This is a genomic window from Arthrobacter sp. B1805, assembly GCF_002929745.1.
GTDB lineage: Bacteria > Actinomycetota > Actinomycetes > Actinomycetales > Micrococcaceae > Arthrobacter_D.
Genome location: NZ_PJIQ01000011.1, coordinates 57,672 through 115,056, shown reverse-complemented (window position 1 = coordinate 115,056; position 57,385 = coordinate 57,672). Strand labels below are relative to the sequence as shown.

The 57,385-nt window shown below is 62.6% G+C and carries 57 protein-coding genes and 1 pseudogene (1 of these 58 running past the window's edge); 34 read left to right on the top strand and 24 right to left on the bottom strand.

The genetic code is table 11. The annotated features are described in order from the left end of the window. Positions 1-11: 11 nt before the first annotated feature. From CXQ96_RS18465 to CXQ96_RS18130, 11 genes are all read left to right on the top strand, one after another. On the top strand, positions 12-224 hold the full coding sequence (locus tag CXQ96_RS18465) for a heavy-metal-associated domain-containing protein (RefSeq protein ID WP_181036466.1): 213 nt from the start codon (positions 12-14) through the stop codon (positions 222-224). A 344-nt stretch (positions 225-568) separates the two neighbouring features. Further along, entirely contained in the window at positions 569-2,557 is a 1,989-nt protein-coding gene (locus CXQ96_RS13100; RefSeq protein WP_258059119.1) for a copper-translocating P-type ATPase, read from the top strand. 368 nt (positions 2,558-2,925) lie between these two features. Further along, positions 2,926-3,483 (top strand): hypothetical protein, encoded by a 558-nt coding sequence (locus tag CXQ96_RS18665; RefSeq protein WP_219816147.1) that lies wholly within the window; start codon positions 2,926-2,928, stop codon positions 3,481-3,483. A gap of 262 nt (positions 3,484-3,745) precedes the next feature. Further along, positions 3,746-4,453 (top strand): DUF305 domain-containing protein, encoded by a 708-nt coding sequence (locus tag CXQ96_RS13090; protein ID WP_104118456.1) that lies wholly within the window; start codon positions 3,746-3,748, stop codon positions 4,451-4,453. 386 nt (positions 4,454-4,839) lie between these two features. Then, entirely contained in the window at positions 4,840-5,811 is a 972-nt protein-coding gene (locus CXQ96_RS13085; RefSeq protein ID WP_146070898.1) for a F510_1955 family glycosylhydrolase, read from the top strand. Between the two features lie 230 nt (positions 5,812-6,041). Next, on the top strand, positions 6,042-6,791 hold the full coding sequence (locus CXQ96_RS13080) for a cytochrome c biogenesis CcdA family protein (RefSeq protein WP_104118454.1): 750 nt from the start codon (positions 6,042-6,044) through the stop codon (positions 6,789-6,791). Between the two features lie 60 nt (positions 6,792-6,851). Then, entirely contained in the window at positions 6,852-7,631 is a 780-nt protein-coding gene (locus tag CXQ96_RS13075; RefSeq protein WP_308662871.1) for a TlpA disulfide reductase family protein, read from the top strand. A 100-nt stretch (positions 7,632-7,731) separates the two neighbouring features. Then, positions 7,732-9,492, top strand: coding sequence for a cytochrome c biogenesis protein ResB (locus CXQ96_RS13070; RefSeq protein ID WP_219816149.1), 1,761 nt, complete (start codon positions 7,732-7,734; stop codon positions 9,490-9,492). Continuing rightward, positions 9,489-10,418, top strand: coding sequence for a prolipoprotein diacylglyceryl transferase (gene lgt, locus CXQ96_RS13065; protein ID WP_104118453.1), 930 nt, complete (start codon positions 9,489-9,491; stop codon positions 10,416-10,418). Before CXQ96_RS13070 ends, lgt begins: the two co-directional genes overlap by 4 nt. Positions 10,419-10,584: 166 nt before the next feature. Then, a complete protein-coding gene (locus CXQ96_RS13060; RefSeq protein WP_258059118.1) occupies positions 10,585-11,049 on the top strand; it encodes a DUF3093 domain-containing protein in 465 nt (154 codons plus the stop codon). Between the two features lie 41 nt (positions 11,050-11,090). Further along, positions 11,091-11,276: a hypothetical protein gene (locus tag CXQ96_RS18130; RefSeq protein WP_133083213.1), complete on the top strand. Its 186-nt coding sequence runs from the start codon at positions 11,091-11,093 to the stop codon at positions 11,274-11,276. A 146-nt stretch (positions 11,277-11,422) separates the two neighbouring features. Here CXQ96_RS18130 and CXQ96_RS13055 read toward each other — a convergent pair whose 3' ends face one another. The 8 genes from CXQ96_RS13055 to CXQ96_RS13020 all read right to left on the bottom strand — a co-directional run bounded on the left by CXQ96_RS13055 (position 11,423) and on the right by CXQ96_RS13020 (position 20,653). After that, positions 11,423-11,881 carry a DUF4913 domain-containing protein gene (locus CXQ96_RS13055; protein ID WP_258059117.1) on the bottom strand — a complete coding sequence of 153 codons (459 nt, stop codon included), beginning with the start codon at positions 11,879-11,881 and terminating at the stop codon, positions 11,423-11,425. A 4-nt stretch (positions 11,882-11,885) separates the two neighbouring features. Further along, positions 11,886-13,721, bottom strand: a complete 1,836-nt coding sequence (locus CXQ96_RS13050; RefSeq protein WP_104118451.1) for a type IV secretory system conjugative DNA transfer family protein — start codon at positions 13,719-13,721, stop codon at positions 11,886-11,888. Then, positions 13,718-15,277, bottom strand: a complete 1,560-nt coding sequence (locus tag CXQ96_RS13045) for an ATP/GTP-binding protein (RefSeq protein WP_181036465.1) — start codon at positions 15,275-15,277, stop codon at positions 13,718-13,720. Before CXQ96_RS13045 ends, CXQ96_RS13050 begins: the two co-directional genes overlap by 4 nt. A gap of 254 nt (positions 15,278-15,531) precedes the next feature. After that, a complete protein-coding gene (locus tag CXQ96_RS13040; RefSeq protein WP_181036464.1) occupies positions 15,532-17,049 on the bottom strand; it encodes an SCO6880 family protein in 1,518 nt (505 codons plus the stop codon). Continuing rightward, positions 17,030-18,808 (bottom strand): hypothetical protein, encoded by a 1,779-nt coding sequence (locus tag CXQ96_RS13035; RefSeq protein WP_104118450.1) that lies wholly within the window; start codon positions 18,806-18,808, stop codon positions 17,030-17,032. The genes CXQ96_RS13040 and CXQ96_RS13035 overlap by 20 nt, the downstream gene beginning before the upstream one ends. Positions 18,809-18,908: 100 nt before the next feature. After that, the gene (locus CXQ96_RS13030; RefSeq protein ID WP_104118449.1) at positions 18,909-19,673 is read right to left on the bottom strand and encodes a hypothetical protein; all 765 of its coding nucleotides are present in this window, start codon (positions 19,671-19,673) and stop codon (positions 18,909-18,911) included. A gap of 37 nt (positions 19,674-19,710) precedes the next feature. After that, complete coding sequence (locus CXQ96_RS13025; RefSeq protein WP_104118448.1) at positions 19,711-20,013, bottom strand: hypothetical protein; 303 nt, start codon at positions 20,011-20,013, stop codon at positions 19,711-19,713. Between the two features lie 4 nt (positions 20,014-20,017). Next, positions 20,018-20,653: a DUF6668 family protein gene (locus CXQ96_RS13020; protein ID WP_104118447.1), complete on the bottom strand. Its 636-nt coding sequence runs from the start codon at positions 20,651-20,653 to the stop codon at positions 20,018-20,020. A gap of 135 nt (positions 20,654-20,788) precedes the next feature. On the opposite strand from CXQ96_RS13020, the gene CXQ96_RS19100 reads away from it, so the two are divergent. The 10 genes from CXQ96_RS19100 to CXQ96_RS12965 all read left to right on the top strand — a co-directional run bounded on the left by CXQ96_RS19100 (position 20,789) and on the right by CXQ96_RS12965 (position 30,575). Then, positions 20,789-21,082 (top strand): helix-turn-helix domain-containing protein, encoded by a 294-nt coding sequence (locus CXQ96_RS19100; protein WP_104118446.1) that lies wholly within the window; start codon positions 20,789-20,791, stop codon positions 21,080-21,082. Positions 21,083-21,088: 6 nt separating this feature from the next. Beyond that, entirely contained in the window at positions 21,089-22,597 is a 1,509-nt protein-coding gene (locus CXQ96_RS13010; RefSeq protein WP_104118445.1) for a hypothetical protein, read from the top strand. 57 nt (positions 22,598-22,654) lie between these two features. After that, positions 22,655-23,770: a transglycosylase SLT domain-containing protein gene (locus CXQ96_RS13005; protein ID WP_104118444.1), complete on the top strand. Its 1,116-nt coding sequence runs from the start codon at positions 22,655-22,657 to the stop codon at positions 23,768-23,770. A gap of 179 nt (positions 23,771-23,949) precedes the next feature. Next, positions 23,950-24,417 (top strand): hypothetical protein, encoded by a 468-nt coding sequence (locus CXQ96_RS13000; protein WP_258059116.1) that lies wholly within the window; start codon positions 23,950-23,952, stop codon positions 24,415-24,417. Between the two features lie 98 nt (positions 24,418-24,515). Next, positions 24,516-24,719, top strand: a complete 204-nt coding sequence (locus CXQ96_RS12995; protein WP_104051518.1) for a hypothetical protein — start codon at positions 24,516-24,518, stop codon at positions 24,717-24,719. Positions 24,720-24,934: 215 nt separating this feature from the next. Beyond that, a complete protein-coding gene (locus CXQ96_RS12990; protein WP_258059115.1) occupies positions 24,935-26,755 on the top strand; it encodes a hypothetical protein in 1,821 nt (606 codons plus the stop codon). Positions 26,756-26,822: 67 nt separating this feature from the next. Next, complete coding sequence (locus tag CXQ96_RS12985) at positions 26,823-27,119, top strand: hypothetical protein (protein ID WP_104118442.1); 297 nt, start codon at positions 26,823-26,825, stop codon at positions 27,117-27,119. A gap of 873 nt (positions 27,120-27,992) precedes the next feature. Continuing rightward, positions 27,993-28,628, top strand: coding sequence for an AAA family ATPase (locus tag CXQ96_RS12975; RefSeq protein WP_104118440.1), 636 nt, complete (start codon positions 27,993-27,995; stop codon positions 28,626-28,628). Beyond that, a complete protein-coding gene (locus CXQ96_RS12970; protein ID WP_104118439.1) occupies positions 28,622-28,930 on the top strand; it encodes a hypothetical protein in 309 nt (102 codons plus the stop codon). Before CXQ96_RS12975 ends, CXQ96_RS12970 begins: the two co-directional genes overlap by 7 nt. A gap of 433 nt (positions 28,931-29,363) precedes the next feature. After that, the gene (locus tag CXQ96_RS12965; protein ID WP_104118438.1) at positions 29,364-30,575 is read left to right on the top strand and encodes an IS110 family transposase; all 1,212 of its coding nucleotides are present in this window, start codon (positions 29,364-29,366) and stop codon (positions 30,573-30,575) included. A gap of 34 nt (positions 30,576-30,609) precedes the next feature. Here CXQ96_RS12965 and CXQ96_RS12960 read toward each other — a convergent pair whose 3' ends face one another. Next, the gene (locus CXQ96_RS12960; protein WP_104118437.1) at positions 30,610-31,125 is read right to left on the bottom strand and encodes a GNAT family N-acetyltransferase; all 516 of its coding nucleotides are present in this window, start codon (positions 31,123-31,125) and stop codon (positions 30,610-30,612) included. A gap of 142 nt (positions 31,126-31,267) precedes the next feature. Between CXQ96_RS12960 and CXQ96_RS12955 the strand changes: the two genes are divergently transcribed. From CXQ96_RS12955 to CXQ96_RS12935, 6 genes are all read left to right on the top strand, one after another. Then, positions 31,268-32,460 (top strand): IS3 family transposase gene (locus CXQ96_RS12955; protein WP_104118436.1). Its coding sequence is split into 2 segments (ribosomal slippage): positions 31,268-31,552 and positions 31,555-32,460, totalling 1,191 coding nucleotides; the frame shifts between segments, so codons are not numbered across the junction. Positions 32,461-32,801: 341 nt separating this feature from the next. Then, on the top strand, positions 32,802-33,065 hold the full coding sequence (locus CXQ96_RS12950) for a glutaredoxin family protein (protein ID WP_104118435.1): 264 nt from the start codon (positions 32,802-32,804) through the stop codon (positions 33,063-33,065). Positions 33,066-33,522: 457 nt separating this feature from the next. Continuing rightward, a complete protein-coding gene (locus tag CXQ96_RS12945) occupies positions 33,523-33,981 on the top strand; it encodes a hypothetical protein (RefSeq protein WP_258059114.1) in 459 nt (152 codons plus the stop codon). Between the two features lie 180 nt (positions 33,982-34,161). Then, a complete protein-coding gene (locus CXQ96_RS12940) occupies positions 34,162-34,422 on the top strand; it encodes a hypothetical protein (protein WP_146070897.1) in 261 nt (86 codons plus the stop codon). Between the two features lie 111 nt (positions 34,423-34,533). After that, positions 34,534-34,695: a hypothetical protein gene (locus tag CXQ96_RS18460; RefSeq protein WP_181036462.1), complete on the top strand. Its 162-nt coding sequence runs from the start codon at positions 34,534-34,536 to the stop codon at positions 34,693-34,695. Positions 34,696-34,781: 86 nt separating this feature from the next. Further along, on the top strand, positions 34,782-35,387 hold the full coding sequence (locus CXQ96_RS12935) for a hypothetical protein (RefSeq protein WP_104118433.1): 606 nt from the start codon (positions 34,782-34,784) through the stop codon (positions 35,385-35,387). Here the strand turns inward: CXQ96_RS12935 and CXQ96_RS12930 are convergent. The 3 genes from CXQ96_RS12930 to CXQ96_RS12925 form a co-directional block, all read right to left on the bottom strand. Then, positions 35,384-36,295, bottom strand: coding sequence for a DNA methyltransferase (locus CXQ96_RS12930; RefSeq protein WP_104118432.1), 912 nt, complete (start codon positions 36,293-36,295; stop codon positions 35,384-35,386). The two genes, CXQ96_RS12935 and CXQ96_RS12930, sit on opposite strands and share 4 nt — an antisense overlap. Continuing rightward, entirely contained in the window at positions 36,292-36,510 is a 219-nt protein-coding gene (locus CXQ96_RS18125; RefSeq protein ID WP_146070896.1) for a hypothetical protein, read from the bottom strand. Before CXQ96_RS18125 ends, CXQ96_RS12930 begins: the two co-directional genes overlap by 4 nt. A gap of 216 nt (positions 36,511-36,726) precedes the next feature. Continuing rightward, positions 36,727-37,812 carry a hypothetical protein gene (locus tag CXQ96_RS12925; RefSeq protein ID WP_146070895.1) on the bottom strand — a complete coding sequence of 362 codons (1,086 nt, stop codon included), beginning with the start codon at positions 37,810-37,812 and terminating at the stop codon, positions 36,727-36,729. A gap of 50 nt (positions 37,813-37,862) precedes the next feature. On the opposite strand from CXQ96_RS12925, the gene CXQ96_RS12920 reads away from it, so the two are divergent. Beyond that, positions 37,863-38,249: a hypothetical protein gene (locus CXQ96_RS12920; protein WP_181036461.1), complete on the top strand. Its 387-nt coding sequence runs from the start codon at positions 37,863-37,865 to the stop codon at positions 38,247-38,249. A gap of 465 nt (positions 38,250-38,714) precedes the next feature. Here the strand turns inward: CXQ96_RS12920 and CXQ96_RS12915 are convergent, their stop codons facing one another. From CXQ96_RS12915 to CXQ96_RS12865, 10 genes are all read right to left on the bottom strand, one after another. Beyond that, complete coding sequence (locus CXQ96_RS12915; protein WP_104118430.1) at positions 38,715-39,191, bottom strand: hypothetical protein; 477 nt, start codon at positions 39,189-39,191, stop codon at positions 38,715-38,717. A gap of 4 nt (positions 39,192-39,195) precedes the next feature. Continuing rightward, positions 39,196-39,486: a DUF732 domain-containing protein gene (locus CXQ96_RS18120; protein ID WP_146070894.1), complete on the bottom strand. Its 291-nt coding sequence runs from the start codon at positions 39,484-39,486 to the stop codon at positions 39,196-39,198. Between the two features lie 205 nt (positions 39,487-39,691). Next, a complete protein-coding gene (locus CXQ96_RS12905) occupies positions 39,692-40,351 on the bottom strand; it encodes a uracil-DNA glycosylase (protein WP_104118428.1) in 660 nt (219 codons plus the stop codon). Between the two features lie 175 nt (positions 40,352-40,526). Then, positions 40,527-41,189, bottom strand: a complete 663-nt coding sequence (locus tag CXQ96_RS12900; RefSeq protein ID WP_146070893.1) for a hypothetical protein — start codon at positions 41,187-41,189, stop codon at positions 40,527-40,529. Between the two features lie 126 nt (positions 41,190-41,315). After that, entirely contained in the window at positions 41,316-41,879 is a 564-nt protein-coding gene (locus CXQ96_RS12895; RefSeq protein WP_104118426.1) for a recombinase family protein, read from the bottom strand. A 338-nt stretch (positions 41,880-42,217) separates the two neighbouring features. Continuing rightward, positions 42,218-43,285, bottom strand: coding sequence for a polyprenyl synthetase family protein (locus tag CXQ96_RS12890; protein ID WP_104118471.1), 1,068 nt, complete (start codon positions 43,283-43,285; stop codon positions 42,218-42,220). 335 nt (positions 43,286-43,620) lie between these two features. Beyond that, positions 43,621-44,361, bottom strand: a complete 741-nt coding sequence (locus CXQ96_RS12885) for a DUF305 domain-containing protein (RefSeq protein WP_104118425.1) — start codon at positions 44,359-44,361, stop codon at positions 43,621-43,623. Positions 44,362-44,537: 176 nt separating this feature from the next. Beyond that, a complete protein-coding gene (locus CXQ96_RS12880) occupies positions 44,538-45,128 on the bottom strand; it encodes a hypothetical protein (protein ID WP_104118424.1) in 591 nt (196 codons plus the stop codon). A gap of 488 nt (positions 45,129-45,616) precedes the next feature. Next, positions 45,617-46,156 carry a hypothetical protein gene (locus CXQ96_RS12875; protein WP_104118423.1) on the bottom strand — a complete coding sequence of 180 codons (540 nt, stop codon included), beginning with the start codon at positions 46,154-46,156 and terminating at the stop codon, positions 45,617-45,619. A gap of 634 nt (positions 46,157-46,790) precedes the next feature. After that, positions 46,791-49,907: an efflux RND transporter permease subunit gene (locus tag CXQ96_RS12865; RefSeq protein ID WP_104118421.1), complete on the bottom strand. Its 3,117-nt coding sequence runs from the start codon at positions 49,905-49,907 to the stop codon at positions 46,791-46,793. Positions 49,908-50,002: 95 nt separating this feature from the next. Between CXQ96_RS12865 and CXQ96_RS12860 the strand changes: the two genes are divergently transcribed. After that, a complete protein-coding gene (locus CXQ96_RS12860; RefSeq protein WP_219816146.1) occupies positions 50,003-50,470 on the top strand; it encodes a MarR family winged helix-turn-helix transcriptional regulator in 468 nt (155 codons plus the stop codon). A 360-nt stretch (positions 50,471-50,830) separates the two neighbouring features. Then, complete coding sequence (locus CXQ96_RS12855; RefSeq protein ID WP_104118419.1) at positions 50,831-51,736, top strand: oxidoreductase; 906 nt, start codon at positions 50,831-50,833, stop codon at positions 51,734-51,736. Between the two features lie 509 nt (positions 51,737-52,245). Here CXQ96_RS12855 and CXQ96_RS12850 read toward each other — a convergent pair. Continuing rightward, entirely contained in the window at positions 52,246-52,743 is a 498-nt protein-coding gene (locus CXQ96_RS12850; RefSeq protein ID WP_104118418.1) for a pyridoxamine 5'-phosphate oxidase family protein, read from the bottom strand. Between the two features lie 210 nt (positions 52,744-52,953). On the opposite strand from CXQ96_RS12850, the gene CXQ96_RS12845 reads away from it, so the two are divergent. The 4 genes and pseudogenes from CXQ96_RS12845 (at position 52,954) to CXQ96_RS12830 (ending at position 56,788) form a co-directional block, all read left to right on the top strand. Continuing rightward, positions 52,954-53,265 carry a MarR family winged helix-turn-helix transcriptional regulator gene (locus CXQ96_RS12845; RefSeq protein WP_104118417.1) on the top strand — a complete coding sequence of 104 codons (312 nt, stop codon included), beginning with the start codon at positions 52,954-52,956 and terminating at the stop codon, positions 53,263-53,265. Between the two features lie 296 nt (positions 53,266-53,561). Next, positions 53,562-53,724: pseudogene (locus tag CXQ96_RS19010) on the top strand (alpha/beta hydrolase); the annotation flags it as partial. A 243-nt stretch (positions 53,725-53,967) separates the two neighbouring features. Further along, a complete protein-coding gene (locus tag CXQ96_RS12835) occupies positions 53,968-54,744 on the top strand; it encodes a CHRD domain-containing protein (protein ID WP_104118416.1) in 777 nt (258 codons plus the stop codon). A gap of 469 nt (positions 54,745-55,213) precedes the next feature. Beyond that, the gene (locus CXQ96_RS12830) at positions 55,214-56,788 is read left to right on the top strand and encodes a cell wall metabolism sensor histidine kinase WalK (protein ID WP_181036460.1); all 1,575 of its coding nucleotides are present in this window, start codon (positions 55,214-55,216) and stop codon (positions 56,786-56,788) included. Between the two features lie 191 nt (positions 56,789-56,979). On the opposite strand, the gene CXQ96_RS12825 is transcribed toward CXQ96_RS12830, so the two are convergent. After that, positions 56,980-57,385 carry the final stretch of an MMPL family transporter gene (locus CXQ96_RS12825; RefSeq protein ID WP_104118414.1) on the bottom strand. 2,129 nt of this gene lie beyond the right edge of the window, so only the last 406 of its 2,535 coding nucleotides appear in the window; its start codon lies off the right edge, out of view; it ends in the stop codon at positions 56,980-56,982.

Genomic DNA, 57,385 nt, shown 5'->3' with positions numbered 1-57,385 from the left:
CGGAGGAGACAGTGGCCGACTTCGCGCTCACCGGCCTCACCTGCGGTTCCTGCGCGTCCCGCGTCAGCGGTGCCGTCACTGCCCTCGAGGGAGTCCGCAACGTGCGGATCGACCTCGTACCGGGCGGCACCTCGACGCTCACCGTCATCAGTGCTGAGTCCGTCAATTCGTCAGCTATCACATCGGCAGTGGAGAAAGCCGGCTACCGGCTCCTCACCAGCTGATTCAGCAGGAGGACCCAGCACCATCAGGGCACCCAGGCGGTGCCAGGAGAGGTTTGATCATGACGAACAACGCACACCATCACAATCACCACCAGGGCTCCCCCAGTCCCACCATCACACCCACCGTCACGGAAGCTGCAGTCAACGGCAGCGATGATGCCCACACCACCCACGGCCAGGCCATGCCTCAGGCAGACGCCCACTCCGCTCTCGCCGAAACACAGCACCCCACCGGCCACACCGCCCACGCAGGGCACTCCGATCCCGCCGGGCATTTGGGCGGGGCGGCGGAGGATGATCATCAGGTCCATGCGCATGGGGAGCATGCGGGGCATTCAACGGCGATGTTCAAGAACAAGTTCTGGCTCAGCCTGGTCCTCGCGATCCCCGTGGTCGCGTTCAGCCCGATGTTCACCATGCTCTTCGGGTACATGCCGCCCGAGTTCCCGGGCTCGCCGTGGATCGCCCCGATCCTGGGCACGGTCATCTTCGTCTACGGCGGGGCCCCGTTCCTCAAGGGCGGGGTGACGGAGCTGAGGTCCCGGCAGCCGGGCATGATGCTGCTGATCGCGATGGCGATCAGCGTCGCGTTCATCGCCTCCTGGGTCACTACGCTGCGGATCGGCGAGTTCGACCTGGACTTCTGGTGGGAGCTCGCCCTGCTGGTGGTCATCATGCTGCTGGGTCATTGGATGGAGATGAGGGCCCTCGGCTCGGCCGCCGGGGCCCTCGACGCCCTGGCCGCACTGCTCCCCGACGAAGCCGACAGGGTCACCGGCACTGGAACCAACGCAATAGTCGAAACCGTTCCGGTGAGCTCCCTGGTTACCGGGGACGTGGTCCTCGTGCGTTCCGGCGCCCGGGTGCCCGCGGACGGGCAGATCATCGACGGTGTCGCGGAGTTCGACGAGGCGATGATCACCGGCGAATCCCGCACCGTGTCCCGCACCATCGGTGAGACCGTCGTCGCCGGAACCGTAGCGACCGACAACGCCGTCCGAGTACAGGTCACCGCGGTCGGCGCGGACACCACCCTCGCCGGGATTCAGCGACTGGTCGCGGAAGCGCAAGCCTCCTCCTCGAGGGCGCAGGCCCTCGCCGATAGGGCCGCGGCCCTGCTGTTCTACTTCGCGCTCGGCGCCGGCATCCTGACGTTCATTGCGTGGATGCTCCTCGGCAGCCCGGATGATGCAGTGATCCGCACCGTCACGGTCCTGGTGATCGCCTGCCCACATGCCCTGGGCCTGGCGATTCCGCTGGTGATCGCGATCTCCACCGAACGCGCTGCGAGGGCCGGGGTGCTGATCAAGAACCGCATCGCCCTGGAACGCATGCGCACCATCGACGTCGTCCTGTTCGACAAGACCGGCACCCTCACTGAAGGACGACATGCCGTCACCGCGACCACTACGGTCACCGGTGTCAGCGAGGCCGAGCTCCTGGCCCTGGCGGGGGCCGCGGAAGCCGACAGTGAGCACCCGGTCGCCCGCGCCATCGTCACCGCCGCCCAGACCAACCCGGCAGCGGCGAACCTCGGCTACACGGGCACGGGTTTCAGTTCCATGACCGGGCGCGGTGTGCGGGCCGCTGTGAGCGGCCATGACGTCGCTGTGGGCGGACCGAACATGCTCAAAGAGCTCGGACTCGGCACGCCCGCGGACATCGCTGGGACGGTGCAGGAATGGGTTGGACGGGGAGCGTCCGTGCTGCATGTCATCCGCGACGGTTCCGTGATCGGTGCGGTCCGGCTCGAGGACAAGGTGCGGGAGGAATCCCGTGCCGCCGTGAAGGCTCTGCAGGACCGTGGGGTGAAGGTCGCGATGATCACCGGGGACGCACGGCAGGTCGCCGACGTCGTCGGTCAGGAGTTGGGCATCGATGAGGTGTTCGCCGATGTCCTGCCGCAGGACAAGGACTCCAAGGTCACCGAACTGCAGTCCCGGGGCCTGAAAGTTGCGATGGTTGGCGACGGCGTGAACGACGCCCCAGCCCTTGCTCGGGCCGAGGTCGGTATCGCGATCGGGGCGGGAACGGATGTGGCGATGGAGTCTGCCGGTGTCGTTCTCGCCGGGAACGACCCGCGCGCGGTGCTGGCGATGATCGACCTGTCCAGGGCCAGCTACCGGAAGATGATCCAGAACCTCGTCTGGGCCACCGGGTACAACGTGCTCGCCGTTCCTCTGGCCGCAGGGGTGCTGGCGTTCGCGGGGATCCTGCTCTCCCCGGCCGCCGGCGCGGTCCTGATGAGCGTGTCCACCATCGTCGTGGCCCTCAACGCCCAACTACTCCGCCGGATCAACCTCGACCCGGAACGGATCAGCACCACGGCCTAGCTCCCACGCCGGTCCTACCGCTGCCTGTCCACCGGCGTCCTCGCCCGCATCCAGCACTTATGAGAAGCGGCGGACACCGGTGGGAAGGCTGTGGCGACAGGGCTTACCCCGGGCACCACCAGTGCCGGTGGGTCGTTGGGCAGGGAGCGGGTGGAACAGTTGCACCAACGTGCACGGGCTGGCTTCCGGATACTGAAGGACATGCGAGCTGGGCCCCGGCAGGAATCCGCCGCTTGGCCTCATCGGGTGTCGGGCCCCTACTGTTGTTGTGGAGGTCAAACCTGATGCCGGCCCTGAGGGTGTACCCCGCCTGGGTATTATTTTGAGTTGAAGGATGGCTGAAGGATGAGGGGAGGGACGAACACACAGTGAAAGATTTGCTGCTCACCGTTCCTCAATTCCAGCGATCCTCCGCAACTGGAACCCTCGTGTCCTTGACATGGACCCTGCGGCTTCTGACTCTTTTGGTCGGGGTACTGGCGATGCACCTATGGATCAGCCCGAGCATCGGTGAGCCAGCAGGCAGCACGGCTTCCACCCATACTGCTCCCGCTCACACCGTCGCTTCTGCACCCACCGCTTCGGAAGCCTCCGGGACCCTCGTGACGACCGAAACAGCCGCTCCGGATGCAGATATGCAAGCAGGCTCAGCAGTAGGTGCAGCAGTGATGGTCGGTTCCGCTGCGGATGGCCATGGCTCTGCCGACGGCTCCCTGTGTGAGCTGACCTGCCCGAACGGGCACTCCATGGTGGACGCCATGTGCATGATCGCGCTGCTGATCATTGGTCTCGCAGGTTTCCTGGGGCTTCGTTCCGCGCTCCTACGCGGCACCCTGATCCGTCGCGGCCCCCCATCACTGGCCTTCACTCTTCCTTTCAGAGCGCAAACAGTTTCCTTGGTTCAGCTCTCGATCAGTCGCACATAAACACTGGGAGGCCCCTTCGCGGCTTCCTCCTGTTCCCGCCTCACACGCCTGTGCACTTGCCGGCTCTGTCATAGCCGGGCTCTCGCCTCAACACCATCCAGGTACCGCCTTTCCATCGGTACCGCCTCCCGCTCAGAACGAACTCTGCGCGCGGACGGTATGAGTGGCGCCAGAGGATGCACAAGGCAGCCGTCGTCGTGGGAACACCGACCAATCGTTTCTTTCCTGAACCCGTGTATTCACATACCGAAGGACTGTTCTCATGAAGCACCGTTTCGCATCACTTACCGCCCTGTCCGCCGCCGCTCTCATCACCCTGTCCGCCTGTGGTTCATCCTCGGGCGGGAGCATGGAGGGCATGGACATGGGCGAAGAAAGCTCCGCTGCGGCGGAGGCCACCCCGAGTGCCTCTGCGGGGGCCACCTCAGAAGCAACCTCCACCGCATCCGCCGAGGACATGGCCGAGCACAACGACGCGGATGTGATGTTCGCGCAGATGATGTTGCCCCACCACCGGCAGGCCGTGGAGATGAGCAACATGCTCCTCGAGAAGGAGGGTATCGACCCGGCTGTGACCGACCTCGCGACCCGCATCGCTGCCGCCCAGGAACCTGAGATCGAGCAGCTCACCACCTGGCTGGAAGCCTGGGGTGAGCCCGAGGAGCCCGAGGGCGGCGTGGAAGGCCACGACATGGGTTCCATGGGCGAGGGGGAATCCATGGAGGGCATGGGGTCGATGGAGGGCATGATGAGCGACGAGGACATGGCGGCGCTTGGCACTGCTGAAGGCGTTGAAGCCGAAACCCTGTTCCTGGAGTCGATGATCGCCCACCACCGCGGGGCTGTGCAGATGGCCCAGCAGGAAATCGAGGACGGCATGTTCCCCGAGGCGATCGAGATGGCCGAGACCATCGTGGAAACCCAGCAGGCAGAGATCGAGGAGATGACAGCACTGCTCGAGCAGCGCTGACACCACACCCCTCATCACTGAGGCCCGGCAACTCGGCTGATTGACCAGCTGCTCGCTGATACCTCGATCGCCGGAGCCTGAACCGGGGCCCGCTGCCACCACCATGGCGGCGGGTCCCGGCAGCCCGGCCAATGACATCTCCAAGCTGCTTCACTCCGCGGCCCCTTTTCGAGGCCCACGCTTCCTGACCTGAAATCACTCCCCCACCTCTCGAGCGGGACACCCAGCCATCCTCACGGGCATTCCTGCCCGTCGCGTGCTGCCCGCGCCCTACGCATTCCCCTGGAACACCCCGGCCAGCCCGGTATACCCGACAAACACCGAGTACACCGAGCACCGACGGCAGCACCAGCAGGGACGCACCCTTTGATCGGATACATCACCCCATGACTTCCCCCACTGCTTCTCCCACTCCGTCCTCCGCTGCTTCCTCGCCTGCTTTCCTTGCTGCGGGACGTGTGCCCCGTGCCTGGCGCCGGCGCGCCCTGGTCGGGGTCTCCCTCGCCCTGACGTTGGGGACTGTGGCGTGCACGTCATCGACCGATTCAACAGCCGGCTCGGCAGCCGGCTCAGCGGTCGGCGATGACGGTGCAGGGTCGGCCGCATCGGCCCAGCCGTATCCCTCCCACGTCCATGGGCTGGCGGTGGACCCTGATACGCAATCGGTGCTGATCGCCTCTCACGAGGGCCTTTTCACGGTCAACGGTGAGTCCGCCGAACCCATGGGGCAGACGATTGATCTGATGGGCTTCACCGTCGGTAGCGACGGAACCTACTTCGCTTCCGGCCACCCGGGTCCCGGCGTCGATCTGCCTAACCCAGTGGGACTGATCAGCTCCACCGATGGGCTCACCTGGTCGCAGGTTGCCCGTGGTGGCGAGTCTGACTTCCATACCCTGACCACCACCTACCAGGGGATCATCGGGTTCGACGGCACCCTGCGGGTCAGCAAGGACGGCAGCTCCTGGACCGACGCGACCACGCAGATCAGCCCCTACACCCTGGCCGGGAACCCTGCCACGGAGCTCGCGGTCGCGACGACCGAAGATGGTATTTACCGGTCCGAGGATGCAGGAAAGACCTGGACGAAGGAACCAGATGCCCCGGTCGTCCTGGTAGCCGCCGTCACCGACGGCTCGGACCTCATCGGCGTGCTTCCCGCCGGTGACGTCCTGACCAGCACAGATGCCGGCATCACCTGGGAGCAGGCCGGGAAAGTTTCTGCGCAGCCCTCAGCGGTCACCACGAAACGGACGACCAACGGCATGGAAGTCTGGGTAACGACGGAGAACGGATTGGAGAAGTCAGTCGACAACGGCATGACCTTCACCACCGTCATCGATGCTGGCGGCGCCTGACACGTGCTGCCTCAAACCCACCTCACCAACCACCCGTACCACCACCAGGCCAATCACCCGGCTAACTCCTCGACCAGTGATGTGGTGGGTGATCTGCAGGTGGAAGTGGCCACCGGCACGAGCGGAGAACCTGGTCCGAGCACCGACGTAGTTGCGGACAGGACAACGGGCATCAAGACGGGCGTGACGATGGACGGCGGGCATACGCCCCTCAGCTCGGGGAGACTGCCATGACCGTTGGTGAGTTCTTCGCCGACACTGTTCAGTCCGGGGCCCTGCTCGCGGCGATTCCGCTGGCGATGACAGCCGGGATCGTGTCCTTCCTCTCCCCGTGCATCCTGCCGCTGGTCCCCGGGTACCTCGGCTACGTCTCAGGGCTCACCGAACCGGGACGGCCGGACAACCGCAGACGGGTACTAACCGGGGTGGCTCTGTTCATCCTCGGATTCGCGCTCGTGTTCACCCTGTACGGGGCGGCGTTCGGAGTCATGGGATCCTGGCTGCTGCGCTGGCAGGACCCACTCATCCGGGTCCTGGGCCTGTTCGTGATCGTGATGGGCCTGGCCCTCGTTGGCAGGGTCTCGTTCCTCCAGCGGACAGCGAAAATCACGTGGCGCCCGAAAACAGGGGTCGCCGGAGCACCCCTGCTGGGTGTCGTTTTCGGTCTCGGCTGGACACCGTGCATGGGTCCGACCCTCAGCGCTGTCCTGGCGCTGAGCACCACGACGGGCACCGCGTGGCGGGGAGCTGTCCTGGGATTCGTGTACTGCCTCGGTCTCGGGATCCCCTTCGTCCTCGTCGCCCTGGGAGTCCAATGGGTCACGACCGCCTTGGCCTTCGTCCGCCGCCACATCCGTGTCTTCAACATCATCGGCGGGTCCCTACTGATTCTCGTCGGAGCGCTCATGGTCACCGGTGTGTGGATGCTGTGGATCTACCAACTGCAGAACCTTGCCGGCACTTTCCTCACCCCCATCTAAGGACACCGCCGGCGCGCCGGGCCGTCCACTCCCGTACCTCTACAACCGGAGGGAACCTTCGTGAAATACCACCCCCACCCGACCATACTGTCGGTCGTACCTCGCCCGGCACGGGCCACCGTGTGGTCCCGTCGCGCCGCGGCGATGCTGGTCGCTTCCTGCCTCGTTCTCGCCGGCTGCGCAACAGCCAACGATGATCTCGCCGACCAGGCCCGCGCCGGCGATAACAAGAACTACATCGCCGGGGACGGGTCAGTGGCCGAATACGCGCCGGAGGAGCGCAGCGAACCCTTGGACGTGCAGGGAACCCTGTTCGACGGGACTCCGGTCACCTCCGGTGACTGGAGCGGAGACGTCGTCGTTCTGAACGTCTGGTACGCGGCCTGCGCCCCGTGCCGAGTGGAAGCGCCTTCCCTCCAGCAACTCAGTGAACGATTCACCCCCGATGGTGTGCGCTTCTATGGGGTGAACGTCCGCGATGAGAAGCCGACCGCGGAAGCATTCGAGCGGACCTTCGGCATCACCTACCCGAGTTTCGAGGACCGCAACGGAAAGCTGCTGCTCCAGCTCACCGACTACGTACCACCCCAGGCCGTCCCCACCACCCTCGTCTTGGACCGGCAGGGCAGAGTCGCAGCACGGATCCTCGGCGTCGCCGACGAAACGACCCTGCGCACCCTGATCAGCGACGCCCTTAACACCCCCACAGCCACCGCTAGCACCACCGCCAAAACCAACGCCCTCTCCCACACACCAGCAACAACGGTCATAGGGCTTAGGGCAGGGATGTCATTCGTGCGCGGGGTCGATGAGCAGCAGGACCGGAACCATGTCAGCTGACACGAAGCCCGACGCGGGACAGGGCCGCCGTCCCGTCCCCCGTCAGAAGGGCGGACCGGCAAAGGACGATGTCCGGGTGTCCGCTCTCGGGCCGGTGGAGATGCTTCGTTGGGTGTGGCGGCAGCTGACCAGCATGCGCACTGCACTGCAGCTCCTGCTCCTGCTCGCGGTTGCTGCCGTGCCAGGGTCCTTGTTCCCGCAGCGTCCCGCGAACCCGGCGGTCGTGACCCAGTACCTGCAGGACAACCCTGATACCGGTCCTTGGTTGGACAGGTTCCAGCTCTTCGACGTTTTCTCCTCCGTCTGGTTCTCCGCGATCTACCTGCTGCTGTTCACATCGCTCATCGGTTGCGTCATTCCGCGCACCAGAGTGTATTTGAACGCGTTACGGGCAACACCGCCCCGCACACCGCGACGACTCTCCCGCCTTCCCCAGCACGGCACACTCACCCTGCCAAACCGCCCCGCCCCGGTCCCGGATCCGGTTTCTGGTCCAGGCCTGGATTCGGCCGGCCAGCCTCCCTCTGTTGCACATCGCAGCCTCACTGCCACGGTCACAGAGGCGGCCGCGATTCTTCGCAAGCTCGGGTACCGGGTCGACGTGCGGGATACGGACACCGGCCGGCCCTCCGTCGGGGCCGAGCGGGGATTCCTGAAAGAAGCAGGGAACCTGTTGTTCCACACAGCCCTGATCGGGGTGCTGGTAGCCGTCGCAGTCGGCGGGATGTTCGGGTACCGGGGGCAGAAACTCATCGTGGAGGGTGAAGGATTCACCAACGCCCTGATCGGCTACGACTCCTTCACCCCCGGAACAAATTTCAACGAGGACACCCTGGCACCCTTCGCCCTCACCCTCGAGGACTTCGATGTCACCTTCAACCGGGACGACCCAGCCACCTACGGGCAGCCACTGGACTTCACCGCCACCATGACTGTGCAGGAGAACCCCGATTCCGCCCTGGTCCGGCAGGAGCTGAAAGTCAACGCGCCGATCGGCATGGACGGAACCAACGTCTACCTCGTCGGAAACGGTTACGCGCCGGTCATCACCGTGCGTGACGGCGACGGCAACATCGCGTTCTCCGGGCCCGTACCCGCCCAGCCCACGGACTCGGCCTACACCTCGACCATCGTCATCAAAGCCCCCGACGCGCAACCCGACCAGCTCGGGTTCGTCGGGTTCTTCCTGCCCACCGCCGTCGTCGACGACACGGGGCTTGCCTTCGGCTCGGATCCCGACCCGTTCAACCCCCGGCTGAACCTGAACTCCTACTACGGCAACCTCGGCCTCGATGACGGCACCCCCAGATCCGTGTATCAGCTCGACACCACCGAGCTGACGCAACTCAACGGACGGGACCTGGACGCAGGCGGCATCGTCCTGGAACCGGAGCAGACCTACGAACTGCCCGACGGACGAGGGTCCATCACCTTCGACAGCCTCAAACGCTTCGTCGCACTGGACATCACCTACGATCCAGGCAAGATCGGGGCCCTCGTGTTCTCCACCCTGGCCCTGACCGGACTCATCCTTTCCCTCATTACTCCACGCCGCCGCGCCTGGATCGCCGCGTCCACCTCGACGGACGGGAACACGGTCATGGAATACGGGCTCCTCGCCCGGGGGGAAGACCCCGGACTCGGCAAGGAAGCAAACAGGATCCGCACCTACCTGCAACACCACTTCCAGCAGCAGTCCGGGCACCAGGAGTTTCCCGAGACCCCGCACAGCACGACCCCACCGGCCCCTATCCCCGACACCACCGAAAACACCACCCCCAGCACTGTCACCAGCACTGTCACCAGCACTGTCACCAGCACTGTCACCAGCAGTTCCACCCGACCATCGGATCAGTCATGAACCCCGCACCGCCGGATACCTACATTCCCTCCCCCACGATCAGCGCCCTCCAGTTCGGACCCATCACCCTGAACTTCTATGCGCTGTGCATCCTCGCCGGGATTGTCACCGCGGTGTGGCTGACCGGACGCCGCCTCGACGCCCGAGGCGGCCAGCCCGGCCAGGTCCTCGACGTCGTGATGTGGGCGGTTCCGTTCGGCATCATCGGTGGCCGGCTCTACCACGTGATCACCGACTATCAGCTCTACTTCGGGCCAGGGAAGGACCCTGTCGACGCGCTGAGGATCTGGGAAGGCGGCCTGGGCATCTGGGGAGCCATCGCTCTCGGTGCCCTCGGCGCGTACATCGGCTGCCGCCGCAACAACGTCACCTTCCTCGCGTTCGCCGATGCCGCCGCCCCGGCAGTTCTCATCGCCCAGGCCCTGGGCCGGTGGGGCAACTGGTTCAACAACGAACTCTACGGGGATCCCTCCACCGCACCCTGGGCCCTGCAGATCCACGCCATGGACGCCGGCACCGGACGGGCACAGCTCAACCCCGACGGAACGCCGGTCGTCCTGGGATACTTCGACCCGACCTTCTTGTACGAGTCACTGTGGTGCCTGATCGCAGCAGCCCTGATCCTGATCCTGGATCGGAGAACCACCCTTGGCGCCGGTTCCGTCCTCGCCCTGTACGTCGCCCTCTACACCGCCGGCAGGTTCTTCTTCGAACTCATGCGCTCCGACTACGCCAACACCATCCTCGGACTGCGCATCAACACCTGGGTCTCAGCGATCCTCTTCCTCGCCGCGACCACCCTCTTCCTCATGCGCAGAAACCGCCCCCGATCAGCCACACACTCCACGGAACTCCAGGACCCACCGCAACACCCCGAAATACCTCCCACCCAGCAAGCCGACATCACCGGCCCCAGCACCCGCTAACAACCACTCACCCGACGGGACCCACCTCATGCAACAACCCCACGAACCAGGGGCAATCATTCCCCCATCCGACCCGCCGGCTGCCGCACCGCCGGCACACCCATCCCCTGGTGGACGTACCCCTCCCCCGGTCCCTACCCCGGAAAGTACCCTCACCGCCGATGGGTTGTCGGCAGCAGATGAACCGGTCCTGTGGAAGGAACGCCTGTACCCGAACTTCTGGGTGTGGCTGATCATTGTCGGCCTGGCCTTCGTCCCGGCGGTCGTTTTCGCTCCCATCGACATGACTATCGGGGTCATGGCATCCGTCATCACCCTGATCTTCCTCGTGATCATGATGGTGACGTCCATTCCCACCATCGTGGTGACCCGCTCCGTGCTGCAGGTCGGCCGTGCCCGGATTGACCGGATGTATGTCGGCACAGCGGAGGCCTTCATCAAGGAAGAAGCCACCGCCCAACGGGGAACGGGCCTGCACGGGTTGACCTACCTCTGTATCAGGGGATGGATCGACGCCGTCGTGAAAATCGAGATCACCGACAAGGAAGACCCCGCACCGTACTGGCTGGTGTCCTCCAGGCACCCCGATGAACTTGCCGAACTCCTCACCGCCCGGACACCACGGCCGTGATCGACAGGGAATGCCTCGACCGAGTGGAAGGTCATTAGGACATGGGATCAAACAAGCGCAAATCAACTCAGTCACGAGCAGCGAAGCAGCGCTACGTGGCAGCACAACACGCCGAAATTGAACGACAATACCGACGAAAGCAACAGCGCAAAGCCCTCATCCTCGGCGTGATCCTTCTAATCTTTGCCGCCGTCACCGCCCTGACGACGTTCATCCTCGTTACCTGACGGTCATTGAAATGAGCAACACCCTTCATCTGGCACTGGCACTGGCACTGGCACTGGTCAGGGGGCGGGGCAGAGGGCCTTTCCTGGTGTTGCGTCTCATCTGGGGCGACACCTGCATGACTCATCTACTTACATGAGTAATTGGGTCAGGCCGAGTACAAGCCCTCCGGTGCTCGGACGATGGGTAGTGGTTTGTTCGCGGGCTTGTGCTCCATTGCCGTGCAGCCCTGGAAGGGGCCGGTGCCCGAGAAGAGGGCGGCCATGGTGGGGTCGGCGTAGTTGTTCCACCAGTTCGCCAATCCGGTTGTCGGGTCGAGGCGTAAGGCTTCCCAGGCGCGCCAGAGGGCGTTGAGCCGGTTGACGGCTTCCTTGTGTCGCCACCAGCTGGCGCACCAGGTGAACTCCGCACGTCCATGAGACACCACGGGCCGCTGATACTGGTGCACCAGGAACTCGGTCACGAACTCCTCGAGGTTGTCGAAAACCATTTCGGGAGCAGGCTGCGCGGTCCGCTGAGTTGGGCGGGCGCTATCGGTCTCGGGTTCCTCGCCGGGGAACACATCATCGGCAGAGTCGTCGGCCCCGAAGGGCGCATGTAGATCCACTTCTCTACTCCTTAACCATTGCCAACCACCGGTTACCGCCGGCAGCGACAACCGGGTTGGGAGGAACCTCGGCAGTGGCTTCCACCACCGGAGGTCTCGCTGCAGCGGATGCAGAGGCGACCCGTGTGTCATTGTGAGCGGCTTCGGACGCCGCAACCTTGTCCGCGTAGGGGCGGTCGCTGACAGGGACTGTGCGCAGCAGGACGGCCCGGGAGCCGGAGCCGAGCATGATGGCCCGGCCCTTGGGCATCGCGGCGAGATCCGCGACGGACAGGATGTCGTCGGTGGAGTCCTGGCGGCTCGTGGAGCGGCTGTCCTTCTGCCTCGAGGTCGACACCGACGTGTACCGGTACTGACCCACGAGGTCGGAGAGCATCTTCAGGAATCCCTCTTCCTTGACGTTGCCGCCGTAGGTGAAGACGTTGGCCGTGGAGAACAGCTTCTTCATCCCGGACTCGCCCCACACGTCGACGCCTTGAGACCAGGATTGGAGGAAGGTAGAAACCACGATTCCTCGGGAGCCGTAGTGGCTGTAGAGGTCGGGCAGGTTCTCCCACCGGCACACGTTCGCAGCCTCATCGAGGACGCAGACCATCGGGACCGCCAGGCGGCCACCCGCCTGCGTGGCCGCGTACTCCTCGGCTGCGGTGGCCGTGGCCACGGTCAGGGACGTCACTAGAGGACCTGCGGTGCCGGCGCCTTCCTTGGACAGCGCATAGAGGGTGTTCTTACCCTTGATGAAGTCCTCGGGCGTGAACTGCGGCCGCGGATCGTTCGGACCGCTGGGGTTCACCCAGGCGGCGATCTTCTCGTTCTTCAGGCACGTGGCCATCTGCCGTGCGGTGCCGTAGACACCTTCGCGCTGCTTGTCGGGCAGCGACATGGTGCTGCCCATCGAGTCGGCTTCCTTCCGCCATCCGGCGTCGAACAGAAGACCGGCGGCTTCCTGGTTCTCGGAGTGGGAGAGCCAGCTATGGACCTGACTGATCGGGCGGTCGCTGACCGCGGCCGCGAGCAGGTACCCGGCGAGTAGGTCCTTGCCTGCGTTGTCGAAGTAGGCGTCGCCGCCCTTGGCTCCGACGGGCCGGGAGCCGAGGGCGAAGTTGTTCGCCATTTCTGCGGCTCGTTCTGCGTCGATGACGTAGCTGAGCGGGTTCCACCACCAGGTGGGCTTTTCGTTCGCAACTCCCTGCGGGTCGAAGATCCACACGTCGCCGTTCTCGGCGCGGATGTCGCGGGTCAGGTCGGACAGGTCGCGCTTGTTCGACGTCGCGATCACCGGCCCGGGAGCTTCGATGATCGAGGGTGCAGCCTGGGTTGTGGTCTTGCCGGTGCGGGTGCCCCAGATGTGCAGGAGTGTGTCCTCCCACGACGCGTACAGGGTGTTCCCGCCGCGCACCATCTGCCCGATCTTGATGCCCGGTGACTGCTCGGCGCTCAGGCCGAAGCGGGCGGCTTTGGCTTTCACCTGCTTCTCGGTGAAGGGCGCGACGTCTTTCAGGGACGCCATCTTCACTGCGGCCCGGTCGTGCTTGACGATCTTCCGGCCCTTGCGAATGCTCAGGACGATGTACAGCACGAACAGTGCCAGCAGCACGACGCCGGCAATGATCGCCAGCGTGATCTCGGTGGAGCGCCACGGCATGATGCCGGTGAAGTTGCCCAGGGATCGCGGCCAGAACCCGGTAGGGATTCCTTCGGGCCGGGGTGCGAGCTGATGCCCGAGGGTGTTCAGCCCGTACAGGGCGCCCGGGACGCCGATGAGGGCGACGATGAGGACGACCAGCAGGCCGGTCTCCCCGCCGAGGCCGGCTGTGTGCTTGCGGTCCAGTGAGCTCACAGCTCGCCTCGTTCCTCTGCGGCGCGGCTCTTGGCCTTGTGCCACTTCTTCTCGGTGTCGTGGACTCGCGACCGGCGCTCGGTGGGGGTGAACTCCATTGAGAACGGGATGCCGGCCCGGGAGCCGACCTTGATGAAGAACTTGCCCTGCCCTGGTGGGGGCTGGGTGGTCCGGTCGTCGTTGTACCAGGCGGCGTTGTCGTCGTCCTCGAGCCACGCGGCCAGCTCGTCGTCCGTGAACGACTGATCGGTCCGCCGGAACACGTCGTCGTTGGTGTAGCGCATGGCGTCGTCGCCTGCCCGGTTCCAGGCGGGCGGGTCCTGCCATGCGGCGAGCTGTTCCTGCTCCCGGTTGCTCAACGGCACGGACTGGGTGAGCAGCGGCATTTCGGAGCGGGCGAGGCCACCGAGGATTTTGATGCCGCAGCGGTCCATGATGCCCTGGGCCTTGTGCCGGTCCGCTTCGTCCTTGACCGCTTTGAGGTCAGAGGGAGTGTGGGACGCCATGATCTGCCCGACGCCCCACTCACGGTTCAGACGGGTGAGGGCGTTGACCTGATCCACGATGCCGGGACCGGCCGCGAGGGTGTTCCACAGCTCATCGAGTATCACCAGGAATCGCTGGCGCTCGATCACGCCGTCGTCAGCGAGCATGTTCGAGGTGGTGACGGTCCCGAACCCGGCAGACCAGCACGCCATGAGTGTTGCCGCCCGCAGATCGTTCTCGGCCTGCGAGATCCGGGAGAGGTCGAACGCCATCGGCGTCGTCGCGTCGATCTTGTGAGTGGACTGCTTGGAGAACATGTCACCGAACGCGCCAGCCCCGCAGAGGGAGTTCAGCGAGGACTCCAGACCCTCGGTGATCGTGTCGTACCGCTCGTTGCTGCCACGATCCAAAGCCACCTCGCGCACCTGCGCCGGACGTGCTTTCAGGACAGTCCGCAGATCGTCCATGAGGGGAACAGTGCCAGCGAGGTTGTGCTCCGCCTCGAGGACCATCAAGCACCGGTCAAGGATCGACTCCTCACGCTCATCGAGGGGTTTTTTGCGCAGGATGGCAATGAGAGCGGCAATGAGTCCACGACGTCGTGCGTGCAGTTCGGTGAGCAGTTCCTCCCGCTTCACGGGGGAGAGCCGGGTCGCAGCTTCTAGGGCGCCGGCATCATCGAGGGGGTTGATGTGGCCGATACCGCGGCCCAAAGGGAGGCCCTTGCCGCCGAGCTTTTCGATCATGTCGATGTGCTCGCCCTTGATGTCCCCGAGGATCATGGGGTTCACCCCGAACGCGCACAGGCCGATCGCCATGCGGCGCAGCAGCGAGGACTTCCCCAGGCCGGGGTTCGCCATGACGAACGCGGACGGGTTCGAAATCAGGCGGACGTTCTGGAACCACGAAATCGGGTCGCAGCACACCGGCTCGTTCGAGAGCAGGTTCCGTCCCAGCGGCACACCTTCCAGGGGTGCGCCGCCGCCCATCGGGAACGGGTACAGACCGCACACCTGATAGTTCGTGCCGCGCATCTCCTTCACCGGGTGCAGCAGCTGCGCCTCACCCATCCCACGGCCCTTGAACCCGCGAGGCCCTGGACGCATGGGGGCCTTGACCGCAGTGCTGCCCGTCCGAGCTTTCCTCGCATTCGTCGCAGCCTTCGTACCGCTCTTGGCTCGGCCCTTCGCTTTCGCAGGAGCGTTCGTTGACCGGCCTGTACTGAGTTTCGCGAGAACGCGGGCCCATGCTCCGTCAGGAACCTGCCCCGGGTTGGATGAACCCGCAGCGTTGAAGGAACCTGCAGATGGGTTGAGTGCGGCCATCAGAGTGCGTCCCTTACAGTCTTGGGCAGTGCCAGGTGGTCGGGAATGACGATGCCCAGCGGCAGGCCGGCGGCGAAGGTGGAGTCCTGCGCCCCGTAAGCCTCCTCGAGGCGGATACGAGCGGATGCGCCGAGGTTCTCGATCGCGGCCTCGGCTTCGGGCAGGTCCTCCTTGTGACGGACCGTCGCGGTGACGATCATCGCGAAGTTCAGCAGACCTGCTCCATCGGCTTCCTCCTCCGCCGTCGCTTTCGCGGCCCGCGTCTCACGGCTGTCCCGCGACGTCGCGCGGTTCCGTGATGAGGCGTTGAAGGTCGCGGTGTTGACGTCGTTCTCGACCAGCTGCGCAGCTCGCGCCGGGTCGATCGGACGGTAGAGCATCGTCACGCGCTTGCGGACGACCTCAGGGGTCGGCGCGACGAGGGACTGCAGCACGTTCGCCTGAATGGTGGATCGAGGGGGCACTGACATCGCCCAGGTCTTCGACCACGCGTTGTTGTGGTGGTAGCTGTCCCAGAACGCGTCAGCGGCCTGCGGGCCGACCTCGTTCCAGTCCAACATCGGTGCCTTACCGTCTGCGTGGGCGCGGTCGAACAGGATCGCCTCCGCAGGGTCGTACGCCACGCGGATGACCTCGCACAGCTCCTGCGCGGACAAGGGGGTCGAGACGCCGGCCCCGGTGTCACCCAGGCTCAGGGTCAGGTTCGGCAGCCGGGCCGCGAGGTCGTTGGCGACCTCATCGGCTTTGCGGATCTTCCCGCCCGGGCGCAGCGTCGCCTTGAACGTCACCGCGATGTACGCACGCGTGACGGTCGCACCGGTGGGAAGGGCACGCACGGTTTCATTCATGATGTCGCGGGCGAACGCCGGTGCGTTCGGGTCCATCCGGTTCTCGACCTTACGGGCGAGCCGGAACCCGGAATCCGGTGCGGTCTCGATCGTCGCGGACGCGGCAATCAGACCGGGCTCGTCGGTGAGCATGCCCAGCCAGTGCGACCACCGGTCGACCCACCGGTTGATCTGCTCCTGGTCGACCATGCCGCCACCGTCCGGCTCGGAACCGAGCACCACGGTGTAGTGGTTCTTCACCGGGATGTGCAGCAGGGCGAACGGGCGGCCGTAGCCGTCGGTGTGCTCGCTGATGGTCGAGCGAGCCGAGATACCAGGCAGCTGCGTCGTCCCGGAGGGAACACGGCTGATCGGTCCCGCCCGGTACACGTTCGCCCCGGCGTAGCGGGCGTTCATCCACCCGAAGCGGCGCATGATGCGCTCGATCATCGTGCGGCCGTGCTTGTTCTTCTGCATCGACAGGAGGATCAGCACTCCAATCAGCAGCTCGAAGATCAGGGCTCCCATCCACTGGCCGAGCATCATCAGGACCACGCCGACGACGACGCCGAGGATCAAGATCATGGTGCCGGCCGTCGACAGCCCGGCCAGACCCTTGCTCGTCGGCAACCGGTAGTTGCCGTAGATGCGTGGTCGGACGTCGGGGGTCTTAGCGTCGGTGTGCGCCATCAGTGCGGTCCTCGTTCCCAGTATTGTTCGAGACTTCGTTCTTCAACTGCTGCGCCTGCTTTTGGAGCTGCGCAGCTCCCTGACTCAGCGCAGCGCCCGCCGGGCCAGCCGCACTGGATGCACCCTTGGGTCCAGCTGCTCGCGCACCCGCCGGCCCTCCGGCTGTCTGGGGCGGAATAGCGCCCTGAGCCGAAGGCTTAGCCCCCGACTCCGCAGCTGACGGTGGTGAAGCCTTCGGAAGGCTATTCGAACCGCCCTGTCCACTGCCCGAACCGGTTTGAGCACCTTCCTGGACAGCACCCTGGACGGCCTCGCTGCCCTTCTTAATCGCCTGCCCAGCAACCATTGCTGCAGCTACGGGAGGCACGGCCGCAGCCGCTCCAGCTGCAGCACTGCCACCAGCCGCCGCACCAGCGCCTGCACCAGCGGTACTGCCAGCCCCAGCCGTGGTACTTGCTGCTGACTCAGTCGGCACTGCTTTCGAACCGCCACCGGTCACGTCTGCGCCCTTCGGTGCAGCACCGTCACCGCTACCGTCCCCGCCGCCCTTCGGAGCGGACGACGAGTTGCCCGAGGTCCCCGACTTCGCCGGAGGCCCCTGAGGTGGTGCCTGGCTACCGAACCCCTGTCCTCCACGCGGAGTGCGGGACGCACCCTGCGGGATTGCTGCGCCCAGTGCTGCGAAGCCCATGGCGGCCCCACCGCCACCACCGGAGGACGCCATGGCGCCCAGCGCCGGGCTGAGGAAGCCGATGAGGACCGGCAGAGCCACAACAGACGCGAGGATCAGCATGAGGCCCGCGGAGAACTGCAGGAGAGCCTGACCGGAGAACAAGCCAGCGGTCGTCATCTGGATGCCGGTCGCGTAAATCAGTGCGGCAGCTGGCTTGTAGAACGCGAAGGCGAGGGTCCACGCAATGATTTTGCTGAACCAGCTCTTACCCGTTTCGGTGTTCATGAAAGCCGCCGACAGGGGCAGGACACCAGCAATGAGGAACAGCATCGCCGTCCGGAGCACCATGAGCATGATCTGCACGATGTTCACCAGCACGGCAAGCAGCCCGCCGACGATGATGAGCATCTGATTGCCCATCAGGAAGGTCGCGCTGGAGGCGCCCGTGTCTTCCATGCCCAGAAGCATCTGCACATCAGCTTGGAAGTCGTCTCCGACACCAGCCTGGATGATTTGCTCCGCCAGAGCGTCGGTAGCTCCGAGGAGCACGTTGAGGAGGGCGACACCGGAGGCTGTCACGATGGCCAGCGTCAGGAGTCCCTTGAGGAGGTCCTGTGCCGGTTCGGCCCGCTGTGACCACACCATGCGGACGCCGGCGACGATCATGCTGATAGCAGCCAAAGCGAGAGTCAGATAGAACGTCTGATCCTGCACGAAGCCCACGGCCGGAGCCGACGAGGCTGCGCGTCGAGGAACGATGTAGCCGACCAGAGAGGTGGCTCCACCAACGAGGGCAGCCCCACCAAACACGATGGTCGCGGTGTTCACCAGGCCCGCACCATCACCACGGCGAGCATTCGTCACCAGAGTGATTCCCAACAAGATGATCGCGATCGTACTAATACCAAGCCCGATCCACGTCGCATAACCGAGGATCGTGGCAACCTGATCATCGAACGCACCCCCCGCGGGAGCATCAGCGGAACCAGTGGCTCCAGTCGTCAGATTGCCCGCGTCGATCGTCGTCCACAGCGTGCCGAGCTGGGCGATCGTCGCAACCAACGCCGCCTGAACGGCATCAGCCATCGCTTCAATCGCGTTACCTGCTGCACCGGTAAGAGCGTCTGAAATGCCATTGCCGACGTTGCATCCGAGATCCCCAAAGTTGCATTCGTTCTTAGCAACCTCAGCCACTGTTGGGACCCCAAGGAATGTAGCCCGACAGGTCGGAAATCTGACCCTGAACAGGCCCACTCGAACCGTCGTCCTTGTACCTCACGTACCAGTCACCCTCGTGCCACTCCATGACGCCAGAGGTGGTGAAGTAGACAAGTCCCTCGCCGGAGTCACCAGAGTAGGCAACCTCCACTGTTGCCTTATCTTCCGTGTAAGACAGAAGGCGGAAGCCTTCGATCTTGATTGGAGGAGTCGGGCCGGCATCGGAGGCTATTCGCTGCTCAATCCGCTCAAGACCGATGTCTTTGCCAGGGCCTTCGAGTGAAAGAGCTTTGGTGGTTTCCAAGAACAACGCATCATCGCCCGATGAGGCGAGCAGTCCCACCATGGCGACAAGTGCCCCTTCGGGGGTGTGGGAGTAGCAGGAGCGGACACCAGTCTGCTCGTCCACAACACCTGGGCCATGATCGGCGGACTTGGGTGCTGCAATTCCACCAAGGAACTCCCACTCAACGTTCTCAGGCGCAGAGGTCAGGGTGGTCCCTCCGGTGGCACCCAGGCCGCACACGGACTCGTCCGATGAAGTTGCCGACGCAGATGGTGTAGGTGTGGCCGCCTGTGTCTGAGCTGGTGGTGCGGCCTCGGATTCGTCGTCGTTGCCGACCCAGACGAAGAGGATGATCCCGACGATGATGAGCAGCAGGACGGCAACCGCTGACATGAGGAAGCGGGGTGCAGCCCACCAGACGTTCTCGGTTTCTTCGGTTTCGGCCATGACTACTCCTGTAGGTAGGGCTGATTCTGCAGGGTGGCTAGGCTGCGCCGCCGCCGGAGATGAAGGTCAGCAGTGAGGCTCCGCCGGAGATGAGGGCGACGGCGAGGACGATTTTGATGATGCCGGAGATCTCCTGCGTGGTTTCGCCGCGGCTGGAGTCGAACGCCATCTTGCCGCCGACGACGAGGAGGCCGAGGACGCAGATGCCCAGGGCGATCCACTTGCCGACACCGACCATCCGGTTCCAGGCGTCGCCGATCCCGGGAGGGGCTAGGGGCGCGCTGTCGGGCAGGGTGTTCGCGTTGATCATGACGTCCTGTGCGAGGAGGAGCAGCTGCATGGTTCTAATTCCTTCCAGAATTAAGGTGATCGATGACCTCACTGAGACTGGTGAGGACTTTCCTTGGCTCGCGGGCCAGCGACTCGGGGTCGACCGTGCCGTGGAGCCGAAGCTCTTCTATCCACGGCAGCGTCCACGTCTGTGGGACGCCGCCGGCGGTGATGCGGGTCAGGTTATGCAGGGCCTTGGGCGTCTTGCCGGGTGCGTCCGCGATCACGATGAGGCCGCGCAGGGTGATGGTGGGATGTGAGCCGGCGGCCCAGTCACGGGCTGCGAGCTGCGCGGCTTTCAGGCCCCGGTGGTTCTGCCGGGCGACGAGAAAGACATCGGCCGGCGGCGCCGACAGGTCAGTGGTCGGGACAGCATCCGAGCGGGAGGGCCAGCGATGGTGGCAGGGAACCCCGCCCAGGAGGTCGGCCATGGTGTTCTCACCGGCTCCCCCGTGCACTCCAAGCCAGAAGACCTCGGGGTTGTCGGTGATAAACCGGGCCATACCCTCGCCTGCAGCGAGGCCAAGAATGCCCTGCTGCGGACCGGCGACACCGCGTAAAACCTCAACAGCGTCCCGAATTTCGGTCTCCGTCACGACGGGCGCCTCGACGGGCTCGCGCGTGACGAAGTCGCCCCAACGATTGTTCATTTAGCTATGCCCCCGACGGCTTCCCATAGACTCGACTGCGATCATCCTAACGCACCGCAGAGAACTGGAGAGCCATTATGTCAACTGAAGTGACCGAAAGTGAATCGAGGCGTAACCTAGGGTACTGTTCCCTGCATGGGGACTGGAGTGGTCCTTGTGTCTAGAGCACTCGATGTACTTTTCGCTGATCTGCCCCCGCGACTCAGTGTCGACCAGCTCACTGACGTTCTTGGTCTATCCGACAAGACAGTGACGTACCGATGGCTGCGCGATGGCCGGATACCTGCAATCAGACTCGGCGGGACATGGATCATCTTCCGCGACGACATCAAGGACCACCTCGAGGCGCACTACAACACGCCTGGCCCCAAATCTGCGCCGGAACCAGGTACCGAGCCAGATACCGAGAACGATCCACCAGAAGACTGAGGGGACATGATGACGGCGGAAGCACTGACCAGGCCGGTATGCACGGCGACCATCGGCGACGACGACACAGTGAGCGTCACCATCGATGGAGTCGACCAGACCTTCGGGTCCATGCCGGAAGCGATCGGCTTCCTCGCCAGCACGGCAGGCGACCTCAGCCGCCCCGTGAAGGTCACCGCCTACGATCCGTCCTCGACGACGCAGCCGCAGACCCACCTCATCGTCAATGAGGACGGTTCTGTCGAAGCAGACGCCAGCGTGCCCGTGAAGAAGCGGCCACCACGCCGAACCACCCCCCGCCCAACCCAGGCAACACCTGCAAGCCAGCCCGAACGCCCGGCAGGACGTCAGGCTGAGCGTCCTGTTACAGCAGACGTGGACCCCACTTCTGTGGCCAGCCTTCCTGTGATCGAGGATGCTCAGCCCGAAGCAGCGGAACCGCAGGCATCACGCCAGGCACCTCAGCCGGCGGTCAAGCAGATCCCTGACATTCCCCCAACGGCTTCCCCCGAACCGGCCCCGGTGTCACATGGATCAGAGGTGTCAGCGGCATCAGCGGCATCACAGCCTGTCCCAGTCACTGTTCAGGTGGAGCCAGGGGATGCCCGGATCAAGCTGCGCCCCGAGGTGAAGGCCGAGAAGGCGGCAGCGCCGGCACGTGAGGGGTTCCGGGGCTGGCTGAACGCCACGTTCAAAGCCAAGCTCGCCGCGTCCCCTGCAGAGCAGGCAAGCCGTGAGCGGCGGGCACGGATCCAGCGCCCGCTGGAGACCCACTGCACCATGGCCGTTGTCCAGCTCAAGGGCGGTGCGACGAAGACCACCGTGGCGTACCACCTGGCCGCTACCTACGGGCGGATCCGTGGAGGGAACATCCTCGCGGGTGAGTTCAACGAGAACCAGGGCACCCTGGGTGAGCGGGCCGTTGCAGGCTCCCACGACCGCACCACGCTGGACCTGATCCGCAACCTCGGTACCGTCACCCGACGCACCAGCGACCTCGTGCGCTACATCCGCCCGCAGGGCGACGACCGCATCCACGTCCTCGCCTCCCCGCCCGAAGGCGCTGACCGCCGCCGCGTCGACGGCACCTCCGTGAAGGCCGCGCACGATGTACTGCTCTCTCTCTACAACCTGATCCTGCTCGACACAGGCAACTCCGCCCAGGCATCGACATGGCAGGCCGCCGTCGACGTCGCTGACTCGCTCGTGTTCGTCGCCCAAAACAAGGCCGATGACTTCCGTCTCCTCGAGGCGACCATCGAGGGCGTCAAAGCCCAAGGCCACGCCGCGAAGTTCGCCCGGTCGATCCTGGTCATCACGAACACCGCGCAGCCCAACAGCGAACGGCTCGCCCAGCTCAAGGAGTACGGGGAAAGCATCGGCCTCGCGGCCGTCGTCGTCGTGCCGTTCGACAGGTCCCTGCAGGAGGGCCAGGACTTCGACTACGAAGCCCTGAACCCCGCCACACGCCGAGCCTACGAGGAAGCAACAGCCGCCCTCACCGACCAGCTCTAAACGCACATCATCCGGTCTCACATTCGGTCTCAGTTCAAACGCAGGGGTTAGGAAGGCATGGCAGGGGGGAAAGCCATCGGGTGCGGCATCGCCGCCCTCACCGTCGTGCCTCTCGGAGCGGTCGTGGCCATGACCATGCTTGTCGCCGGCATCGCTGAGGACGAGGAGGCCGCGCAGCTTGAACGAGCGTCCTGCACCGTGTCCGAGGACGCCGGTGCGAAGCCAGGCGCCCTGCAGGCTGTTCCGAACGGGTGGGGGCCTCTGGTGGAGGCGGCAGCGAAAGAGGCGGGCCTTCCTGCCAGCGTCGTCGCCGCTCAGCTGAACCAAGAGTCGGGGTGGAACGAGAACGCCACCAGTCCTGTCGGGGCCCAGGGCGTCGCCCAATTCATGCCAGCGACGTGGGCGGCCTACGGCAACGGCGGTGACCCGTTCTCCGCGAAGGACGCCATCCCCGCCTACGGGCGGTACATGGCCGCACTGAAGGAGGAAGTGCAGTCGATCGCAGGCGGGGATGCGAACCTGCTCGTGCAGCTCACCCTCGCCGCGTACAACGCCGGCCCGGGAGCCGTGCAGCAGTACAAGGGCATTCCCCCGTACCAGGAGACAGAGAAGTACGTCAGTGCCATCCTCGACTCCGCGCAGAGCGGGTTCTCCATGGACTGCAAGGCACCCACCGGCGGCAAGCCGTGGGACGGCGACCTTGGAGACGGCGAGTGGACCGTTCCCCTGCCGGGAGGCGTCTTCACCTCCGGCTACGGGAAGCGCAACGTCATCGGCCTGCCCGCCTGGGCCCAAGACCACGTGGGCGTGGACATCTCCACACCCGGCGCCGGCTACGGCAACGGCGGACCCGTCGTCGCACCCACAGACCTGCGCATCACCGGGTTCAACGACAAGGACGGGTGCGTGATCGCCAAGGAAGACGGCGACGACCCCGACTTCGGGTTCGCGTTCTGCCACCTCAACGCCTACTCCGTGAAGGTGGGCGACAAGCTCAAACGCGGCGACATCATCGGCGCTGAGGGCAACAAGGCAGACCTCGGCAGCGTTCCTACACATCTACATTTCGAGATTTATACACCCGAAGCCCCCGACGTCACCTACCCGTACGAAGGCTTCAACATCGACCCCGAACCGATCCTCAAAGAGAAAGGCGCGTGGCCAGCATCATGACCCCGACACCCACGCACCACCGACCCACACACCAGCACCTGCACCGCCGCTCGACGGCCGTGCTGTGCCTGGTCATGTCACTGACGCTCTCAGCAGTCGCCTGCAGCAGCGTTGATGAGCAGGCTGGGCCAACCTTCGAAACAACGCCGACGACCGTTTACGAGGGCTCCTACACGCCAATGGCTGAAAGCGACTTGATCGGCAACGGCACCTTTGCGACCCCCTACGACGCTGACCGCGCCGATGTCGAGTCCACGGCCGAGGTCGCCGCGCTCATGCTGCACTCGTGGGACACCACAATCGACACCACCCAGACAGCAGCCGCGATCCGTGCGATCCCGCTGATGAGCAACGAATGGGCGATCAACCAGGTCGAGCCCGAGCGCAACGGCGCACAAGGCGAATGGCTGGAACCCGCCGAGCACCAGGCATACAGCGCGCCCTCGATCGTTCCCGCCCCCGGCGACGTCTCCGAAGACGTAGCCGACGACAAGGCCATCCGCGCCTATGACGTCAGCTGGCGCTGGATCAGCCGCGACGGAACCGACCTCCCTACCACCGGGCGGCAGATCGTCACGATCTACCTCGAGAAGCACGACGGCCAGTGGGACGTCGTAGGACACCAGTTCCAGGACATGGGGCTCTGATGCGAGTAAAAGTGTGCCGCGACACGCCGCCGCCTTCCCACTTAACTCAATCTGATTCAGGTTTGATCTGTCTTACAGGTTCAACTGGAAGAGGGATCATGGCACAGCGCAGCAAGGGTGAACGCCACGTCATCACCGCCCGACTGCCGATGAGCGACGCCCAAAAGCTCGCCGCGGTCGTTGCAGCGACGGACGAGAACAGGAGCGACCTAGTCGCCCGTCTCGTTCATAGCTACCTCGAAACCATTGACCTCGATGCAATCACCGGCCAGGAGGCATTCCAGCTCAGCAAAGCGTCATAAAAAAGAAGGCCCGCCGTAGCGGGCCTTCTCATATCCAAGAATCCAAGCTTCACACCGTCTTATCCGCCAAGACTGCCGGTGAGTAGCTCAACCGAGTGCGTCCTTTTCAGGTCGTACCCTCTGCCGAAAGTGTACACCGAGTGCTTGAAGCACCTCCAGCTCCTTATACCGCGCCACGCCGTGACGATTCCTCCCACCGTGATGCGGTATGGGCCTTGGCGCCGCTTATCGCCGGGCAGCCGTTCTACCGTCTTGGACGGTGGAAGGACGGCCGGTTCCAGTACCCGCGGCCCACCACTCCCCTGCCGATCACCAGGACGCCTCCTGCGCGTCCGGCGGCTGTCATGCTGCACAACGTCAACGGCTCCGTCCGCACACTCGTCCTCGACCTCGACACTTCCAAGGCCCGGAAGGCGGTCGTCGACGACGACGCCCGACGCCTTGGAGAGATCCTGCGCGCAGCCGGCCTCGCCTACGTCGAGGACGAGTCACCCAGCGGCGGCCGCCACCTGTACGTGCCGTTACAGGAACCCCTCACTGCGGCCGAGGCCCGCCAGCTGGTCGAAGCTTTCGGACGTCGCGCCGTCAGCCTTGACCCTAGCCCGCACCAGAACGTCGTCCACGGCTGCATCCGGGTCCCAGGATCCGCCCACAAAGCTGGTGGCCATCAGAGACTCATCACGCCGCTCACGGACGCCTACGGTATCCTCACCCGCCGCAACCCCACCACCGCGCTGGCCGCGCTGCGCACAGTCCTGGCGCCGGAGCTGCACCGCCTCGAGCAGCAACGCCGCACACAAGAACGCGCAACGGCCGCGACAGCAGCCGTCCGAGCAATTGCCAAGGGATCCGCAACATCATCGGCACCAACGGCCGGCAGTGAGCGCCCCCTGCGCTCCGTGGCCCGCACAGGGCTCTACGACACCAGCCGCTACGCCAGCCACTCAGAAGCACGCATGGCGGTTCTCAACCACTTCTCCGCCTGCCACTGGACTCTCGCTCAGGTCCGCGCAGGCATGACCGACCAGTTCGCCGGCCTCGCCGCCCTCTACGGCACCAAGACCGACCGGCTCCTGCCCGTCGAGTGGGCCAAAGCCCAAGCGTTCACCGCCACCACCGCACCAGCGAAAGACCCCTCTCAACAAGCAGGGAAGAAGACTGCGCACAAATACGACACAAGCCCCACTTACCTCACGGGGGGCAGCCCCAACCTCGCTCTGCAGCCAAGCCAGCCCTCCATCCATCAGCTTGTGAACGACCTCGAGAATGTCCTCTACGCGGTGCTCGATCGCAGGCTCATGGAACGAGGCAGGGAAGGCACTCACCTCCGGTTCCTCATTCGCGCAGTCTTGGCCTACATGCGGACCATGGAAACCAACATCCTCGACGTCGGTTGCCGCACCTTCGCCCTCGCCCTCGGCAAGAGCCACGCCACCATCGCCCGCCTCCTACCCATCCTCGAACGAGTATCGGCAGGCATCCTCACCCGCATCGACCGCGCACGCGGCCGCAACGCCGACACCTACGCCGTCCAGCTCCCCGATCACTTCCAGCAGCTCGCCCGCACCCTCACTTGGCGCAAAGGCAAGATCCACGCCATCCGCCCCGTGTTTCGGGTCCTCGGAGACGTCTCAGCCCTCGCCTACGAAGCCATCGAACGCGGCCACCACTCCCCCAGCACTGCCGACCTCACCCGCACCACGGGCATTTCACGCCGGGCCCTCATCGACCACCTCGCCGGCATGGAGGCCCTGCAGATGATCCGCAGACACCATGGCCGCTGGGAAGTCGTAGCCATCACCAACCTCTCCCAGCTTGCAGACCGCCTCGGTGCTACCGAGGACCGTGAAGCCCAGCTCACCCGCTACCGCAAGGAACGCGCCGCCTGGCACGCGTGGCTGGACCGCCATCTCGTCCCCCAGCTCAACGAGCACGAGCTGCACGACGCAGAAGTAGACGATCACTGGCTACCGCCCCTCGAGAACGAGGCCGAGTACCAGCGATCCCTCTGGAACGCTGCGAGACAAGTGGCTTAGCATCGACCACGACACTCAACTTGGCCGCGAGCAGCTCCACGGGCTGCACAGCATGGAGGTTCCAACAATGTCTGACGTTGCCGGCGACCAACTTGAAGCGTTCATCAACTCAAGCGCTCACCGGGGCCTCGGCCACAGTCTTTGGTGGCTCAGTGCCTACGCCAAAGCCTTCTTCCTCGGAGACTTCAGCGGGGCCGCGCTCGGCACCATTGTGGTCAGGTACAAAACCACCGGAGAGGAAGTGTTGCGTGTCAGCAGCGGAACCCGCGATGAGACAGCCGACCTGCTGATGCGCATCGAACAAGACCTGGCCCAGCTGACACTCAGCGACTTCCTCGCGGAGTGGAACGCGACCACACCCTGACCACACATTGGCCACGTCTCCTGCCCACATGGGCACGGCACAAGCTCCCCCACGCTCCGCTGCTTGTCCCGCACACATATGGACAGCACGAACCAACGGCCCGCCTGCACACAACGACCTGCGTCACCGACACGGGGTAACTCACCTCGAGCGAGCGGTGGCCGTGCACAGCCTCCTGGCGCTCAGGTACCGAAACGATTCTTGACCGGGATGTCACGGCGCCGGCACTGATCCGGACGCACCCACGCCTCACGAGCCCGCGAGAACTCAACCCACTGCGCGTACACCGCATCAGATGTCCATGCCATCGCGAAACCCTTCAACGTCTGCTTCCGACCATCCGGGTACTCCAACTCCACCCACATCGCAGGTGCCTTCTCCGACTCAGTCGCCGGCCGATCAGGTGGGTCGAGCTGCAGCGGAGGCACATAGCGGTCCGCGCTGGGCGGTATCCCGTGCCAACCAGGGTGAGGAGCTGAAGTCACCGGCATACCGTACCGATCTCTTCCGACAAGACAGACCTGCCGGTTCCGCGCCTGCTATTGCTACCGAACAAGTAGTAAAGTACTACAACACTACTACCATAGTAGAAGCATCAAGATAATTGAATCACTTTGATGCGACTTTCATCGCTCCTGCGTCACCTCGAAAGCCGTTTAGCACCAGAGTGCGTCTGTAGTGATGTGATACTACTACTACATTAGTAGCATGGTACTACCGTACTGGTACTGTATTACTACTATTTTAATCGGTAGTGGCAAAGGTCGACGGTGTGTATGCCACGATCCAACTACTAGTTCGGTAGTGTATTACTACCAAACTAGTAGTGCGCTACTACCAAATTACTACCGTATTACTATCAGAAAGGGTTCTATGATTCTCCTGATTGCGCATCATAAGGGCGGTGTTGGTAAGAGCACTATCGCCGTCAATCTCGCCGTGGAGTTTCAGAGGCGCGATATGGATCCGTTCATTCTAGAGGCTGACCCAACAGTCCATACGTCCACCAACTGGGCGAGGGATCGAGAGGAAGCTGGGGGAGTTCCGGTACAGACACTCCAGAAGACCGGGAATCTACGCCAGACACTGATGGACCTAGGGGAGAGATATGGGGTCGTAATTGTCGATGCACCGGGCAAGGACTCACGTGAGATGCGAACGGCTATGACTACAGCAGACATGCTGCTTGCTCCGATCGAACCGACTCAACCGGCATTGGATGTTACAGAGCAACTGGCGAAGGTCATTGAAGAAGCGCGGGACCTGAATCCGGAATTAAAGGTGCTCGCAGTACTGAACCGGGTTCCGACAAATACCTTCTCGAAAGCAGCAGACCAAGCAAAGCAGTACCTGGCTGAGTTCCCTGAAATACGTCTGGCATCGGCCCGGCTGCACGAGCGCAACGCCTACAAGGAGGCCTTGGCTGAGGGGCTGGGCGTGGTCGAGATGCGAGACAGCAAAGCGAAGAACGAGATCCAGAGGTTAGCAGAGGAGATCCTGGCATGGTGAAAGTAAGGCAACGCACCACCGCGCAGCAGGAACGAGCAGCGGAAGAGTTTGCAGCGAAAGCGGAGCAGCCTGAGGTGCCCGAGTCAGAGGACCGTCCCTCCCGACAGGCTCAGCCCAATCGGAACCTGCCGGCATGGAAGCGCCGAAACAAGGAGCCGAAAACGAGCGGTGCCAACATTCGGGTCAGTAAATCTCAACTCGAACTACTGCGCCGGGCAGCTGAGACTGAAGAAATATCGCAGCAGAAGTTGATCGAGAATATCCTTTGGCCAGTCTTGGAGGAACGGTACGGCGACAAATAGAGACCTGCGAGGTGTTGTTAGGTCCTCAAGGAGTATTACGGGGGACTGGCCGATGCAGAGGACAAGGAATTGGGGACGAGTGGCGCGGTTCCGCTGCGCTCCACCGCGCCACGATGGTCCTCCGCAATGTTCCGGACTGTCCGGCCGGCGCTCCTACGTCGCACCGGCCCCTCTGGTCTTTGCTGCTGTCCTTATGTTGTTGAGCGGGTGGTTCCGGGGCAGTTGTAGTGTCTTGGCTACCCAGGGGTAGTGGGTATGGCTGTTGCTGCTGTGCCGGGCGCTTGTCGTGACGGCTTCGTAGGATTGGCCGCCTGCCGTTCCCGTGATGGCCCGACCGCTGATTGAGAGACGCGACTGAAGCTCGCTGGATAAGGACACGACGGCGCGGTTATCTGCTGGGCGTTACTGGAAGCCGAGATGATTGGAGGCTGCAATGGTGCAGCTGTGGGCTGGTGTAGATGCAGGTAAGACCCATCACCACTGCGTGGTGATCGACGCGGACGGGGCTCGTTTGTACTCACAACGGATCGCGAATGATGAGAGTGCGCTGCTTGATCTCATCGCGGATGTCGCGAGTCTGGCCGGCGGCCTGGGGGACGAGGTGACGTGGGCGACGGACTTAAACCATGGGGGAGCGGCGTTACTGATCGCCTTGCTCGCTGCTCATGACCAGCGCCTGCTCTACATCCCGGGGCGCACAGTCCATCACGCGTCCAAGACCTACCGCGGTGACGGGAAAACCGATGCGAAGGACGCGCTGGTGATCGCTGATCAAGCGCGTATGCGCAGGGATCTACAGCCATTACGGGCAGGCGATGAAGTAAGCGTGGATCTGCGGATCCTGACCTCCCGCCGAGCCGATAAAGCAATCGATCGGGTACGGGCCATCAACCGGCTAAGGGCTCAGCTGCTGGAGTACTTCCCCGCACTCGAGCAGGCCTTCGATTACAGCCGGTCCAAAGCAGCATTGATGCTCTTGACCCGGTACCGGACACCGGAGGCACTGCGCCGGGCCGGTGAATCCCGGGTGCATGCATGGTTGAAGAAGCAGGGAGCTCGCAGCAGTGCCCGGGTGGCGGAGAAAGCCATCGCCGCGGCGAAGTCCCAATACACCGTGGTGCCGGCGCAAAGGGTGGGGGAGATGATGGCCGCAACCCTCGCCCAGGACGTCCTCGATCTCGAACATGAACTTGCGGATTTGGATGCGCTCATCAGTACACGAGTTTTCGACCACCGGCACACCAGCATCCTGTTGAGCATGCCAGGCTTCGGCCCTGTCCTGAGCGCGGAGTTCCTCGGCGCCACGGGTGGGGACATGACAGCCTTCGACGGCGCTGACCGCCTCGCAAGTGTCGCAGGCCTGGCACCGGTGCCCAGGGACTCCGGAAGAATTTCCGGTAACAACCACCGGCCCAGACGTTACGATCGCCGGCTCCTGCGCGTCTTTTACCTCGCAGCCATGTCCAGTCTGAAAAGCAATCCACCGTCCAGGACGTACTACGACCGCAAACGCGCCGAAGGGAAATCACACACGCAAGCCATCATCTGTTTGGCACGGCGCCGGCTGAATGTCCTCTGGGCCATGCTTCGGGATGAGACACCTTATGTATCCGCTGCCGTATCTGCGTTACCTCGGGCTGCATGAACCCAGGACGTCTCCCTGCGATTGATGTTGCAGATTACTGGCTGACTGTGGCGAAGACGAGGGAGTCCTCCCACGTTCCGCGGATGAGCCTGTCGTGGGGCCGGAGTCCCTCCAGCGTCATACCGATCTTTTCCAGAACTCTTGCCGAGGCGAGATTGGTCGGTCGGCAGGTGGCTTCGATTCTTGGAAGTTTCAGTACCTCCTGTCCATAAGACAGCAGGCTGGCGGCAGCCTCGGTGGCGTATCCCTTCCCCCAGTAACGGGTGCCAACGACATAACCGAGATGACCGTGATGGTGCTCGTCCACAGTGAGTCCAACGGAGCCTACCGGTGCCTCATCGGTAGGGGTGATGGTAAGAGTGAAGTCTGTTCGGGGTACCGCCTCCTGAGAGATCACACATGCTTCGAGAAAGCTGCGGGTGTCGTCTTCGGTATTCGGTCCCCAATCCACGTATTCGGCGATCTCCGGATCAGAGGCGAAGGAGTGGACGGCAGCGAAGTCCTCGAGAGTGTACTCACGAAGCACCAGTTGCTCAGTACGTAGTTCCATTCTTCAAGGATGGTTCATGCTCAAGGCCGAACATCACGCTTTGACCGATCAGCTACCTCCAATATCGGGTTCTCGGGTCTGCTGCACGGATAGGTGACATCTGATCTGGCTTGCCGGAAGGCGAGCCTGGAAGGATGTTGCTGTGCCTAAGCCTTACCCCGAGGAATTTCGTGATGATGTCGTGCGCGTCGCGAGGAACCGTGAACCCGGAGTGACGATCGAGCAGATCGCTCGAGATTTCGGTGTTCATCCGATGACCCTGACGAAGTGGCTACGCAACGCCGAGACCGACGATGCCGCTACGCCTGGTCAGGGTCGCAGCGAGACGTTGGAAAATCGTGAACTGCGCAAGCGCGTCCGGCTGTTGGAGCAGGAGAACGAAGTCCTGCGGCGGGCTGCAGCGTATTTGTCGCAGGCGAACCTGCCGGGAAAAGGCTCTACCCGCTCGTGAGTGAGCTCGCCGCCGACGGGGTGCCCGTGACGGTGACGTGTCGGGTCCTTAAGCTCTCCCGCCAGCCCTACTACCGGTGGCTGGTCGAGCCCATCACCGAGAGCGAGGTCGTCGAGGCATACCGGGCGAACGCACTGTTCAACGCTCACTCGGATGACCCCGAGTTCGGCCACCGCCTGCTGGCAGACGAGGCCCGCGACGCTGGTGAGGCAATGGCTGACCGGACCGCGTGGCGGATCTGCGCCGTCAATGGGTGGTGGAGCTCGTTCGGAAAGAAGCGCGGAAGAAACGGGAAGAAGCCGGGCCCGCCGGTCCACGACGACCTCTGCACGATCACCGACGAAAAGGGCCGCGTCCGGCACGAGTTCACCGCTGAGAAGCCTAACCAGTTGTGGCTGACGGACATCACGGAACACAAAACCGCAGAAGGAAAGCTGTACCTCTGCGCAATCAAAGACGTGTTCTCGAACCGGATCGTCGGCTACTCCATCGACTCGAGGATGAAATCCCGGTTGGCCGTCAACGCGCTGGAAAATGCTGTCGCTCGTCGTGGTGATATCGCCGGCTGCGTCGTCCATAGCGATCGAGGCTCGCAATTTCGGAGCCGGAAGTTCCTGCGTACTCTCACCCGTCACCGGATGGCCGGCTCGATGGGAAGAGTCGCGTCCTGCGGCGACAACGCTGCGATGGAGAGCTTCTTCAGTCTGCTGCAGAAGAACGTCCTCGACCGACGATCCTGGACCACCCGGGAGCAACTGCGCATCGCGATCGTGACCTGGATCGAGAGGACTTACCACCGGCGCCGACGCCAAGCTCGGCTCGGCCGATTGACGCCCATCGAGTTCGAGACCATCATGAACACGCCAGCCGCCCTGGCTGCGTGATTAGAAACTGTCACCTATCCGTGCAGCAGACCCCTCCTCATCACCCCACACGCACCCCACCATGTTTCGACACCTTTCACACCGTTGACAACATCATTGAGACTCCTTCGGATTGTGCGCCCCCGCTCCACAGCGTCAATCGCTATGCGACGTCGCGCCCAGGCAATCTGTTCGGCGCTCCTTCGTCGCTTATCTCCTCCCGCATTCCCTCAGCACTCCGCCCTTCGGGTTGAGCACTGTTCCGTCGGGGACGAGCGAGCGAGCTCGCCAGCAGGCAAAACAACGGGGGATAGGGCCGCACCACCACCGTCTCGACGTACTCACCTAGGGGGAGGGTTCTCATGACACTCACGCTGTACATCAAACCGGCCAACTGTTTCGCGTGCGACAAGACCAAGCAGAAGTTCACCGAAGCCGGCATCGAGTTCACCACCGTCGACATCACCACCAATGAGCAGGCCCTGGCCTACATCTCAGAGGAGCTCGGCTACAGCCAAGCGCCAGTTTGTCTCTACGAAAGGGACGGTACGGAGGATCACTGGTCCGGCCTCAACCCACCCAAGATCGCCCACGTCATCGCCCTCGAGACTGGGAGTGACAGCTGAACGGCGGCATGCTACATCTGTAGGAAAAAAGAAATGTAGAAATGTATAAATCGCGTTCTGTAGTGAAGGAAGGCAGGGAACCCCACGTGTAAGTCCGATCTGAGTTCGCTCACTATTGAGTACGTCTTGTTCGGTCTTCTAGCGATTGCCCTCATCATCACTGGAGGTGTTCTGCTGGTATTGGTCGACGGGGTGGGTTGGCCGGAGTGGGTTGCGATCGCGTCAGGGGTGCTCATCCTCGCGTTCTTGCGTGTGGCATGGAACAACGATGGGCCCTAACTCGTCAGCTACATACGGGCAGGATTTTGTAGAAAAGTAGGAATCTATAACTCTCGAAACACGGAACGACGGGGAGGTGAGCTTGGCGTCAGTGGGCCGACTTACCCTTACCCTACGTACTTCCACATTGACGACCAGCAGTCAGCCGCATGAGCCGCCTAGTAGGAAAGAGAACCCCGTGACCAGCAACTCTGAGGCGCAAGCACTCACGAACGAGCATCACTGCGGACTGAGGTCATGGGCGAAAGGCATCTACACGATCGAGGCAGCAACCGAGCTGCTGATCCGCGCCCACGAGGGCCGCTTCGCCAGGTCGGGACAGCCATGGATCGGTATGGGCAGCCGCTGGCCCTACGTTGATTTCGAAGTAATCGAGGACAACCTGGAAGGACTTTCCGGCGGCGAACGCCGGTTCATGCTGCTGGTCGCGTCCCTCGGCGACGGGGGAGCGCTGGTCGACCTCGGCGACATCATCCCGGGCCTGGACCGTGACGTGCTGGCCCTCGTGCTCGCCGCGATCGCGCACGCCGGCGGAAGCCACGAACACTCAGGGTTCGAGTTCACCGAGGACGGCACCCCAACCTCCATCGTCCGCCTCGCCCGACTCTATGACTGGCCCAACGCCAACATCATCTGACCCGTTGCGCGGCACACCCGCCGCCGACAAGCGGTACTCGAGGGCAGCGGGAAGTCCTGCCCAGGGTGCGCGGTAGGTCGAGTACGACGGACACCCCGGACAGGACTCCACTACAGAGCGTAGAACACCACTCTGACACCATCACGGGCAGCGGTTGGTGGAGGCTGACAGACTGACTGGATGCCTGCAACTCGCCCCGACAATGACCACGTGGCCGAGTGCGTGGAATGCGGCAGGACAGCTCCGCTGACGCTCACCGGGGACGGGACCCCGAAGGATTGGGCGTACATCGCGGACGCGGGACTGACATTCTGCCCGCTGCACCGGCCGCGGATGCCCGAGGGCTGGCAGGACGTCATCAGGATCTACAAGAAGGGCGAGCTCGACAAGCTCGCTGGCGACCGAAAACCACCGCCTACCGGCGCGTTCGAGGACGAATAGAGGAAGGCCCCGGGGAGGCTGCGTGGATGGGGGATAAACACGCAGACGACCGGGGCCTTCACCGATAGTTCTACTGGGTGAGAGCGCTCCCCACATAGCCGAAACAGAGGCATGACCGGCGTCAACGAAAAGGGCGGTAGGGGAGGGCTCACCACCGTCTACTACATGCTGTTCCTCACCGAGAATCTCCAGCCGATGCCACGACCGGACATCCCGCTCGGCTACGACCTTGTGCCGGTCCAGTCAGACACCTTCACCAAGGTGCAGGACTAAACGCCGGTGTGCCAACATCTCCCGGTAACGGATTTGATCGATGCCTCTGAACTGGATTGCGGTCGCGTAGCCGCTACGATGATTTGGTGATCACGCGTGAAATCGTCCAGGACAGTCGTTTCAACCGGGGTGCGTCGTTGCCCTATAGCCTTCGTCAAATTGACTTCCACTCAGCCATGCAGGATGTCTATGACTTCTTCTACGATGTGAACCAGCACCTACGGGATAAGGGCCTTCCCCGTCTTGATGACATGCTCCGTCCCGCAAATCTATCGGGCACCCTCTCTGACATGCTTACCGAGTCGTTGGCGAAGCATTCGCGAACGCTGACGGTCAACGCGTATCACAATGGTCACCCCGACCTCTTGGTTGAAGGGCGATACCCGGACAACAAAATCAAGTCTGGCGAGCACGGGGTAGAGATCAAGTCCACTCGTAAGCGAGGTGGGGCCGTAGACACTCATGGTGGCCGTAAGCAGTGGATGTGCGTCTTTGTGTACGAAGTCGACAACATCACCGAACCGGCTGACATGCGGCGTCCCTTGAGGATCCGCGAGGTCTACCTCGGTCAAGTGGAACCGGATGACTTCCGGAGGAACGAGCGAGGAGACCTCGGTACAAGAACCTCCACACTAGACCGCGACGGGATCGCGAAGCTTAGGCGCAGCTGGGTCTACATGCACACTGACTAACGCTTGTAAGCCGCCAACCGAGGGATAGCTTTGGAGGCAAGCTCGACGTACATCGGATCGAGTTCTACGCCAATGCTTGAGTAGCCGACTGCTTCCGCTGCCGCGAGTGTGGAGCCGGACCCTGCAAAAGGATCAAGAATCGTTCCTTCGCCTAACGGCAACATTCCGCGAACTACCTGTCGAAGGAAGTCCTGCGGTTTCAGCGACGGGTGATTGGCCAATTCCTTTTCCTGCTTACGAGTCGGCGCTGACTTAATCACATCTCCGAAGGGCAACTCATCAGAAATCCGCCGGAGCCCGCCAGTCTTCCACTTCCTGAGATTTGCGGCAACGGTCCCTTCTATTGGTTTGCGGAACAATACCCACGGTTCCCACTGGGAACGGGGCATCACTGAGACGCCCGGAAACTCATCATGGGCATTTTTCGGCCGGTCACCACCGCGCATGGTCATCACCTGGCGGACAATCTCTCCACGCCGCTCTAAACCAGCTTTGCCCATAGAGTACGACACGAGGTGAGACACCAATGGGTTCGCAGCAATCAGGACGTGAGCGCCGGGCACCAGGCAAGGGACAAGTGCCTCACCGAGGTTGCGGAAAAAGATCTCTAGGTGCTCAAGGTCGGCGTCGGACAAGGTCGTGAAACGAGGGAGCGGAGCGCGCGTGTGCCCGTCAAAGGAAGGCGGTATTCTCCACACGCCTCCCTTGCCAACCCGCAGCTTGGTTTGCTCCTTCTGCGTGTACTCCACCAGTCCGTACGGCGGATCAGTCACGACTCCATGGATGCTGTTGGGTTTCCAACTGCGAAGCCAGTCCAGCGAATCAGCGTTGTATAACGCTGCTGAACCATAGGTGAACGCGGCAACTGCCCTTTCGTCTGAGGCTGACTCAGCGGCGACGGTGTTCACTTCTTTGGTGTCAGCGTGTAGTGGCCGCGACCTGTGCGCTGGAACAAATTGGGCGTGTTGTTGCCAAGGTACGAACGGATGGACGAGGCCGGGACGGAGCCACCGAGGCGAGAGTTCGCTTCCGCATGGATGTCCGTCCAATGGGCGCCCTCGCTGCCCTTCGATCGAAGAGTTTCAAGTATCGAGTCCCTGACCGCACCTGGCTGCTGCTTCATGATTGTGTCCTCCCGTTAGGACGTCTAGACGTCAGAACAAGACTACTACGAAACACGCATGCAGCTAGAGAGCAGATACGATGCCCGGATGCCCTCGAGCTGCCATGCAACGGACCAACCTCCGAGCCATCAATCAATCGCGAGGGTTGTAGAGGGACGCGAGGGCTCAAGTGGGCCCCACCCAAAGGAGGCACACCCGGACGCAGGAAAACTGTCCTACGTGAGGGTAACTAGAGAGAGCTCCCTAGTGTCGGGAAAGTACTTCAACCCGACGGCAACTTTCACCGGATGATCCTGTTCACGATGCAGCTCTAGAACGATACCGAACTGTACTGTCTCATCCACATTGTGCTGCAGCCGATAGATATAGCCGTTGCTTAGCTCCGCTCGGATGACCGCCGCCAGGTCCTCTCGTGACAGCTCGTCGAGGCCGGCGATCCGAAGGAGCCCGTCCTTACAATCGCGGAGGTATCCGTACTTTCCCTCGTCGAGGAGAACCTCAAAACCGTTCAGGGCGAGAGGGTTCTCGGAGATAGCGTTGAGCGAGACGAGAACATCGTCGCGGTATTCGGGGTAGACCTTCGACGGTATTTTGTAGCCGAGCAATGGTGAGAAAAGCTGCGAGTTGACGCTAACGACGGTGTAGTTGTTCTCCTTGAAGGGGTAGCCAATTTCATTTTCGGAGCTAACCCAAGGATCGTCGGAGCCGTGGTCGACAAGAACGGTGTGCTTGTGCTTTAGGAACCGAGTTGCGACCATCGTTCCCGCCACGGTTCGAAAGTCGGAGGTGTACGTGCAAGGGACGTATCCCAGGTACATTTCTTCGGACTGCAAAGCCGCGTGTATCTCATCGCGCTGCCCCGCTGAGACGTTACTGAGGTAGACACAGTAGATGAACTGTCGTCCCCACTCGTCGGTTGAGGGATTCGAATTGAAGCCTGCAACTAATGCCAGTTGCTTCGTTTTCTCAGGAGGCAAGCCAATGTCGCCCGCGAGTACGCTGAGCGTGGACTTCCTGTTGAGAAGGGGTATCAGTACTTCAGCTACTGCATGCCCATACATGCCGTTGGACACGTGTTCAATGTTGAACAGCAGCGCCATCTCGTGTCGGTCGCCGGTGGTGGGAACCAGAGCAGGGCTGAGTGCGTCGTACGAGATGCCCACTGCAGACAGTTCGTTGACGAGCGTCTCGTGGTGGGCTCGGATGAAGTGTCCGAACTGCGTAGGGTTCATCTGGAAGTAGTTCCGTGTGGATGTCAGTCCCATGTCGGATCGGGCGTTTAGTGTCAGTATCGAGGCCATAAGTTAACACTATGCGCGGAACCTGAGAGTTGGAGTAGGAGGGGAGAGCTATGTACGGCCGAAGTGATGAGGCGTGGGACCAGCTCGTTCAGGCCGGGCATGTGTTCCTGCTGGAGCGTGCCAAGCTGAACCGACCGACCACGTACACCGAACTCAACGCTGTACTGCATCGCCGCACAGAACTTCGAGAGTTTGATTTCAACCAAGCAGACGAGCGAGCTGCGATGGGACATCTCCTCGGTCGAATCGTAGCGCTCGATCGAGAACAGTTCCCCAAACAGATGATTTCTGCTCTTGTCATCTATCTCAATGAGAACGACGCTGGTTCGGGCTTCTACCAGCTTGCCCAGAGTCTAGATCTCCTCGAACACAGGCCCAGTGCTAAGCGCAAAGAGAGTTTTTGGTTAGAACAACTAGAGCTGCTCAAGAATCGATAGATCTCACTCTTCTTCACATTCGGCCTAGTCATCAGATGCAGATTGCGGGGAGCGTTGCACTTCGAGCCGTGTGTGATGCCCGTGCTCGCACTCATAGGTTCGAAATTCTGTTGCGTGAGAAGGCTGCTCAGTGAGCGGTCCTGAGGGGTCACCAGCCCCGAAAGTCCTCATTCGCGGCTCAGTCTTCACGACGTAGCCGGGAAGGCCGCATGTGTTGCAGTTGACCTCGTTCTTCATAGCGAAAGTGTAGATGAGCAGCGGATCAACTGTGTGCTCGTGGTGGTCCTGGTGCAGAACTAGCTTGCCGACCTTGAACGACCGTTGGAGGATCGGTTGATAACCCCGCTGAAGCCCACGGTATCGCTCAACAGGAGCGGACGGCCTTAGTGACCTCGTTGTCCATTGCTGCTGAGCTACCCAATTCAACGGCGGGCGGAGTACACGCCGAAGCGGCGTGTACCGTCGTCACCACAGCTTCGAATACGCCAGCTGTAGCCGTTGGGTAACATCGACCCCCGTGTGCTGTGCCGCGGCCATCCTCACTCTCCATTTGTCGGACTTATGAGGACGTGCCAGGGCAGTTGCTTCCGTCTGTGACAACTCTCGAGCCCAGTTGATAGCGAAGCTGTCTCGGTTGACAGAGACGACCACGGCAGCGTCGAAATCGAGGTCATGAAAAGCCCAATGGCGCAGATCGCCGTGGGGCAGTGAACGTGCCTTGACCTGAAGTCGACGCCCGTCGCCGGCGATGATGTCGACGGATTTTGTCCCGACTCCAGTTAGCGTCCCGCTGTAGCTCGTCGCCACGGTTCGTTCCATGAGCTCTCCGGCTAGGGATGAACTAGTGCGGCTATAGCCTCTTTTCGAGATCTCGGCGTCGACGGCCGCCCGTAGTGTGAGGAGATCCCGGAGAGGCAGTGCACCCAGATCGACGTTGAGCATGCGTTCAGCTCTGGCTTTGTGCGGTGTACTCCGGGCAGAACGTGACAACGCCGACGGCCTCGATCGTTAGGCCCTCCACGATGGTGAACGAGGTTCCGGGTTTGGGGCTAATCCGCTCTAAGACTTCGTCCTCCGTGCCTCCGCGGCCGTAAATTGCGCAGATATCAAGTGCCATGTCGACCATCGTGCCGATGTCCCGGTATCCAAGATCCGACTCTTTCTCCACAGCGAGGGCGAGGAACGCCTCACCGACATCGGGGTCTAGTCCGCGATATGGGTCCTTCACAGTGTCCAAGTAGGAGGTCGGCTTTGGAGACGAGCTCACAGTCGGTCGGGCTACCGCGGTAGGCGAAGCAGACTCAGCAGAAGACGCCGTGGGCTCAGCTGTGTCCACAGAAGGCTCCGTGCTGCCCTGGCTGCACCCGGTGAGTAGCAGGCTGGCGAGCAGCACAACAGCCAGTTTTTTCAAGACGCCCCCAAATCGTGTGATTTCGCCGATCCTAACGCCGAGTTGGGCCCTCCCCGGACAGGACACCCGCAACTTCGTGGAATGCCTCGCGGCGTCGCGCGTCGCGTGCATGGCGCACTGCCGGATCCGGATGTCGAAGGGCGGTCCGCCCAGGATGGTACGACTCGACCGCCACGTACCGCCCGGCGATCTCGGGGTGCTCCTTGCTGAACCGCTTCCAGAGCAACTGGGCCTCGCGGCCCTGCAAGAGCACCACCTTAAGATCCGGCAGGAGACCGACCAGCCGACGCAACGGATCGATGCCCTCGGTGACCTGGCGGCTACTGAGTCCCGAGCTTTGGTCGTGTCGGTACCAGGGGTAGGCGTTCCACGGCGTGATGTTCTTCGGAGTTAGGCCCGCGTTCTCGAGTAGCTCACATTGCAGGGCCGCCGTGACGTCATCGTTCTCGACGCTCAGCATGCCCGAACCCCGGGCCTCACTCGTCATCGAACCGGGGTCGCGGAGCACGCTCAGCACGGGTGCTTCGGCGCCACCGTGGTTAGGCGCGACGTAGGGCACCCAGCCGCGGCCCGTCGGCGGCTCGTCCTCCCGGAGATCCTCGACGAGCGAGTTGATGGTCGTGATGAACGGCAGGTGGATACCCTGTTTCATCGACTCACGGAACTCGGAATCCTTCATCTTCCTAGTCATGCGTGTGACCCTATCCGGCAGTCTTGCCAGCCGGCGGAACGTGTGTCAGCGACACGTTCCGTCGGGAAGGCGTGGTTGACTCCCTCCAAACATTCGGCCGGCGCGCGGTGGCACGGCAAGTGCGGGTGCCGCAAAATCTAGCTGGTTCATGCCAGTTGAGCCCTTAATCCGCTTACTACTTCGATGGACTTTCGTAGCGCCAGATTGCGCGGTCGAGGTTCCTGGGTTCCACAGAAAGTTCCGCGGCTGCGAGCTGAAGGAGCTGTCGTGTTTGATCAGGTCCGGGTGCTTTGGCTTCCCCAAGCGCTCGGGCAAGGTAGCGCTGGATCATGACATCGGGTTTCGTTTCAGTGCCGACCCCTGCGTTCATGATCAGGTAGGACCAGGCGAGGTCGCCAAAGCCTTTGACTGAAAGCCATGCCTTCTCTACGGCGGCGTTCCCATCGGCTACGGCAGTCCGGAGGTGCTCGGTCGTCGTCACTGCAGTGTCCAGGGCTGCGAAGAGGGACAAACCCTCGTAAATGCCTTCTGGCCGGACGCGGTTCGAGCCTGCCAGTGGTCGTTTGTTGCGCAGGATGTTGGTTGCGAAATCTATGGGACCGCCAGCGCTGTCCATGGCTTCAATCAGATCGGGGCCACTGTCAGTGTCTGCCGTCGGACGGAAAGCTCGGTACTGGGCAATGACATTGCTTGCAGCGGCCGAGTTCCCGTTCAAGGAGTACGCCGAGTTCAGTGCGCAAAGCGCAAGAGAGTCACGAAACTCAACCGGGGCACTCCAGCCGGAAGGATCACCGAGATCCTCAGTAATGGACTTCACAAGAAGATCTAAGTCAGTCATCTCCGGATAGTATCTGGCACCTCCTACAGCGTTTGGAACCTCGTGCACAAAGGACGGCGGTCTCAACTGGTCAACGCACCGCCCACAGTTTCTATGCAACGACGCTGCTTTGCCGAGCTGCCGCTTCTATGCTCCTAGATCCTCACCGAGGTGGCGGTAGATCGTGCCGCGCGAGACGCCGAAGGTCTCTGCAATCTGCTGCACGGTGTAAGTCTTTTCCTCATACATCGCCCGTGCCTGCCGAATCTTTGTTGGGCTCATCTTGATCCGGCCACCTCCCTTACGGCCGCGGGCCCTAGCCGCTGCAAGGCCATCTTTCGTTCGTTCGACGATGAGGTCGTGTTCGAACTCGGCGATCGCCGCGAGCATGTGGAAGAACAACCTGCCCCCGGGCGTGGTGGTATCGATGCCTTGGGAGAGGGCCTTCAAGCCGACACCTCGCTTCTCGAGCCCGTCGACTACTTCTTTGAGGTTCCGTACTGATCGGCCGAGGCGGTCGAGTTTCGTGACGACGAGGGTGTCGCCGGCACGCAGGTAGTCGAGTGCGTCTTCGAGGGCAGGCCGCTTGGCGAGCACACCGGAGGCGTGCTCAATGAAAACCTTCTCGCACCCAGCGGCCTCGAGCGCATCGGTTTGTCCGTCAAGATTTTGATCCCGGGTCGAAACACGTGCGTACCCAACAGCTGTCATACCGCAAATGTACCGTGAACGTACCTGACAGTACTTAGCTCTCGGACACGAGCCATGAGACACAACACGCCGTCTTGGATCTTCTGGCCGTTGAGTGTCTTATGGACGGTCGTATAGAACACAGAGCAGCCTGCTCGGCGCCTGTCCCAGCAAATCCAGCTCGGCAGCGCGAATCACGCTGGTGACGCCCTAGTTCCAGATGATGAGCAGTAGCTAGTTGCTACCCTTGCGAGCTGTGCGATGAGGTGGACAGCACGCCATGGGTTCGAATCGTCGGGTTCGGATTCTTGAAGTTCGGCGTAAGTGGGACATCGTCATTAAGAGTTCTTGCTGCCCGCTCAGCGGACCCTGTCCACGATGGCCGATAGGACCGGTTCGAGGGCGGCGCGAATAGCCTTGGGCATGGTGTCGGACTCGAGGTGGGTGTGGGCGCGCGCGGCGTACTCCTTGGCGAGGTCGGCGGAGTAGTCCTTGGCTCCGCTGTCGATGAGGATGTGCCGGACGTAGTCGGCCTCGGCCGCGGACATGCCGGGACTGCCGATGAGCGACGAGATGCTTTCCCATTCCGGACGTGAGGAGACGTAGGACAGCAGGGTCGTGCGTTTGCCCTCCCGCAGGTCGCCCCAGTTCGTCTTGCCCGTGCGTGTCTCGTTGCCGAAGATACCCAGGAGGTCGTCGGTGATCTGGTAGGCGATCCCGGCGTTCCGTCCGAACTCACCCAGCAGCATGACCACTTGCTCCTCGGCACCCGCGAGGACGGCGCCGGCCTGGAGCGGCCCCTCGAAGGAGTACACGGAGGTCTTGAGCCGGGCCATCTGCACGATGTCCTCGAGCGGCGGCATCGATACATCGAGGGAAGTTTCGATGTCGAGGAACTCTCCTGCCGTCGAGGCGAAGACCGCCTCGTCCAGGATCTCGCCGAGCCTTTTCCGCACAGCAGTCGGAGCCTCGACGCGTTCGAGCAGCCGGTAGGCATTGGACAGGGCGAGGTCGCCGGCGATGACACCGGCGGAGAAGCCGATGTGCCTGGCTTCGTCCGGGGACATGCCCGCGGATTCGGCGATGCTGCGGTAGCGCCCCGAGACGTTGGGTATGCCCCGGCGGACGAAATCCCGATCGATGACGTCGTCGTGCACGATCAGCGCGGTGTGCAGCAGTTCGAACGCGGCGCCGACTTCCGCAGCGTTGTCGAGGTCGCGGCCACCGAGCATCCGGTAGGCGGACATGACGAGACGGGGCCTGAAGCGCTTTCCTCCGGCGGTGCAGCGCTCGAGGGTCTCCCAGAGGCCGTGGTAGCCGGGGCCGATCCTGGCGGCACGGTTCTTCGACTCCTCGAAGAACCGCTCGAGTGCGCCCTCGACCTGGTCGAGCCCTACGGTCTCGACCTGCAAAGTGTCCAGGTCCATGTCCATGTCCATAACTTCGCGCCTACCTTCCCCTGGGGGTGAGGTCAAAAAGCCTTCCGGCTCTCGATCACACTAGTTCCCGGGAAGCATTACAAGCGAGGCCCCGTGTTCTCGCACTTTTTGATCGCAGCGGGGGGTGTCTCGCGAACGATCGTTCGTGTGGCAGGTCTTTAGGAGTAGACGGGGATCACTTCCAAGGGATGCGGAATGTGTGCAAGGTGATTGCGTGGCGAGGATGCCTGGTGGAAGGGATGGGCACTGGTGGGCCGGGTGTGACCGGCCCACCGGTGGTCCTGACAGCGGCGCCCTGGTGAGGTTGTAGTTGCCCCTGCGGGTTACAGCGTGGCGAGCAGTTGCTGCATCTGATCGATCTCAGCCTGCTGGGTCTCGACGATCGTTTCAGCGAGTTCGACCGCGTCCGGGTTCTGCCCGTTGTCGACCTCGTCCTGCGCCATATCGATGGCCCCCTCGTGGTGGGCGGTCATGGACTCCAAGAACATGCGCGATGCTTCCACGCCCTCGGCGTTCTCGAGTGCGGCCATCTGGTCCTCGCTCATCATCCCGTCCATGCCTTCCATGCCTTCCATGCCTTCCATGTCGCCCGAGCCGCCCATGTCTCCCATGTCTCCCATGTCGTTGCCTTCCATGCCGCCTTCGGGTTCCATGGGCTCACCCCACACCTCGAGCCAACCGGTCATGGTCTCGATCTCGGGGCCCTGGGCGTCCTTGATCGTGGTTGCGAGGTCGGTGACCTGCGGGTCGACGCCGTCCTTGGCGAGGATCATCTCGCTCATTTCCACGGCCTGCTGGTGGTGCGGGATCATCATCCGCGCGAACATGACATCCGTGTCATTGTGGCCGGCCATCGCCTCATCAGAGGCACCCGACGAAGCACCAGCACTGGCCTCAGTGCCGGCCTCGGTGCTGGGTTCGGTTGTTGCTGTGGGGGTGGCCGCGGCGGAGCTTTCTTGGCCCATGTCCATGTCCTCCATCTCTCCGCCGGAGGACGAACCGCAGGCGGACAGGGTGATCAGGGCGGCAACGGACAGGGATGCTACGGAAAGGGAACGCTTCATAGTGGTCAAAATCCTTCGATACTCAGAGGGGACAAACGATCAACCCCAGGTGCCATCGACCAGAACGGTGACGGCGTCGACGTAGGGGATGTGGCCGAGCCCATGTGAGGGCGCGGCATGGCTATGAGCCAGGACCCGTCACCCGTTACAGCAAGGGTGGGTGTGGGCCGCGTATCCTATGTCCGGCTGATGCAGAGGTGAGTCAGTGAAGGAGCAGGCGCGGGTCGGGACACTCGGGCCAGGGCCGGGGGGCCGCGACGGACGACGGTCGAGAGGAGGGCCCGGCCGGCTGAAATGAGCAGCCTTGTAATGCCGGCGCCGATCATCGCCAGCACACATATCCCGAGCATCACTTCGTCGGCGCAGTCCCCACCGCACCCGGTGAGCATCCCGCCGTCCACGGACGCAGCCGAGGTCGCACTCGGCACAGCGGCCAGGGACACGTCCACTACGGCAGCATGGACAGCGGCGACCAAGGTCACCGCCCCTACCGCTATCCGGTCAAGACGACCATCATGGGTATGCGCGGGGCTATCCGCTGCATGTGCGGCAGCGCTATCCGCTGCTGTGGTGGCGGCTGTGACCGCACTGGCGGTGGTGGGGGTGGTGAGGTGGTGGGACGTCGAACCGTGTCCCCCCATCCACACATGCATCGCGAGGATCCCGACGATGATGGCCGTCAGCCCAGTGAACGTCAGAAGGAACGGCACGAAGGAGGGGTGCGCTGATTGGAGCGAGAAAGTGCGTGCGAAGGGGTTCTTGGTCACTGTCTCAGCTCCTTCGCCTGGTTTTCCTGATCCAACGTTTCCGTTCCAGGGTAGCTAGAGGCCGGTACCTGCAGGGAACCTCGCGATCCTGTCCTTCGATGTTCGTGTCACAGGGACAACGAATCCGTGCCGCTCGGAGTTCACTAAAGCGCCTGACTTTATCTTGTGGTTGAGACTGCTATTTATCGGGGACAGGTTGCACCCGCTGGCAGGGTGGGTTGCCGCAGATGCTTTTTCTCACTGATAATGAGCATCAGGTGCAGATGTACTGCCCGGGGTGGGTCATCTACTTGTGGGCGGGCGGAGCCTGAAGGATGAGGTTCCAAGTTGTCCATCTGTGGTTGAGCCATGGTGGTTGTGGTCTGCTGTTGGAGGACTGCTTGTTCCTGATGTGGAACGCCCGGTACAGTGGGCGTTGCAACGGGCAGTAGCCCCGCGAAGTTAGCCTGGCAGTCTTCCGGATGGTATGACGAGCCAGGCTCGCGCATTTAAAGCCTGCGCACCTGACCGATGAGCGGTTCTGCCTCGGTTCTCCATGACCCTCCTTTCTGGAAGCACCACGCGACGGCGTCCGCGATCCATAGCAGGGGTTCCTCGGTGCGGCGCATGTGTCTGTATTCCAGTGTGGTGTTGCCGCGGGTTTTCAGCTCAGCGTGGATGATCCGCCGGTCGGCTGCTGCGAGGGAGTCGTCCTGCTCGAGTACGAGGCGTTCTGCCTCGGCGTCACACAGGTCCTGGATTAGGGCTCCCAGGCAGGCCGGCCGGGCAACCTTGTCGGGTTGACCATCAACGATATAGACGACGGTCTTCACGCCAGTGCTGGCCGCGCCTCTGAGAAACGCACGTCTGGTTGAGTCCCTCTCGCTGTTGAAGTGCACGGAGGAGCTGCCCTTGTGCCGCAGGCCCCTGATCGCTGAGCGTGTGGCGGTGACGTCCGTCGGCGAGATGACCGCGGCCGCAATGTAGTAGCTGCCTGCTTTGGACTCATCCACGAAGACGTGGGAGCGGCGAGGCAGGTCCAAAGGCATGGATCGACCCTACCCGGCGCCCGAACTCACTTCGGCGACGTACACCATACCTACACAGGGATGGGTTGGAGGGCGGCGGAGCAAGGGGAGGGGCGAGATATGGGTGCGAATCGGCCTGTCCTTCTGATTGTCGCGGAGGATAATCAAGCGGCTTGTTGTGCAACCACCAGCTTTAACTGCGTCTGATCCAGAACACGTTCAAGCTTGCCTCCAAGTAGCACTGGGACGTCATCAAATTCGCGATCAAAACCGAGGGCTGGGGCGTGCAGTCAGCCACGAAGGAATCCCGTCACGGACGGCGCGGCAAACCCAGATCACGAGCGTAGCCGTTGTCAGGGCAAGGATGAGGACCTTCAGCGGGTAACGCAGAAGAGTTTGGATGACGAGAGCGGGCACGGCCAGCTCAATGGGCAGCGCGTTGGCGACGTTTGCGACAGTAAGCTGCACCTTTCCGGGTTCGGGCAGATACCTGCAGGACTCGCATCGGAGTGAGGCAGCTGTAGAGCCGGTGGAGAGTGTCACGGCTCCACTGTGCGGTGACCGTTTCAGCAGCGTTGCTACACCGTTCCGGGACAACGATCTTCAGTGGCGGTGGCTGACATCAGGATGGCCGATATTAGGGAATCGCCCGGTCTCAGGATGGGGCCGGTGTGACCGATGGCGTATGCGGGTACCGGTCCTCGGTGTGCGCTCCTTTACGCTTCGGGGGGCGTCCTTCGATCAGGAGATACAGCGAGGGTACGAGGATCAGCGTCAGCAGCGTTGAGGAGAACAGGCCACCAATGACGACGATCGCGAGGTCCTGGGAGATAAAGCCGCTTGAACCGGTCACACCGAGTGCCATTGGAGTGAGCGCGAAGATGGTTGCTAGCGCGGTCATGACGATGGGCCTCAGGCGTTGTCGGGCTCCGTCGGACACGGCGGACTGTACGTCCATGCCCTGCTTGCGGTACTGGTTGATGAGGTCGATCAGCACGATTGCGTTGGTGACGACGATGCCGATGAGCATCAGCATGCCGATCAGTGCAGAGATACCCAGTGGGCGTCCTGTTACGAGGAGCAGAATGATCGCCCCGGTTGCCGCGAAGGGAATGGAGACCAACAGGATCAGTGGCTGCCGCAGGGATCGGAGGGTGCCGACCAGCAGCAGGAAGATGATCGCCACGGCCACCAGCATCGCGATGCCGAGTTGCTGGAACGACTCGGTCTGGGTTTCAGCGAGTCCACCTATTTCGGCGCGCGCACCTTCTGGAAGCTGCAGTTGAGCCAGTGAGTCCTCCACAGCGGTGGACACGGCGCCGAGCTCACCTTCTGCGGGGGCGATGGAGATGGTTGTTACCTGTTCGCCGCTGTCCCGGATGATTTGGGCGGGAACAATCACCTCCTCGACGGTGGCGATGTCGGTCAGGGGGGTGAGACCTTCTGCTGTGGGCAAGGGCAGCTGGCGCAGCTCGTCCACGTCAGCTGGCGGGGTCGCTGAATCGATGTAGATGCTGATGTCCTTCTCATCGAGAGTGACGGACCCGACGGCTTGCGGTGACAGGGCATTGCCGACGATCCCAAGGACCTGCACTTCAGTCAGACCCCGGGTCAGCGCAGCTACCCGGTCAACGGTCACTTGCAGGATCGGCTGCGCGGGAGTGGCGTTCGTGGCGACGTCGGTGGCTTCCGGTGTGTTCTGCAGGGCCGAATAGACCGCATCGGCGGCTTCTGCCAGCGTTGCCTCATCCTGGGCGGTGACCTGAACATCGACGGTGCCGCCCAGGCCGCCGGGGGCAGATGCGGTGGTGAGAGCGATCTCGCCGGCATCGTCAATGCCGGCGACGGCGGCGCGCACATCTTCTTGCACGACGGCCTGATCAGCATCGGGAGAAGTGTTGACGATGAAGCTCGCCGTGACCCCACCGGCGCCCGTGAGTGCCAGTAGGCCTCCGGAGTTTCCGGCGGTGACCAGGACGTCCTGCACGCCGTCGATGTCAGCCAGAACGTCTTCGACCTTTTCCGCGCCTACGACAACGGATTCGAGGTCGGTGCCGTCAGGGAAGGTTTGTGTGAGGGACAGGCTGTTCTGCCCGGTGCTTCCAAGAAAGTCGACCTTCAGCAGTGGCACCAGTCCGACAGTGAGTACGAGCAGCAATACCGAGGCTGTCAGCGTGATGATGGGATGGCGCTGCGTGGAACCCAGTACCGGAACATAGACGCGCTGAAGCCAGCCGCGGCGTTCCTTGTCCTCGGCGGCCTCGCGGGTGGCATCCGTGCTCCCAAGGACCTGTGGCTGCTTGAGGAACCAGTACGACAGGACCGGCACGATGGTTAGGGCGACGAGCAGAGACGACAACATGGCGATGGTGACTGTCAGCGCGAAGGGAGCGAACAACTCACCCACGAGCCCACCGACCAAGGCAATCGGCAGGAACACGGCGACGGTGGTAAGTGTCGATGACGTGATGGCTCCTGCGACCTCGCGGACACCAATGAGGATCGCTTTTTGCTTCTCCTCACCGTAGGACAGGTGACGTTTGATGTTCTCGATCACCACGATGGAGTCGTCGACCACCCGGCCGATTGCGATGGTCAAAGCACCCAGGGTCAGCATGTTCAGCGAGTACCCGCCGAGATTCAGACCAATGAACGTCACCAGCACCGACAGTGGAATCGAGATCGCGGTCACAAGGGTGGAACGTACCGAGAGCAGGAAGACCAGGATGACGATGATCGCGAACACCAACCCTAGGAGTCCCTCCACGGCGAGGTGCTCGATGGACTCCTCAATAAAGGGTGCCTGATCAAAAATGACGGTGAGGTCGATGTCGCCGAGTTCTCCACGAAGCCCATCCAGGGCTTCATTGATGGCGTGGGACACGCCGACGATGTCAGCGTCCTGGCTCCCCGTGATCAGAATCGACAGTGCTTCGGCGCCGTTTGCGCGGGTGATGGACGTTTGCTCCTCAGCGACCAACGACACCTCGGCGATGTCGGATAGTGAAACGACGGTCCCCGGCCGGGTTGTTGACGCAAGCGGAATCTGTCCGAGCGTCTCCAGCGCCATGATGTTCTCGCCACCCTGAACCGGGCGCAGGGTGCCGTCATCACTGATGCTGCCAAGGGGCAGCGTGACCCCGTTTGCCTCGAGAGCGTCCGTGATTGCGGTCGGCGTAATGCCGTCGGTAGCAAGGTCGGCAGCATCAGGAGTGATCACGACCCGCTGTGTTTCAGCTCCGGAGACCGCCGCCGAGCCGACGCCCTCGATTCTTTCGATCTCGGGCACGACCGCCTCTTCGATGGTCGTCGTCAGTTCTGGCAGACCGACCCCGTCACTACCGGCAGTGATGAACATGATCGGCAACGACGCAGTCGACAAACTCACCACCTGGGGATCCGCCCCCTCCGGAAGTGTGCCGTCGAGGGTAGCGATCGCGTCCTCGACCAACCGCTTGGAGTCAGCTGCCGCCGTGCCGAAGGTGAAGGACACCGAGATGCTTGACAGCCCGCTGGAACTCGTCGAGATCACCGAATCAACGCCCTCGACACCGGAAAGGGCGGTGGATAGGGGAACCCCTACGCGCTGATCGATGACTTCCGGGCTTGCTCCCGGCACCGGAGTGATGATTTGCGACTGCGGGACCTCGATGGAGGGAATCAGTTCCTGCTTCAACTGAGTCATCGAGAACACTCCGAAGGCGGCTATCACGATCGTGATCAGAGCAACGAGTGCACGGTTGGCAAGGCTGATGTCGGCCAGACGGAACATGTTGTCCCTTTCACAAGTGATTGTTAGCGCGACACAAAGCTTAGCATGTAGCTAACCATCAATTTGGGTGGATGAGGCCGTAGCGTGGAGTGATGATGACTGATCAGGCAGGGGAGCGCGAACGTCTTCTTCAGGAAATCGTCGAGGTACGAAACACTTTTGAGACGTCCTCTCTGCGTGCTTTCCTCGAGCCCCTGCTCACCCTCGACCTGACGATCCAGCAGCTGCGCGTGTTGGCGATTCTTGTGGCCGAGGTGGGAGCGACAACCGGGCAGAGTCTGTCGAGAATGCTCGGCGTTTCGTTGGCGACGGTGTCCGGGATCGTTGATCGTCTTGAAGCCCATGGGATGCTCGAGAGGGTCCTTGACCACGAAGATCAGCGTGTCCGGCGATTGCTTGCCACCACGCTCGGTAGAAAAACCGTTCAGCACCTCCTGATGGCGCAGTCACAGTTGAATGTTGCTCCGCTGGAGCTCCTCGATATTGAGGACCTTCGCGCCCTTGCCCAAGGACTGAAAGCCGTTGTGCGGGTCAACGCAGATCTTGCCGACCCGACCGTCTAGCAGCCGGGCTTTCCTCCTCGACCCTTCTACTCTCACTCGACCGGTATTGGGAGCCGTCCGGTGATCGGAGAAGCGCACAGACAGGAACGCTGCGGAACATGACAGATACTCGGCAGAATCACGGGGACCACTATCAATGGGGTCGGCGGCTTGCTGGGCTGATTGAGTTCGCGGCCGAGCACGGCGTGTATTATCCACTTCTACGTGTTCGGCCCACGGGCGTGGAGGCTTTCCGCGGACATGAATGTCGGCGGTGATGACAGGAGTCCGGATGCGATTGGCTAAGGAACGCGTCGAATTGCGCAAGGTTGTGCGCCGGGTAACAGCAGGCGACATGGTTCCTGAGGGCGAGGTTGCCTCATGACGTCTTGGACTCCGTCTGACGCTCCCGATCAGACCGGTCGCACGGTTCTCGTGACCGGGGCGAACTCCGGCCTCGGGATGCAGACGACGCTGGCCCTGGCCCGCAAGGGTGCCCGAGTCCTTATGGCGTGTCGCGATACCGCCCGTGGTCAGGCTGCGCTGCGGCGAGTCGAGACCGAGGTTCCGGGCGCCACCGTGGAGCTCGTTGCCCTGGACCTGGCTGCGCTGAGTTCAGTGGAGGCGGCTGCCGGACAGGTGCAGGAACGCGCCGCGGTCCTGGACCTGTTGGTCGATAATGCTGGCGTCATGGCGACACCGCGGCGTGTCACGGCGGACGGCTTCGAGATGCAATTGGGCACCAATCATCTGGGGCACTTCGCCCTGACCGGTCATCTGTTGCCGCTGCTGCTCGCGGCACCCGTTCCTCGGGTCGTGGTCGTTTCCAGTGGAGCGCACCGGATCGGCGCGATGCGCTTCGAGGACCTGCAGTCTGAGCGCTCGTACTCTCGGTGGGGCGCATACGGCCAGAGCAAGCTGGCGAATCTGTTGTTCGCCCGGGAGCTGGGGCGCCGTTACCCGGCGCTGTGTGTCGCCGCAGCGCATCCTGGTTACGCCGCCACCCACTTGCAGAACGGACATGGCTCATCACTGCTGGCCGGTGTGATGAAGATCGGCAACGCTGTTCTGGCGCAGAGCGACGAGGCCGGCGCCCTTCCCTCGATCTATGCCGCCACAATGCCGGACGTGCGCACCGGTGACTACTGGGGACCAGGCCTGTTCGAGCTGCGCGGCGCCCCGAAAAGGGTCGAGCGATCTGCGTCGGCATCTGATGACGCGGCGGCGCGGAGGCTGTGGGAGGAGTCGGAGCGGCTCACCGGGGTGGTCTACCCCGCCGCTGGCTGAATTTGCTCAACCTCTTCCCCGACCCTGCCGGCCGAGGAAACGTCGAACCGGACCGGCGCACAATCGGTTGTTTGCGGGCCGTTATTGATCCGCAGGTGGATCCCACCGCTTGCCACACGCCGCTGGTTTTCTCTGGCAGCCGAAGGTGGCGTTGAACGCTCACTGATCCGCCCTCGTCGTCGGGGCTGTCGGGAGGCCGGCGCTGATGCGTTCCTCATAAGGTCGTTTTGAATTCGGCAGGAGCACTGATTATGGAGATCACCTGGTCTCACCGGGCAATTGCGTCGTCCTGGACAGCAGGGACGGTGGCATTTCCTCCGATCATGACCAGGTGTTTGTGCCGGAGTGGGTGCATATCCGGGTTCCGCGTCAGGGCGACAACTCGATGGCCGCGTTCCAGTGCTTGCTGAACTATTTTCTTGCCCGAGGGCCTGTTGGCTTCGAGGACCAGCACCCGGGACAACGGTGACCTGCTGGTGCTCTCGTCGCCGCGGGTGCCGGTCCTGGTGTCATAGCTGCACGGTTTTGTTGGTGATGGGGTCGTTGTCGGGATTCTTCGTCACCGCGGCGCGCAGAGTCCCGAGGGCGAATCCAACGGTGCTGCTGGGTCCTTCCCAGTACTCCGCGGAGTCGGCGTGGATCTTGATCAAGGTGATGCCCTCAGTGTCCACTCCGTCCGGGAACCACGCCTTCAGGGTCGGGGTGTAGAGCTCTTCGGCTTTGTGCCGGTCATGAACAATCTCTGCGCGGCCCGTGATCGAAGTCCATGAACTGTTCTTGTCGTTGGAGAACGACACGTTGACCGCGGGGTTCACCTTGACCTGCGCGACCTTCGCGGATTGTTCGTAGGCGAAGAACCACAGGTCGCCGTCGAACTCTGCTTCCTGCAGGCCCATCGGCCGGCTGACGTGCTGCCCGTCGACTGTCATCGTGGTCAGCATCGCCACTTTCGCGTCGCTCACCAGTTCGGCGATGTGCTTGCTGTCCTTGGTCGTCGTATCAGTCATGAGAACCTTCCCGAGTAGGAGAACAGAATCCATCACGAAAGGAACAGGATTCTGTAAGGGAGGCTAGCAGCGGGGATGCGGTAAGAGGAGTGGGTGTTGTGGACGATGATCGAGGGTTGACAGCCCAGGAGCTGGATCAGATTCTGACGTGGAGCATCGTGCGTGTGGCGCGCTCTATGGGTCAGCGCTTGTCCGAACGCCTCGCAGCCCATGGGTTCAATCCCATCCATTTTCGGGGTCCTTGCGTACCTGGCGATTGCCCCGAAGATGACGCAGGCTGATCTGGCACGGTCGGTGCTGGTGCGTCCGCAAAGCATCGCACCGCTGCTCGACGGGCTCGAGGAGCGTGGGTTGATCCGCCGCATGGGTGACCGGGCCCGCGGACGCAGGAACCCGGTACAGATCACCGATAGCGGCAGGGGAGCACTCACGACCGTGTGGGACATTGCTCTGACCACCAACGACCTCAGTGACGCAGGACTCACAGGTATGAAAGCACGGAACTCAATCGGCTTCTCCTGAAAATCATCCACAACACCAGCAGCACCAAGCTCGACGGCTTCTATGGATAAACCCACCCCACCCACCCCGCCCAGCGCTCCCACGACCTCCCGACACTGCACGGTTCCACGCGGAATATCGATATGGCGGTGCTGCTCAGAATGAAAGGGACTGTGCGGTAGCGCACCGATCCGCCGAAGGACAGCATGCTGACGGATATCTAGGGTGGAGACGTGGCCGCGGAGTCGCGTCGCTACTTCATTGGATTCAGGTTCGTTGTACATCGGTTCTGGATCAACACCAGAAGGACAGATGCGATGACGGAGATCGTCGCTCATCACTGTCTGTTCAAGAACACCACCTGCACGTGGATGACACCGGTGGGGACGGGCGTCCCGCGGTCCTTATCCATGGGAGGCCCCTATCCGGGAAAGCGTTCAAGAACCAGGTCCCCGCGCTGCAGGATGCCTGGTGATCACCGATGAACCAGGCATGGCTCGCACGCACATCCTGGGGCGTCGTGGAACTGCTCGAGCACGTTGCCCCGGGACAGGAACGCACTGGCCATGCGGGTCAGCATGCGACCCGAACAGGTCACCTTTCAGGGCCGGTTGTACGAATGTTAGAAAATCGGTGCCCATCTCTTTGCAGAAGCTATCCGAATCACGGTAAGCACACTGATAAGTTGTGTGCGTCTCACTCGCACAGCAAAGGACTCACCTGATGAAGAACACCATGCGACTGCTCGCAGTCCCGACCCTCGCCCTGGGCGCCCTGGCCCTGTCCGGCGGATCCGCCATGGCAGCTGACGCTTCCTACTCCTCGACCCTGGGCCAGCTCAACGGCACCACGGGCACCGGCACGATCACCGTCGACGTCACCGGCGACACCGCGATGGTGAACCTGCAGGTTTCCGGCCTCGCCGAGACCTTCATGGACGGACCGTACCCGCACGTCCAGCACGTCCACGGCGGAGCGTTGGGCCAGTGCCCAACCCCGGCCAAGGACGCCAACAGTGACGGCATCGTCAGCGTCACCGAAGCTGCGGATCTCTACGGCGCCATTCAGACCACGCTGACCACCAGCGGTGCCACCACCCCGGCCGAGGGCCTGAACCTTGAGCTCGGCGGCCAGGGCGGCACATACAGTGTCCAGCGCGAGATCACCCTCGACGCCGCTACCAAGGCATCGCTGGAGTCCGGTACCGCAGTCGTCGTCGTCCACGGCCTGGACCCCGCCACCGCTGGCGTGTCCGAGGAAGTCTTCAACTCGCCCAGCGACCTGAACCCGGACCTCCCGCTCGGCGCCACCTCGCCGGCACTGTGCGGCACGCTGACCGCCACCCAGATGGGCGCCATGCCCGAAGGCGGAGCCGACACCGGTGTCGCCCAGGAAACCGGCAGCACCAACGCCGGCATGATCGCCCTCGGTGGCGGCCTCGTCCTCGCCGCAGCAGCCGGCGGTACCTATATGGTCCGCCGCACGGCCACTAAGGCCTGAGTAGGTCCCCAAAGGGCTAGACTGCGACACCGAGTCTGATCCTGGAAGTACTACCGCGGACGCCGCTCACCTTTATGGGGTGGGCGGCGTTCGTGCGTTGACCGCGCTGCGGCGGTTCGGACGGTTGTGCTTGTCATCTGCTCAGTGACGGAGCGCATGCAGGGAGGAGTGGAACCCGCTAGATTTCTCCCGGTTCCCGCCCTCGCGCAGATGTTTGGAGTCATCGTTCCCGTCACCGATATCCAGTTCACGAGCGGAAGGCCGTGCGAAGGGGGCAGCTACGCGGAACCACTGGCGTGGTTTCTATGCCGCTCTTCCTGCGGTGGTAGCGGTAATAATAAACCCATGGTCTCTCCTTGGCACGATCCCTTACTGCAGCGCGCTGTCTTCCCCTTTCCCTCCTGCGATGTTTAGGGAGGCAGAGTCTTCGGGGCTTTCATATCTGGAAGGCTTGACTTTGAGGACTCGGATGGTGCTGGTCCAGTTACCGCTGACAGTCATCATCGGGTGTGTGGCTTTGGCTGTGCCTGCTGCGTGGCCTGGACTGCTGGGTGAAGGGTTGTTCCAGGTTTCGTTGCTGGTTCATTCGCTGTTGTTCGTGGCATGTTGGGTGGTCCCGTGGAAGCGGTTGCCGTCGGTTGCGACGCTGAGTATTCCGGCAGGGAATGTGGTTGCTCTAGCTCTTTCACGTCTCGGGGCCGCAGAGTTCCTTCCAGGGCTGAGTGTCCTGTTGATTTTCCCGGTGATTTGGCTGGCGGCTTCTGGCCGTTTTCCGAGACTCATAATGCTCATCAGCTTTGTCGTGCCGTTGGTGCTGGGATTGGTGCCCTTGCTGTTGGGATCACTGAAGGTCACGGCAACCCAAATAACCACGACAGTCCTGGTGGCGCTGATGCTGCTGGCGGTGGCGTTGACGGTGCGCTTCGTGACCGCGACCTTGTTCCTTCAGCAGCGGAAGCTGGAACGAAAGGACGCGGAACTGCTACAGCTGCTTGAATCCAGCGAGAAAAGCGAGAAACTCCTCAAGGCCGTCCTGGATACCATCGACGTCGGCGTCATGGTCGTCGATGCCACGGGTCAGATAGTCCTGCGCAACAGACAGCAAAAGGTCTTTGAGGAGTCCGTCCCAGGATCAGATGTCAACGGCCGCTCGTTGGTGTTGTACGGGCAGGACCGTAGGACCTTGTTGCCGATGGATAGGATGCCGGCCACCAGGGCTATCCGCGGGGAAACGTTCGCTGATTACTACGTGTGGGCCGGTGAAGGAAAAGGTGCACTGGCTTTGTCCACCGCGGCGCGAAGCATGAACGCCGAGTCCGGGGAGTTCGCAGGGGCCGTAGTTGCCTATAGCGATGTCACGAGTCTTGTGGAGGCGGTAACGGCGAAGGACGACATCATCGCTATGGTGTCACATGAGCTGCGGGCGCCTTTGACGTCCATCCTGGGTAATCTCGAGCTCGCTCAGGAGGCTCATGAGCTACAAGAAGTTTCCCACCATGTTAATATCGCGCACCGGTCAGCTGAGCGTCTCACGGAGATGGTTTCCGACCTGTTGCTATCGACCTCAGCCGCGATGACAACGCATCCACGCACGATGGACATCGCGGGCCTCATCGACTCGGTGATCGTATCGGCGTCGCTACAGGCAGCCGAGGCTGGGGTCAAGATCAGCACCGATGTGCCATCGCCGTTGTGGACGTACGCTGATCCGCTGCGGATGAGCCAGGTGCTCGATAACCTGCTCTCCAACGCCATCAAGTACACCGCCGAAGGTGGTGCGATCGCTGTGGAGGCACGAACCGAAGATGGTCAACTCACCTTGAGTGTCAGGGACACCGGCGTGGGGATGTCGCCACTGGACGCGGAACGGGTGTTCGAGAAGTTTTTCCGGACCAGGTCGGCAAGGGCTTCGTCGGTTCCGGGAACAGGGCTTGGGCTCTCCATCACCAGAGCGATCATCGAAGGCCATCAGGGGGAAATTTTCTGCACGAGCGAACCCGGTCACGGTTCTACGTTCACGGTCAGGCTTCCCTCACCGGTCTAGACCGAGTTCCGCTAATTACTGCGCGGTGCAGTGGGAACAGTTTCAGCAGTTCACAAGAAGTGTGTTCGTGACTGTGACAGGCTCGAGTTCTGCGGCCTGGTGTGCGTTTATTCGATGACCGCGTGTGTTGCTCCGTGTCGATCATGGTGCCCCCAGTGCCGGCATGGTGGGGCCGGCACTGGGGGATTGTGTCAGCTGCGTGCGCTGACCAGATCCGGGGCGGAAGGCCCGGTGGGGGTAGGAGGGGCTGGGAGTTTTGCGCCTTCGACGTCGACATCGGGCAGGATGCGGTCCAGCCAGCGGGGGATCCACCAGGCCTTTTCGGCGAGGAGGTGCATCGCGGCGGGGATGATTGTCATCCGGATCAGGAATGCGTCGACCAGGACACCGAAGGACAGGCTGAATCCGATGGGACGGACCATGGTCAGTCCGGAGAAGATGAATCCTGCAAAGACGGCTGTCATGATGATCGCTGCGGCGGTGACGACGCGCGCACCGTGGCTGAAGCCGGTCCGGACGGCGCTGCGGGCGTCTTCTCCGTGGATGTGGGACTCGCGCATGCCCGAGACCAGGAATACCTGGTAGTCCATGGCCAGG

Bases quoted from the DNA above. Each gene is read 5' to 3' on its own strand.
- CXQ96_RS12960 (WP_104118437.1), bottom strand. From the start codon at position 31,125: ATGGAACTACGTACTGAGCAACTGGTGCTTCGTGAGTACACTCTCGAG.
- CXQ96_RS13085 (WP_146070898.1), top strand. From the start codon at position 4,840: ATGACTTCCCCCACTGCTTCTCCCACTCCGTCCTCCGCTGCTTCCTCG.
- CXQ96_RS13010 (WP_104118445.1), top strand. From the start codon at position 21,089: ATGATGACGGCGGAAGCACTGACCAGGCCGGTATGCACGGCGACCATC.
- CXQ96_RS18130 (WP_133083213.1), top strand. From the start codon at position 11,091: ATGGGATCAAACAAGCGCAAATCAACTCAGTCACGAGCAGCGAAGCAG.
- CXQ96_RS12905 (WP_104118428.1), bottom strand. From the start codon at position 40,351: ATGACTAGGAAGATGAAGGATTCCGAGTTCCGTGAGTCGATGAAACAG.
- CXQ96_RS12830 (WP_181036460.1), top strand. From the start codon at position 55,214: ATGGTGCTGGTCCAGTTACCGCTGACAGTCATCATCGGGTGTGTGGCT.
- CXQ96_RS13025 (WP_104118448.1), bottom strand. From the start codon at position 20,013: ATGCAGCTGCTCCTCCTCGCACAGGACGTCATGATCAACGCGAACACC.
- CXQ96_RS19100 (WP_104118446.1), top strand. From the start codon at position 20,789: ATGGGGACTGGAGTGGTCCTTGTGTCTAGAGCACTCGATGTACTTTTC.
- CXQ96_RS12985 (WP_104118442.1), top strand. From the start codon at position 26,823: ATGTCTGACGTTGCCGGCGACCAACTTGAAGCGTTCATCAACTCAAGC.
- CXQ96_RS12875 (WP_104118423.1), bottom strand. From the start codon at position 46,156: ATGCCTTTGGACCTGCCTCGCCGCTCCCACGTCTTCGTGGATGAGTCC.
- CXQ96_RS13020 (WP_104118447.1), bottom strand. From the start codon at position 20,653: ATGAACAATCGTTGGGGCGACTTCGTCACGCGCGAGCCCGTCGAGGCG.
- CXQ96_RS13090 (WP_104118456.1), top strand. From the start codon at position 3,746: ATGAAGCACCGTTTCGCATCACTTACCGCCCTGTCCGCCGCCGCTCTC.
- CXQ96_RS12970 (WP_104118439.1), top strand. From the start codon at position 28,622: ATGGTGAAAGTAAGGCAACGCACCACCGCGCAGCAGGAACGAGCAGCG.
- CXQ96_RS12850 (WP_104118418.1), bottom strand. From the start codon at position 52,743: ATGACTGATACGACGACCAAGGACAGCAAGCACATCGCCGAACTGGTG.
- CXQ96_RS12845 (WP_104118417.1), top strand. From the start codon at position 52,954: ATGGGTTCAATCCCATCCATTTTCGGGGTCCTTGCGTACCTGGCGATT.
- CXQ96_RS12890 (WP_104118471.1), bottom strand. From the start codon at position 43,285: ATGGACCTGGACACTTTGCAGGTCGAGACCGTAGGGCTCGACCAGGTC.
- CXQ96_RS13045 (WP_181036465.1), bottom strand. From the start codon at position 15,277: ATGGGTGAGGCGCAGCTGCTGCACCCGGTGAAGGAGATGCGCGGCACG.
- CXQ96_RS12865 (WP_104118421.1), bottom strand. From the start codon at position 49,907: ATGTTCCGTCTGGCCGACATCAGCCTTGCCAACCGTGCACTCGTTGCT.
- CXQ96_RS12965 (WP_104118438.1), top strand. From the start codon at position 29,364: ATGGTGCAGCTGTGGGCTGGTGTAGATGCAGGTAAGACCCATCACCAC.
- CXQ96_RS12860 (WP_219816146.1), top strand. From the start codon at position 50,003: ATGACTGATCAGGCAGGGGAGCGCGAACGTCTTCTTCAGGAAATCGTC.
- CXQ96_RS13005 (WP_104118444.1), top strand. From the start codon at position 22,655: ATGGCAGGGGGGAAAGCCATCGGGTGCGGCATCGCCGCCCTCACCGTC.
- CXQ96_RS12940 (WP_146070897.1), top strand. From the start codon at position 34,162: ATGCCTGCAACTCGCCCCGACAATGACCACGTGGCCGAGTGCGTGGAA.
- CXQ96_RS13000 (WP_258059116.1), top strand. From the start codon at position 23,950: ATGGCTGAAAGCGACTTGATCGGCAACGGCACCTTTGCGACCCCCTAC.
- CXQ96_RS13030 (WP_104118449.1), bottom strand. From the start codon at position 19,673: ATGGCCGAAACCGAAGAAACCGAGAACGTCTGGTGGGCTGCACCCCGC.
- CXQ96_RS13035 (WP_104118450.1), bottom strand. From the start codon at position 18,808: ATGGCTGATGCCGTTCAGGCGGCGTTGGTTGCGACGATCGCCCAGCTC.
- CXQ96_RS12915 (WP_104118430.1), bottom strand. From the start codon at position 39,191: ATGCTCAACGTCGATCTGGGTGCACTGCCTCTCCGGGATCTCCTCACA.
- CXQ96_RS12885 (WP_104118425.1), bottom strand. From the start codon at position 44,361: ATGAAGCGTTCCCTTTCCGTAGCATCCCTGTCCGTTGCCGCCCTGATC.
- CXQ96_RS12835 (WP_104118416.1), top strand. From the start codon at position 53,968: ATGAAGAACACCATGCGACTGCTCGCAGTCCCGACCCTCGCCCTGGGC.
- CXQ96_RS13070 (WP_219816149.1), top strand. From the start codon at position 7,732: ATGCTTCGTTGGGTGTGGCGGCAGCTGACCAGCATGCGCACTGCACTG.
- CXQ96_RS12895 (WP_104118426.1), bottom strand. From the start codon at position 41,879: ATGACAGCTGTTGGGTACGCACGTGTTTCGACCCGGGATCAAAATCTT.
- CXQ96_RS18125 (WP_146070896.1), bottom strand. From the start codon at position 36,510: ATGAAGCAGCAGCCAGGTGCGGTCAGGGACTCGATACTTGAAACTCTT.
- CXQ96_RS13100 (WP_258059119.1), top strand. From the start codon at position 569: ATGTTCAAGAACAAGTTCTGGCTCAGCCTGGTCCTCGCGATCCCCGTG.
- CXQ96_RS12975 (WP_104118440.1), top strand. From the start codon at position 27,993: ATGATTCTCCTGATTGCGCATCATAAGGGCGGTGTTGGTAAGAGCACT.
- CXQ96_RS12995 (WP_104051518.1), top strand. From the start codon at position 24,516: ATGGCACAGCGCAGCAAGGGTGAACGCCACGTCATCACCGCCCGACTG.
- CXQ96_RS12950 (WP_104118435.1), top strand. From the start codon at position 32,802: ATGACACTCACGCTGTACATCAAACCGGCCAACTGTTTCGCGTGCGAC.
- CXQ96_RS13080 (WP_104118454.1), top strand. From the start codon at position 6,042: ATGACCGTTGGTGAGTTCTTCGCCGACACTGTTCAGTCCGGGGCCCTG.
- CXQ96_RS12900 (WP_146070893.1), bottom strand. From the start codon at position 41,189: ATGACTGACTTAGATCTTCTTGTGAAGTCCATTACTGAGGATCTCGGT.
- CXQ96_RS12855 (WP_104118419.1), top strand. From the start codon at position 50,831: ATGACGTCTTGGACTCCGTCTGACGCTCCCGATCAGACCGGTCGCACG.
- CXQ96_RS18460 (WP_181036462.1), top strand. From the start codon at position 34,534: ATGACCGGCGTCAACGAAAAGGGCGGTAGGGGAGGGCTCACCACCGTC.
- lgt (WP_104118453.1), top strand. From the start codon at position 9,489: ATGAACCCCGCACCGCCGGATACCTACATTCCCTCCCCCACGATCAGC.
- CXQ96_RS13040 (WP_181036464.1), bottom strand. From the start codon at position 17,049: ATGGCGCACACCGACGCTAAGACCCCCGACGTCCGACCACGCATCTAC.
- CXQ96_RS12920 (WP_181036461.1), top strand. From the start codon at position 37,863: ATGTACGGCCGAAGTGATGAGGCGTGGGACCAGCTCGTTCAGGCCGGG.
- CXQ96_RS12925 (WP_146070895.1), bottom strand. From the start codon at position 37,812: ATGGCCTCGATACTGACACTAAACGCCCGATCCGACATGGGACTGACA.